This is a genomic window from Vreelandella halophila (genome assembly GCF_009856365.1).
GTDB lineage: Bacteria > Pseudomonadota > Gammaproteobacteria > Pseudomonadales > Oleiphilaceae > Halospina > Halospina utahensis_B.
The window spans coordinates 1-55556 of sequence record NZ_WMEX01000005.1; the positions used below are offsets into that span (position 1 = coordinate 1).

At 62.1% G+C, this 55556-nt stretch carries 57 protein-coding genes (1 of these 57 running past the window's edge); 38 read left to right on the forward strand and 19 right to left on the reverse strand.

The features are described from left to right. The 5 genes from GLW01_RS09660 to GLW01_RS09680 all read left to right on the forward strand — a co-directional run. The coding region (locus tag GLW01_RS09660; RefSeq protein ID WP_160898921.1) for a hypothetical protein at positions 1–1060 on the forward strand (1060 nt) is incomplete at its 5' end. Between the two features lie 138 nt (positions 1061–1198). Then, complete coding sequence (locus tag GLW01_RS09665; RefSeq protein WP_151439713.1) at positions 1199–1441, forward strand: type II toxin-antitoxin system Phd/YefM family antitoxin; 243 nt, start codon at positions 1199–1201, stop codon at positions 1439–1441. Next, entirely contained in the window at positions 1438–1701 is a 264-nt protein-coding gene (locus GLW01_RS09670) for a Txe/YoeB family addiction module toxin (RefSeq protein WP_160898922.1), read from the forward strand. The genes GLW01_RS09665 and GLW01_RS09670 overlap by 4 nt, the downstream gene beginning before the upstream one ends. A gap of 142 nt (positions 1702–1843) precedes the next feature. Beyond that, on the forward strand, positions 1844–2101 hold the full coding sequence (locus tag GLW01_RS09675; protein ID WP_022992576.1) for a type II toxin-antitoxin system Phd/YefM family antitoxin: 258 nt from the start codon (positions 1844–1846) through the stop codon (positions 2099–2101). Further along, the gene (locus GLW01_RS09680; protein ID WP_151439715.1) at positions 2089–2391 is read left to right on the forward strand and encodes a type II toxin-antitoxin system RelE/ParE family toxin; all 303 of its coding nucleotides are present in this window, start codon (positions 2089–2091) and stop codon (positions 2389–2391) included. Before GLW01_RS09675 ends, GLW01_RS09680 begins: the two co-directional genes overlap by 13 nt. A gap of 89 nt (positions 2392–2480) precedes the next feature. Here GLW01_RS09680 and GLW01_RS09685 read toward each other — a convergent pair whose 3' ends face one another. Both GLW01_RS09685 and GLW01_RS09690 read right to left on the reverse strand, forming a co-directional pair. After that, entirely contained in the window at positions 2481–3314 is an 834-nt protein-coding gene (locus GLW01_RS09685) for an aldo/keto reductase (protein WP_160898923.1), read from the reverse strand. Between the two features lie 19 nt (positions 3315–3333). Beyond that, positions 3334–4239 carry a DMT family transporter gene (locus tag GLW01_RS09690; RefSeq protein ID WP_160898924.1) on the reverse strand — a complete coding sequence of 302 codons (906 nt, stop codon included), beginning with the start codon at positions 4237–4239 and terminating at the stop codon, positions 3334–3336. Positions 4240–4471: 232 nt separating this feature from the next. Between GLW01_RS09690 and GLW01_RS09695 the strand changes: the two genes are divergently transcribed. Then, complete coding sequence (locus GLW01_RS09695) at positions 4472–4990, forward strand: phosphate-starvation-inducible PsiE family protein (protein WP_151439718.1); 519 nt, start codon at positions 4472–4474, stop codon at positions 4988–4990. Positions 4991–5020: 30 nt separating this feature from the next. On the opposite strand, the gene GLW01_RS09700 is transcribed toward GLW01_RS09695, so the two are convergent. Beyond that, on the reverse strand, positions 5021–7378 hold the full coding sequence (locus tag GLW01_RS09700; protein WP_160898925.1) for a DUF748 domain-containing protein: 2358 nt from the start codon (positions 7376–7378) through the stop codon (positions 5021–5023). 132 nt (positions 7379–7510) lie between these two features. On the opposite strand from GLW01_RS09700, the gene GLW01_RS09705 reads away from it, so the two are divergent. Together GLW01_RS09705 and GLW01_RS09710 are read left to right on the forward strand one after the other, a co-directional pair. After that, the gene (locus tag GLW01_RS09705; RefSeq protein WP_151439720.1) at positions 7511–7861 is read left to right on the forward strand and encodes a hypothetical protein; all 351 of its coding nucleotides are present in this window, start codon (positions 7511–7513) and stop codon (positions 7859–7861) included. After that, positions 7858–8463 (forward strand): DedA family protein, encoded by a 606-nt coding sequence (locus tag GLW01_RS09710; protein WP_151439721.1) that lies wholly within the window; start codon positions 7858–7860, stop codon positions 8461–8463. Before GLW01_RS09705 ends, GLW01_RS09710 begins: the two co-directional genes overlap by 4 nt. A gap of 27 nt (positions 8464–8490) precedes the next feature. Here GLW01_RS09710 and GLW01_RS09715 read toward each other — a convergent pair whose 3' ends face one another. Further along, complete coding sequence (locus GLW01_RS09715; RefSeq protein WP_160898926.1) at positions 8491–9411, reverse strand: LysR family transcriptional regulator; 921 nt, start codon at positions 9409–9411, stop codon at positions 8491–8493. A 157-nt stretch (positions 9412–9568) separates the two neighbouring features. Here GLW01_RS09715 and GLW01_RS09720 point away from each other — a divergent pair, with 157 nt between their 5' ends. From GLW01_RS09720 to GLW01_RS09730, 3 genes are all read left to right on the forward strand, one after another. Beyond that, positions 9569–10306 (forward strand): SDR family oxidoreductase, encoded by a 738-nt coding sequence (locus tag GLW01_RS09720; protein ID WP_160898927.1) that lies wholly within the window; start codon positions 9569–9571, stop codon positions 10304–10306. A gap of 58 nt (positions 10307–10364) precedes the next feature. After that, entirely contained in the window at positions 10365–11096 is a 732-nt protein-coding gene (gene nfsA / locus GLW01_RS09725) for an oxygen-insensitive NADPH nitroreductase (RefSeq protein ID WP_151439725.1), read from the forward strand. A 104-nt stretch (positions 11097–11200) separates the two neighbouring features. After that, positions 11201–11509, forward strand: coding sequence for a hypothetical protein (locus GLW01_RS09730; RefSeq protein WP_225741676.1), 309 nt, complete (start codon positions 11201–11203; stop codon positions 11507–11509). A gap of 8 nt (positions 11510–11517) precedes the next feature. On the opposite strand, the gene GLW01_RS09735 is transcribed toward GLW01_RS09730, so the two are convergent. From GLW01_RS09735 to GLW01_RS09745, 3 genes are all read right to left on the reverse strand, one after another. Then, positions 11518–11994, reverse strand: coding sequence for a DUF1682 domain-containing protein (locus GLW01_RS09735; protein ID WP_151439726.1), 477 nt, complete (start codon positions 11992–11994; stop codon positions 11518–11520). A gap of 96 nt (positions 11995–12090) precedes the next feature. Next, positions 12091–12702, reverse strand: a complete 612-nt coding sequence (locus GLW01_RS09740) for a class I SAM-dependent methyltransferase (RefSeq protein WP_202405660.1) — start codon at positions 12700–12702, stop codon at positions 12091–12093. Positions 12703–12860: 158 nt separating this feature from the next. Next, positions 12861–13994: a porin gene (locus tag GLW01_RS09745; RefSeq protein WP_160898928.1), complete on the reverse strand. Its 1134-nt coding sequence runs from the start codon at positions 13992–13994 to the stop codon at positions 12861–12863. A gap of 296 nt (positions 13995–14290) precedes the next feature. Here GLW01_RS09745 and GLW01_RS09750 point away from each other — a divergent pair, with 296 nt between their 5' ends. Continuing rightward, positions 14291–14968: a substrate-binding periplasmic protein gene (locus tag GLW01_RS09750; RefSeq protein WP_160898929.1), complete on the forward strand. Its 678-nt coding sequence runs from the start codon at positions 14291–14293 to the stop codon at positions 14966–14968. On the opposite strand, the gene GLW01_RS09755 is transcribed toward GLW01_RS09750, so the two are convergent. Then, positions 14962–15450 carry a YcgN family cysteine cluster protein gene (locus tag GLW01_RS09755; protein WP_160898930.1) on the reverse strand — a complete coding sequence of 163 codons (489 nt, stop codon included), beginning with the start codon at positions 15448–15450 and terminating at the stop codon, positions 14962–14964. The genes GLW01_RS09750 and GLW01_RS09755 overlap by 7 nt on opposite strands. Before the next feature lie 119 nt (positions 15451–15569). On the opposite strand from GLW01_RS09755, the gene GLW01_RS09760 reads away from it, so the two are divergent. The 6 genes from GLW01_RS09760 to GLW01_RS09785 all read left to right on the forward strand — a co-directional run bounded on the left by GLW01_RS09760 (position 15570) and on the right by GLW01_RS09785 (position 23642). Continuing rightward, positions 15570–16949, forward strand: a complete 1380-nt coding sequence (locus tag GLW01_RS09760) for a M20/M25/M40 family metallo-hydrolase (RefSeq protein WP_160898931.1) — start codon at positions 15570–15572, stop codon at positions 16947–16949. Between the two features lie 80 nt (positions 16950–17029). After that, positions 17030–19639: an EAL domain-containing protein gene (locus tag GLW01_RS09765; protein WP_160898932.1), complete on the forward strand. Its 2610-nt coding sequence runs from the start codon at positions 17030–17032 to the stop codon at positions 19637–19639. A 6-nt stretch (positions 19640–19645) separates the two neighbouring features. Continuing rightward, positions 19646–19840 carry a CPXCG motif-containing cysteine-rich protein gene (locus tag GLW01_RS09770; RefSeq protein WP_095615966.1) on the forward strand — a complete coding sequence of 65 codons (195 nt, stop codon included), beginning with the start codon at positions 19646–19648 and terminating at the stop codon, positions 19838–19840. Between the two features lie 14 nt (positions 19841–19854). After that, on the forward strand, positions 19855–20256 hold the full coding sequence (locus GLW01_RS09775; protein ID WP_095615965.1) for an MAPEG family protein: 402 nt from the start codon (positions 19855–19857) through the stop codon (positions 20254–20256). Between the two features lie 142 nt (positions 20257–20398). Next, positions 20399–23071, forward strand: a complete 2673-nt coding sequence (gene acnA / locus GLW01_RS09780; RefSeq protein WP_160898933.1) for an aconitate hydratase AcnA — start codon at positions 20399–20401, stop codon at positions 23069–23071. A gap of 247 nt (positions 23072–23318) precedes the next feature. Further along, positions 23319–23642, forward strand: coding sequence for a DUF2288 domain-containing protein (locus GLW01_RS09785; protein WP_160898934.1), 324 nt, complete (start codon positions 23319–23321; stop codon positions 23640–23642). 140 nt (positions 23643–23782) lie between these two features. On the opposite strand, the gene GLW01_RS09790 is transcribed toward GLW01_RS09785, so the two are convergent. Beyond that, on the reverse strand, positions 23783–24604 hold the full coding sequence (locus GLW01_RS09790; RefSeq protein WP_151439735.1) for a TatD family hydrolase: 822 nt from the start codon (positions 24602–24604) through the stop codon (positions 23783–23785). Positions 24605–24675: 71 nt separating this feature from the next. Here GLW01_RS09790 and GLW01_RS09795 point away from each other — a divergent pair, with 71 nt between their 5' ends. After that, entirely contained in the window at positions 24676–25035 is a 360-nt protein-coding gene (locus tag GLW01_RS09795) for a DUF6164 family protein (RefSeq protein WP_151439736.1), read from the forward strand. A gap of 102 nt (positions 25036–25137) precedes the next feature. Further along, entirely contained in the window at positions 25138–26766 is a 1629-nt protein-coding gene (locus GLW01_RS09800; protein WP_151439737.1) for a methyl-accepting chemotaxis protein, read from the forward strand. A 12-nt stretch (positions 26767–26778) separates the two neighbouring features. On the opposite strand, the gene GLW01_RS09805 is transcribed toward GLW01_RS09800, so the two are convergent. Beyond that, the gene (locus GLW01_RS09805; RefSeq protein WP_151439738.1) at positions 26779–27381 is read right to left on the reverse strand and encodes a methyltransferase family protein; all 603 of its coding nucleotides are present in this window, start codon (positions 27379–27381) and stop codon (positions 26779–26781) included. Between the two features lie 157 nt (positions 27382–27538). Between GLW01_RS09805 and GLW01_RS09810 the strand changes: the two genes are divergently transcribed. From GLW01_RS09810 to GLW01_RS09820, 3 genes are read left to right on the forward strand one after another with little or no spacing between them, the layout of a single operon-like run. Next, the gene (locus GLW01_RS09810) at positions 27539–28063 is read left to right on the forward strand and encodes a gamma-glutamylcyclotransferase family protein (protein WP_286173263.1); all 525 of its coding nucleotides are present in this window, start codon (positions 27539–27541) and stop codon (positions 28061–28063) included. Further along, positions 28060–29583 carry an AbgT family transporter gene (locus GLW01_RS09815; RefSeq protein WP_160898936.1) on the forward strand — a complete coding sequence of 508 codons (1524 nt, stop codon included), beginning with the start codon at positions 28060–28062 and terminating at the stop codon, positions 29581–29583. Before GLW01_RS09810 ends, GLW01_RS09815 begins: the two co-directional genes overlap by 4 nt. A 21-nt stretch (positions 29584–29604) precedes the next feature. Further along, positions 29605–30375, forward strand: coding sequence for an SDR family oxidoreductase (locus tag GLW01_RS09820; RefSeq protein ID WP_160898937.1), 771 nt, complete (start codon positions 29605–29607; stop codon positions 30373–30375). Here the strand turns inward: GLW01_RS09820 and GLW01_RS09825 are convergent. Beyond that, positions 30350–32332, reverse strand: a complete 1983-nt coding sequence (locus GLW01_RS09825; protein WP_160898938.1) for a CASTOR/POLLUX-related putative ion channel — start codon at positions 32330–32332, stop codon at positions 30350–30352. The genes GLW01_RS09820 and GLW01_RS09825 overlap by 26 nt on opposite strands. A 180-nt stretch (positions 32333–32512) precedes the next feature. On the opposite strand from GLW01_RS09825, the gene betI reads away from it, so the two are divergent. From betI to GLW01_RS09855, 6 genes are all read left to right on the forward strand, one after another. Further along, positions 32513–33118, forward strand: coding sequence for a transcriptional regulator BetI (gene betI / locus GLW01_RS09830; protein ID WP_151439743.1), 606 nt, complete (start codon positions 32513–32515; stop codon positions 33116–33118). Further along, positions 33109–34572: a betaine-aldehyde dehydrogenase gene (gene betB, locus GLW01_RS09835; RefSeq protein ID WP_160898939.1), complete on the forward strand. Its 1464-nt coding sequence runs from the start codon at positions 33109–33111 to the stop codon at positions 34570–34572. Before betI ends, betB begins: the two co-directional genes overlap by 10 nt. Positions 34573–34649: 77 nt before the next feature. Next, positions 34650–36335 (forward strand): choline dehydrogenase, encoded by a 1686-nt coding sequence (gene betA, locus GLW01_RS09840; protein WP_160898940.1) that lies wholly within the window; start codon positions 34650–34652, stop codon positions 36333–36335. Between the two features lie 127 nt (positions 36336–36462). After that, a complete protein-coding gene (locus tag GLW01_RS09845) occupies positions 36463–37665 on the forward strand; it encodes a BCCT family transporter (protein ID WP_160898941.1) in 1203 nt (400 codons plus the stop codon). Positions 37666–37770: 105 nt separating this feature from the next. After that, entirely contained in the window at positions 37771–39138 is a 1368-nt protein-coding gene (locus tag GLW01_RS09850; RefSeq protein ID WP_160898942.1) for a flavin-containing monooxygenase, read from the forward strand. A gap of 156 nt (positions 39139–39294) precedes the next feature. Further along, a complete protein-coding gene (locus GLW01_RS09855; protein WP_202405661.1) occupies positions 39295–40980 on the forward strand; it encodes an AMP-binding protein in 1686 nt (561 codons plus the stop codon). Between the two features lie 86 nt (positions 40981–41066). Here GLW01_RS09855 and GLW01_RS09860 read toward each other — a convergent pair whose 3' ends face one another. The 4 genes from GLW01_RS09860 to GLW01_RS09875 form a co-directional block, all read right to left on the reverse strand. Then, positions 41067–41927, reverse strand: a complete 861-nt coding sequence (locus GLW01_RS09860) for a tetratricopeptide repeat protein (RefSeq protein ID WP_160898943.1) — start codon at positions 41925–41927, stop codon at positions 41067–41069. Positions 41928–41973: 46 nt separating this feature from the next. Then, complete coding sequence (locus GLW01_RS09865) at positions 41974–42933, reverse strand: YbgA family protein (protein WP_151439749.1); 960 nt, start codon at positions 42931–42933, stop codon at positions 41974–41976. Positions 42934–43011: 78 nt separating this feature from the next. After that, positions 43012–43941, reverse strand: coding sequence for a PA2778 family cysteine peptidase (locus tag GLW01_RS09870; protein ID WP_160898944.1), 930 nt, complete (start codon positions 43939–43941; stop codon positions 43012–43014). Further along, a complete protein-coding gene (locus GLW01_RS09875; protein ID WP_202405662.1) occupies positions 43929–44330 on the reverse strand; it encodes a PA2779 family protein in 402 nt (133 codons plus the stop codon). The genes GLW01_RS09870 and GLW01_RS09875 overlap by 13 nt, the downstream gene beginning before the upstream one ends. A 108-nt stretch (positions 44331–44438) precedes the next feature. On the opposite strand from GLW01_RS09875, the gene GLW01_RS09880 reads away from it, so the two are divergent. Genes GLW01_RS09880 through GLW01_RS09890 form a run of 3 tightly spaced genes read left to right on the forward strand, consistent with a single transcriptional unit; the run spans position 44439 to position 46501 of the window. After that, complete coding sequence (locus GLW01_RS09880; protein ID WP_202405663.1) at positions 44439–45089, forward strand: hypothetical protein; 651 nt, start codon at positions 44439–44441, stop codon at positions 45087–45089. 10 nt (positions 45090–45099) lie between these two features. Further along, on the forward strand, positions 45100–45711 hold the full coding sequence (locus GLW01_RS09885) for an ABC transporter ATP-binding protein (RefSeq protein ID WP_160898945.1): 612 nt from the start codon (positions 45100–45102) through the stop codon (positions 45709–45711). Further along, positions 45698–46501, forward strand: a complete 804-nt coding sequence (locus GLW01_RS09890) for an ABC transporter permease (RefSeq protein WP_151439751.1) — start codon at positions 45698–45700, stop codon at positions 46499–46501. Before GLW01_RS09885 ends, GLW01_RS09890 begins: the two co-directional genes overlap by 14 nt. A gap of 217 nt (positions 46502–46718) precedes the next feature. Here GLW01_RS09890 and GLW01_RS09895 read toward each other — a convergent pair whose 3' ends face one another. Beyond that, positions 46719–47570 carry an SAM-dependent methyltransferase gene (locus GLW01_RS09895; protein WP_151439752.1) on the reverse strand — a complete coding sequence of 284 codons (852 nt, stop codon included), beginning with the start codon at positions 47568–47570 and terminating at the stop codon, positions 46719–46721. Between the two features lie 502 nt (positions 47571–48072). On the opposite strand from GLW01_RS09895, the gene GLW01_RS09900 reads away from it, so the two are divergent. From GLW01_RS09900 to GLW01_RS09915, 4 genes are read left to right on the forward strand one after another with little or no spacing between them, the layout of a single operon-like run. Then, positions 48073–48630, forward strand: a complete 558-nt coding sequence (locus GLW01_RS09900; RefSeq protein WP_160898946.1) for a nicotinamidase — start codon at positions 48073–48075, stop codon at positions 48628–48630. Positions 48631–48632: 2 nt separating this feature from the next. Beyond that, complete coding sequence (locus tag GLW01_RS09905; protein WP_286173274.1) at positions 48633–49988, forward strand: nicotinate phosphoribosyltransferase; 1356 nt, start codon at positions 48633–48635, stop codon at positions 49986–49988. Further along, positions 49981–50322, forward strand: a complete 342-nt coding sequence (locus tag GLW01_RS09910) for a TraR/DksA family transcriptional regulator (protein ID WP_160898948.1) — start codon at positions 49981–49983, stop codon at positions 50320–50322. Before GLW01_RS09905 ends, GLW01_RS09910 begins: the two co-directional genes overlap by 8 nt. An 8-nt stretch (positions 50323–50330) precedes the next feature. After that, positions 50331–51512 carry a cation:proton antiporter gene (locus tag GLW01_RS09915; protein ID WP_151439756.1) on the forward strand — a complete coding sequence of 394 codons (1182 nt, stop codon included), beginning with the start codon at positions 50331–50333 and terminating at the stop codon, positions 51510–51512. Here GLW01_RS09915 and GLW01_RS09920 read toward each other — a convergent pair. Together GLW01_RS09920 and GLW01_RS09925 are read right to left on the reverse strand one after the other, a co-directional pair. Beyond that, a complete protein-coding gene (locus GLW01_RS09920; RefSeq protein WP_151439757.1) occupies positions 51498–52058 on the reverse strand; it encodes a DJ-1 family glyoxalase III in 561 nt (186 codons plus the stop codon). The genes GLW01_RS09915 and GLW01_RS09920 overlap by 15 nt on opposite strands. A 21-nt stretch (positions 52059–52079) precedes the next feature. After that, on the reverse strand, positions 52080–52694 hold the full coding sequence (locus tag GLW01_RS09925; protein WP_151439758.1) for a Yip1 family protein: 615 nt from the start codon (positions 52692–52694) through the stop codon (positions 52080–52082). Positions 52695–52872: 178 nt separating this feature from the next. Between GLW01_RS09925 and GLW01_RS09930 the strand changes: the two genes are divergently transcribed. After that, a complete protein-coding gene (locus tag GLW01_RS09930) occupies positions 52873–53604 on the forward strand; it encodes a sulfite exporter TauE/SafE family protein (protein WP_160898949.1) in 732 nt (243 codons plus the stop codon). Positions 53605–53634: 30 nt separating this feature from the next. On the opposite strand, the gene GLW01_RS09935 is transcribed toward GLW01_RS09930, so the two are convergent. Further along, positions 53635–54621: a helix-turn-helix transcriptional regulator gene (locus GLW01_RS09935; RefSeq protein ID WP_237416561.1), complete on the reverse strand. Its 987-nt coding sequence runs from the start codon at positions 54619–54621 to the stop codon at positions 53635–53637. Between the two features lie 122 nt (positions 54622–54743). Here GLW01_RS09935 and GLW01_RS09940 point away from each other — a divergent pair, with 122 nt between their 5' ends. Then, positions 54744–55556 carry the 5' portion of a sterol desaturase family protein gene (locus GLW01_RS09940; RefSeq protein ID WP_160898951.1) on the forward strand. 111 nt of this gene lie beyond the right edge of the window, so 813 of the gene's 924 nt are visible here — the first part of the coding sequence; it begins with the start codon at positions 54744–54746; its stop codon lies off the right edge, out of view.

The following is a 55556-nucleotide window of genomic DNA, read 5'->3' on the forward strand; positions in this document are numbered from 1 at the left end:
GGTGGCGGTAGTTGATCACCACCATCGCGTCCTGATCGTAGTTGTAGGGCTTGAAGCGGGGCATGCCAACGACTCCCTGTTGCTCGGTGCCAGCCTACCAAATCGGGGGTTTTTCTACAGTCTCAACACGGCGCTCAACGTGACTGGGTTACGCTTCGCTTCACCCAGCACGGTTAGCTACAAGAGGATAATCATGACTCAAGAAACGCCACTATGCGGAGTCGTACTTCCAATTTCCGCGATTGAGGATTGCTCCGAGGCGCATTGGACCGAAGTTTTAAGTATTCTGACTCAGGCTATTGAGGCTGCTGGCTTCGAAGCCAATGTTGTCAGTAACTCTGACGAAGTAGGGGTCATACACAAGCGGATAATTCAGAATTTATACGATAACCCAGTCGTCGTAGTCGATGTTAGCGCCAAAAATCCAAATGTAATGTTCGAGTTGGGCATGCGGCTTGCGTTCGACAAGCCAACTATAGTTGTTAAAGACGATCAAACACTCTATTCGTTCGACACATCCGCGATCGAACACATTGAATACCCAAGAGATCTACGGTTTTCCCAAATTGTTGAGTTCAAAGAACGCTTAGCCGAGAAGATCGTGGCAACACACAGGAAATCCATTGAGGATGCAAACTACTCAACATTCTTAAAACATTTTGGTCAGTTCAAAGTTGCTAAAATTGAAGAAACGGAGGTTTCCGGACAAGAGTATCTTCTTGAGGAAATGAGGTCTTTGCGGAAATCTGTAGCGCGACTGGAACGAACGACTATGGCACCCAAGAACTATGGGTTTAGCCGGCGCTCAAAATTTTACGGGATGGGTGAGCCACTTGATATTTGCCTCAAACCCTACGACGAAGCGGGGGTTGAACGCGTCTTCAACATGGTTCAATCCCATCCTCGTGTTATCGAAGTTCAATTAGAAGAGCGAACAAAGGACCATTTCCATATTGTAGGTGCGGCGCAGGATCCGGAAGCGGTCCAAGAAATCGAAGACTCCGTGCCAAATCTTATCAATAAGAAAAATGTGCGGCCGCGAAAAAAGCCTGATAGCTAACAAGCAGCTCCACGCGGATAAATTACTCGCTATGCTCCTAATTTACCGGTGAGCAAAGCGTTATGCGGGGCGTTCGTCTTGACGTACGTACCCGGAGGCGTACACTTGATGAAAAGTTGAACACGCAAGAGGTGCGTCATGACCGGAATCACAGCAACTGAGGCGCGCAGCAACCTATATCGGTTGATCGACGAGACCGCCGAGTCCCACCAACCAATCGTCATCATGGGTAAGCGGAACAAAGCCGTCCTGGTTTCCGAGGAAGACTGGTCTGCAATTCAGGAAACACTTTACCTGCTCTCCGTACCAGGTATGCGGGAGTCTATTCGTGAGGGGATGGATACCCCCATGGATGAATGCAATGAGGAGCTGGACTGGTGACATGGAAGTTGGTTTACACCAAGCAAGCCCAGAAAGATGCAAAGAAGTTGGCCTCCAGCGGCCTCAAACCAAAAGCTCAGGAACTGTTAGCGCTGATAGCTGAAGATCCATACCGCAGGCCGCCTCCGTTTGAGATGCTCATTGGTGATCTTGCGGGGGCCTATTCACGCCGCATCAATATTCAGCATCGTCTTGTCTACCAAGTGCTCGAGGACGAGCAAGTGGTGAAAGTCCTCAGGCTCTGGAGCCACTACGAATGATGCATAACCAGCCGCTGTTGCCGGGCAATTTTTCCACCGCTTCGCGGCTCCAAAATTGCCGCAAAGCTTCGAGTTAGCTGGGATTGCCCCACCTGAATAGTGATACTATAGTATCACTGTTGGTCTGATTCAGAGTGAACCCATGAAAGTTGAGCTTGTTACGAACCTCAAGCGCCAAGCGACAAAGATTCTGGCAGATCTGCACTTGTCTAAAGAGCCGATACTGATCACGGAGCATGGTCAGCCATCTGCATACCTTGTTGATGTGCAGGATTACGAGTTCATGCAGCGCCGACTTGAGCTGCTTGAGGGGCTCTCACGGGGAGAGCGTGCTGTACTTGAGGGAAGAACGTACAGCCAGAGTGAGGCCAGGGAGAAAATGAGTAAATGGCTCAAGTAATCTGGACGGAGCCTGCCCTTCAGGAATTGGACGCACTCGCTGAGTACATTGCTCTGGATAACCCTACCGCCGCCAGTCATCTGGTTCAGGAAGTTTTTGATAAAACCGAGCGTTTGGAAGGTTTTCCTCAGTCCGGACGGGTTCCTCCGGAGCTCCCCGATTCGGTGTACAGGGAGGTGGTGATTCCACCGTGTCGCATTTTTTATCGTGAGGATGAGCAGCGGGTTCTCGTCCTCTATGTCATGCGAGAGGAGCGCCAGCTTCGGGCGTACATGCTTGGGAACAGCTAACCAGGCGCGTCACTCGGATGCCTTTGTCTCCGCTTCGCTACGCTACGCCAAAGCCACCGGTGCGCTCAGCGGTACCTTGGCTCGGTGAATCACACAATTGGCAAAGGCCCACCAGCTTTGGGTCTTGGAAACAGCTGTTCCAGCTCATCAAGCTGGTCCCGGTTCAGGGTGACCTCGGCTGAAGCGTGGTTCTCGGCCTGCCGTTCCGGGGAACTCGTTTTCGGAATGGCGATGACATCGTCCTGTGATTGCAGCCAGGCGAGTGCGGCCTGCGCGGGGGTAATGTCGTTACGTTCGGCTAATGCGCGCAGGCCGGGTTGTTCCAGAAGCCGGCCCTGGCCGAGCGGGCAATAGGCCATGGCGGGGAGGCCGTGTTGGCGCATCCACGGCAGTGGATCGTGCTCGATGGTGCGCTCGCCGAGGTGATAGAGAAGCTGGTTGGCGCTGCAGGCGTCACCGCCGGGCACCGCCCAGAGATCCGCCAGGTCTGCGGCATCGAAGTTGCTCACGCCCCAGTGGTGGATCAATCCCTCACGCTGCAGCTCCTCAAAGCCAGCGACGGTCCCGGCCAGGTCGGCGCTACCGCGCCAATGCAGGAGGTAGAGGTCGAGCCGGTCGGTGCCCAGGCGTTCCAGGCTTGCCTCGCAGGCGGCGCGGACGCCGGCGCGAGAGGCGTTGTGGGGGAAGACCTTGCTGACGAGGAAGAGCTCATCCCGCCGATGCCCCATGGCCTCGCCAACGATGCGCTCGGCCCCGCCGTTGCCGTACATCTCCGCCGTGTCGATCAGCGTCAGGCCGGCTTCGATGCCGGCACGTACGGCCGCGACTTCGCGGTTGTGATCACTGGTGCGCTCGCCCATCCGCCAGGTGCCCTGGCCCAGCGCGGGAATGCGTTCGCCGCCGTGCAGCTTAACCTGTTTCATGAGCGCTCCTTATCGCAGATCATGTGGCTTCGGACGTTGCCGGGCGCTTTGTGCGTACCGGCCAGACTTCCAGTACGCCGGCGCTGAGCACCAGCAGGCCGCCGGCAATCTCGATCGGCGCCAGGTGTTCGCCGGCAATTACAGCGGCTGAGACCACACCCACCAGGACCTCCGCCATCAGCAGGATACCGACGCGGGCAGGCTCGAGCCGTGCCGTTGCCCACATCAGGCAGACCATCGAAAGCCCCCACCAGAGACCACCGGTGGCAAGCGCCCAGCCGAACGCGGGAATCGCCGCCTCGATTGCGAGACTCGGCAGGGGCTCAAACACCGGCGCCAGAACAGCCGCCCCCACGCAGGCGCCCAGAGCGAAGACGAAAGCTGCCTCAACGGACCCGGTCTCGGGTTGCGAGCGGATGCCGGTTGTGGCGATTGCCCATAGCAGCCCCGAACTCAGCCCCAGCCAATCCCCAAGGCCGTGCGGCAGCGGCAGCCCCCCATCAGCCCCCAGCACAACGCCCAGACCGATGACGCCCACCACGATGGCAAGCATCCGCAGCCAGGGCGTTGGCCAGCCCATCCCATAACGGGCGATCAGGGTGCTCCAGACCGGCGTGAGAAAGAACAGCAGAACGACTACTGCGACACGCCCGTAAACGAGGCCTATCGAATAGAGTACGAAGGCGACACCGCCCAGTGCAATGGACGCCAGCGCAACCGGGCTGGAGCGCAGGAGACGGTGCCTTGCCCGGATGGCGGCAGGAGTCAGTACCAGTGCGGCCATCGCGACAATGGCCAGGGTCCCCCAGGCACCGGGCAGGCCGTTGGCTGCCAGATGGCGGACCGGCAGCCAGTAGAAGCCCCAGAGACTTCCGGTTCCGATGACCAGCAGTGTCGCGATGATGGTGATGCGGTCGTTATGCATGGTGGGTCGTTACCTGGTGCGTTTCATGGTTCGTTCACTCGCGAGCGGCAGAGCGCACGATAGCCGCTGTCGCGGGACCGACGCCATGGTTTCGCGGCCGGAAATGCAAAAAAGGCATGTCAGTCTGAAACCGGGTGATCGGGACCCATCTCTGGCATACTCGGGTGACGGTTAGAACCAATCAAGCACCGCCGGAATAAACCGGGAAGCAGTGGCTTAGTGGGGATCCTGAATGGCCGAACATGATGATGGACACGTAACAACTTCCCAGCGGCCCCTGGACGAGCGGAATGGGCTCCATCAGGAGCTGCCGATCGACTTTCCCGATCCTTTCTTTCGCGGACTTCACCGGGTCATTCGTTTTGCGATCCGCGTGCTGGCCGTTCTGATGGTTGCCGTCATTCTCTGGGGCGTGGGGGATGTTATCTACATCATTTACGACAGGTTGATCACGCCGCCCTTCCTGCTTCTGGATATCAACGATATTTTCTACACTTTCGGCGCCTTCATGGCGGTGCTGATTGCGGTGGAAATCTTCATCAACATCCGGCTCTACCTGGGGACCAATGTGTTTCCAGTCCAGTTGGTGGTTGCCACGGCGCTTATGGCCATTGCCCGGAAAGTCATTGTGCTGGATTTCGACACTCTGACCCCCATGTATCTGATTGGTATTGCGGCGACGACGCTGGCGCTTGGCATTACCTATTGGCTGTTGAGGCAGGGCAATCAGTACCATGAGTGGGACGACTGATGGCGCGCTGGCCAGGCTCCGTCTGGCCGCTCACTCCGCCGTTACCCCTACCTCCATAGCAATGCGTTCGTTGCCCCCCGGGTCGATCTTGTGTGGGGTGAGAACACGCACCCGGTCGGCATCGATACCGTTTCCGCTGGCATCAACCAGAGCGTCCTGAACGGCTGAAGCGCGGGCTTTGGCCAGTGCTCTGAGATCTGCGTCCGTGACCGGCTGTGCCGCGATAATCCTGTCAGCCAGATGATTGCGATAGGCCAGGGAATCAAAGCCACTGCTGTCCGATGAATCACCCTGCTCTTCCGTGAAGCGCGACTGGATGGCCGCCAGATCTGCCTCCGGGTAATGCGTGGTGAACATTGTCTCCACAACGTCCTGGTTGGCCTCGGCCGTCAGGTTCAGCTCTCCAGTCTCTCTGTCCGCCTGGGCTAGGCGTTGGCGAAGGGCGTCGATGGCTTTCCCGCGCTTCAGGATGGGGCCGTCGAACGTGTGGTTGAAGGGGCCCGTGAGCTCCAGCGCCAGCTCTGGGCGCTGGGTGAGGGCTTCACGAAGCTTGGCGACACGCTCGCGCTGGGGTGGGAGCAGGTCGGAACGGCCCGGCGGGAATTCAACCCGGCCAAGCTCTTCCGAGCCAGCGCCTACCAGGTTGGCGAGGAAGCGGAATGGCGATTGGACAACCGATTTGATGGTTCTGGTCAGTGCCTGGCGGACGACCCCGCCGACGTCGAATTCCGGGCTGCCCACATCGCCGGTCACCGGGAGATCCAGATCGATGACGCCGTTGCTGTCCTTGAGCAGGGCGATAGCCAGATCGAGCGGCAGATCCATGGCATCGCTGACGGCCATTTTCTCGCTGAGCCTGAGGTCACGGAGCACGAGGCTGTTGCGCCCGTCGAGCTGCTGTTCGCTGACGGTATAGTCCAGATCCAGGTCCATGGTGCCCCCCGCTATCCTGCGGCCGGCAAAGCGCACGGTGTAGGGGGAGTATTCCGGTATCTGGAGGTTGCGGAACCTCAGTTTCAGGCTGGTATCGCGCATGGGGTGCCAGGCGTGGATGGTGCCGTCCACGCGCGTCAGTCCGTAGTCCGCGACCTGGCCCTCAAGGGCGACCTGTGCTGGCTGGTCCGAGCTGGAGCTCAGGGTCGATACCTGACCGTTCAATGTGTGGATGCTTGTTGAGAAGGGCAGTGGCAGTGAACGGTCCGCAAACCGGAGGGTGCCGTCGGTCAGCTCAACGCCCTCAATGGTGATGTCGAATGGGGCCGTTTCGTCGTCCGTGTCATCCATGCGCGCGGCCCCGTCATCTTCCGCCTTGGCGGGGGCCGTCGCCATAAGCTGGCTGAAGTTGGTGGTGCGGTCCTCGTTGATGATCAATCGCCCGAACAGGCCGTTGAGGCTGATGGGAGCGGTCTCGAGCCGCCTTTCATCCAGATTCAGGTCGAGTTTTTTGGTGTGGAGGCTCTGCCACCCGATGAGGGCGTCCTGATTGGAGCCCTCACGGATGTTCAGGGTTTCAATGCCTGCGGAGCCCTCGAATGCAAAGGGCTGCTCTGCCCCGGTCTGCATCCGCCCGTCCAGGTTGAGTGTGCCGTCACTGAGTTGCACGTTCGCGAACTGGCGCAGGTAGGGTTGGGCCTGGTTGAGTGCCAGTTCATTGATCCGGGCGTTGCCCGCCAGGACGGCTGTCGGCAGGAGTTGAAGTGAGCCGTCGAAGGCCAGCGTGCCGCCGCCCTCGAGCTGTCCGTCCAGAGCGACCGGGAAACGTGCGCCTTCCTGCAGCGAGAGGTCACTGGCGGAAAGCATTAGGTCCTCCAGTGCCAGCGATACCCGTTTCGGTTGATCCGTTTCTGTTGTCCCATCCCGCAGGTTATCCGTAAAACGCAGAGCAGCCTCTGTCACGCGCAGCTCATCCACCTGCAATGCGGGCAGTGACGAGGCCTCGTCTTCGGCAGGGGCGTCCTCCGACGGCTCGGGCGCAAGTCGGGAAAGGCGTGTCTTGCCGGAGGCGAAGCGTTCTTCGTGAATCATTGGTCTGTCGAGGCGTATGGTCTGGAACGTCCAGGCTCCGTTGAGCGCGCTGGACCAGGCCAGGTCGACGAAGAGCTGCTGCCAGCCAAGAAGCTGACGGTTGTCGGTGTCGTCCAGGGCGAGCCCGTCGATCCGGAGCGTGAGCGTGTACGGATTGACGTGGACGGCCTCAATGCGGAGCTCGCGCCCGAAGTCTTCCTTGGCGGTGCTCGCGGCCAGGTACTGGATGAGCCAGGGCGCGATGAGAAAGCCCAGCAGGGTATACGCGATGACCAGCGCGAGCAGCCAGAACCGGATCCGGCGCGGGGAGGCCCATCGTGTTCGCAGGTAGCCGCCGAAACGACGGAGTGAGTCACTTGGCATGGGGACCACATCCATGGGCATTGAAATGAACCGTTCTGCATAGACTAAACCTGCCCGAGCCTGGCGTCACTTCCTGCCCATCCCAGGTGCTGATAAGCTGACGCCGACACCCCTTCCCTTGGATACAGACCATTGCTGACCGCTGCGCGTAATCTCTGGCGGAAACACCGGTTTCTCTTTATTGCATTCATCACGGCGCTGGTGGTGACGGCATTCTTTGCCGCACGCCTCGTGCTCTTCAGCCTGTACTGGGCCGAGCCGGCCCATCAGGATCAGCCAGTGGAAGGCTGGATGACCCCGCGCTATGTGGCCCTTTCCTATGACCTGCCGCCCGGGGTGGTGCGTGAAGCGCTGGAGCTGGAGCCCGTTGATGGTGAGCGCCACACGCTCGAGGAGATCGCTGAGGCCTCCAGCCTGACCCTCGAGGAGATACAGCGCCGTATTGACGAAGCCGTACGTGCCCAAAAGGGTGACAGGGAATGACGGACACGGTCTTTCTCCTTGTTGCCACCTACGGCAGCGCCGCCCTGTTTGCCGTAACCTTCCTGAGCTGTCTGGCGGTGCCCGTGCCGGCATCGCTGATGATGCTCACCGGTGGTGCCTTCGCGGCCTCAGGCGACCTGCCTCTCGCTTCGGTGAGCCTGGCGGCCTATGGGGGCGCCCTGAGTGGTGACCAGACCGGCTATCTGCTCGGGCGCTCATGCGCGGGGTGGCTTGAGCGCTGGGCGGAGGCCCGCCGGGGCCGGGCCGCACTGCTGGGTCGGGCGCACGCTTCTGTTGAGCGTTGGGGCGGTATGGGCGTTTTTCTGAGCCGATGGTTCGTCAGCCCGCTCGGGCCCTATGTCAACTTCGCGGCGGGCGCTGGGCGCATGCGCTGGGCGCGCTTCAGTGTATGGAGTGTGGCCGGGGAGACGGTATGGGTGGCGCTGTATGTGGGCCTGGGGTATCTGTTCGCGAGCAGTCTGACTGCCGTCGCCGAGTTCGCGGCTGACCTGAGCGGATTGGTCGCCGGTGCTGTGGTCGCCGTAGGGCTCGGGTTCTGGCTGCGCATGATGCAGAAGCGCCATGGCCGCGTGAAGGGGTGATCCTTTTCAGTCCGTTATCCGTTACCTTCAGCGGGCCTCTTCCCCTTCCGTCATAAGTTCCCTGGCTACGTCATGGATCTGCTCCCGTAACCACTGATGCGCCGGATCCTGCCGGTAGCGCACATGCCAGCCCAGGTGCACCGGGAAGGTGCCAAGGTCTGCTGGAGGTGTCACGACCCGCAGGCGCGGGTCTCGCACAAAGCGCCGGCAGATCAGGTTGGGGAGCGTAGTGCAGTAGTCCGTGGTGGCGATCAACTCGGGGATGGAGAGAAAGTGGGTTACGGAGACGGCCACATCCCGTTCCAGACCCTGCCGGCCGAGCGCCTCAAACAGACCCTTCTTCAGGCGGCCGGGAGGTAGCATATTGACGTGCTTCAGGCTCTCGAACGCGTCGCGCGTGAGCTGATCGCCCTGAAAGGGATGGTCCGCCCGCAGGACACAGGCCAGACCGTCCTCCATCAATGGCTGCACCACCAGGTTGTCCGGTGGGTCCACAATCCGCCCCAGTACAAGAGCGGTATCTCCGGCGGCCACGCCGGTCTCCGCCAGGTCCGCGCCGTAGGGAACAATGCGGATCTGAATACCCGGTGCCCGGTACTGCAGGCGCTCGACAAGTCTTGGTACGAACACGTATTCCACGTAGTCATTGGCGGCGATCACAAACCGCTGGGTTGTCGTCGCCGGGTCGAAGGTCTGCTGCTCCAGCACCAGATGGTCGATTTCCCCCAGCGCATCGCGGATGGCAGGGCCAATGGCGAGGGCTTTCTCGGTTGGCCTCATGCCATAACGTTCGCGGATGAAAAGCGGATCCTGGAACAGTTCCCGGCAGCGGGCCAGGGTGTTGCTCAGTGCCGGCTGGGTAATGCCCAGGCGCTTGGCGGCGCGCGTGACGCTGCGCTCTTCCAGGAGTGCGATGAAGGTTCTCAGCAGGTTCAGGTCATAGCGCATGGATATGTCATATTAAAATATCTGGAATAACAGAGATAAATTAGATGAATTTTACCCAATACCCCATGGTGTCCGCCAGATCAAACGGCTCAGGCCGCGGATGATCGGTACTCGCAAACAGGCGACCCGGCAATTCAAATCACGAGGAGTTATGACCATGTCCGACATTATGGGAAAAACCGTCATCATCACCGGTGCCAGCAGTGGCCTGGGTGAGGCCACTGCCCGTATGCTGGCCGATAAAGGCGCCAGGCTGATGCTGGCAGCACGGCGTGAAGACCGACTGAAAACACTGACCGATTCCATCAACGCGGCGGGTGGCGAAGCGAGCTACCAGGTGGCGGATGTGACTGACCGCAACGCCATGCAGGCGCTGGCGGATCAGACCCGGGAAACCTATGGCCGTATTGATGTGCTGATCGCCAATGCCGGGCTGATGCAGCTGGCGCCGCTGGACAAACTCAAGGTTGATGAGTGGGATGCCATGATTGATATCAACATCAAGGGCGTTCTGTATGGCCTGGCGGCGGTGCTGCCGACCATGCGGGAGCAGCAGTCCGGCCATATCATCAATCTTTCCTCGGTTGCGGGCCACACGGTCTTTCCCGGCGCTGCGGTCTATTCCGCCACCAAGTACGCGGTCAAGGCGCTCTCGGAAGGCATCCGGCAGGAGTCGAACGGTGAGATCCGCGCAACCAATATTTCGCCCGGCGCGGTTGAAACCGAGCTCACCGACCATATTACGGACCCGGGCGCACAGGAAGCGGCAAATGAGCTGTATTCCGTTGCCATCGGCTCCGATGCCATCGCCAGGGCCATAACCTATGCCATTGAGCAGCCCGGTGATGTGGATGTGAATGAGCTGATCATCCGGCCCACGCAGCAGCAACTGTAATCCCTGGAAATCGGGTATCCTCTGGGTACCCGAACGTGTTCATCTGCAGTGAGGATTCATGAATTCAGTTATCGAGCTTCTGAAGTCCCATCGCTCCATTCGCAAGTTCACTGAGGAAAAGATTCCCCATGAGCTGTTGCTGGAGCTGGTGCGTGCCGGCCAGAGCGCGGCGACCTCCAGCCACATTCAGGCCTACAGCGTGATCCACGTAACCAGGCCGGAGAACCGTGAGCAGATTGCCGAATTGGCCGGCGGCCAAGGCTATATCGCGAGCTGCTCGGATTTCCTGGTGTTCTGCGCCGACATGAAGCGGCCCACGGATGCAGCGGAGCGTACCGGCGCCAACGTGGTGCGGGGCATGACCGAGCAGCTTCTGGTGGCGAGCGTGGATACCGCGCTGATGGCCCAGAATATGGCGGTGGCGGCCGAATCCGAGGGTCTGGGGATCTGCTACATCGGCGGTATCCGCAATAACCCGCAGGCCGTCAGTGACCTGCTGCAGCTGCCGGAGCATGTCTACCCGGTCTTCGGCATGTGCCTTGGCTATCCGGCCCAGGATCCGGAGGTGAAGCCCCGCCTGCCGGCGGAGGCGATCCTTAAGGAGGATGTCTACAGCGAGGACCCGGATGAGGTTGAGGCCTTCGACCAGACCATGCAGGGCTACTACCAAGCCCGTACTGGCGGCAATAAGGACAGCAACTGGTCACAGAATCTGACGCCGCTGTTTGATACCAAACTGCGTCCGCACATGCGGGATTTCCTGGTGAAACGCGGTTTCGAGATGAAGTGACAAGCGTCCAGCGGCTTCCCGGCTCTGGGAACGTCGAACACCGAGGCATCGATATGATTTACAATGTGACCCTTATAAGGGGCAGTGGACCAGCAGGGGGTGGTGTGAAGCGTTCAGTATCGGTGCTTATTGTTGCACTGTTTGCCGTTTCCGGGTGTCAGACGTCCAGCCAGCTTACAGCGGCGGTTTCAGACGAGGAAGGCGTCAGCTGTGGTGAGATCCGGCAGGCGTTCCAGGCGTATGAGCGTGATCGCCAGTCCGCACAGGCGCTGAAGGAGCTGTCTCTTATGCTCAGTCCCTCAGCCGGAGCTTACGCCGCCGAGGGTATTGAATCGGCTGAAGGTTACTACGAGCAGATCCGGATCAGCACCAACCTGGCACTGGCCACAAGAGGGTGTGATCCGGTCCGCTGATCGGGGCTTCAATCCCAGAACTTCCACCAGCCCTGGCTGTTTTCCTGGCGCTTCTGCTGGCCCTTCTCGCTTCCTTTACCGGCCTGAGGGGCGCCATCCTTTTTGGCGAGTCCGGCGGGCATGTCGTCTCCCTGGCGCTTGCTCTGCTTGCCTTTTTTCTCTTTTTGCCGATCATCCCGGTCGCGAGCTTCCCTTTCGCGCTCTTTCGCCTGTGCCCGCTTTTCTTCAGCACGTTCCTGGGCTTCCTCGCGCTTTTCCTCAGCGTCTTCCCTCGCGTCTTCTTCCTGCTCCTGGGCTTGTTCCCGTTTTTCTTCAGCGCGCTCCTGCGCTCCTTCACGCTGCTCTTCTGCCCGCTCGCGAGCCTTTTCCGCGCGTTCCTTACCCTTGCCGGCGGCGTGATCCGGAGGGCCATCCTGCCCCATCGCCCCTGAGCTGAGGGTGAGGGTCAACGCGGTTACGATCATCAAAGCGAGTTGTCTGTACATGTCTGCTTCCTCGGGCATGGAAATGGTTGCGTCTGCAGTTGAACAGACGCTCATGGTCCGCTACCGGTTCCATGTTATGAAACACCGGGCGTTTTGTCAGAGGTTCCGGGGTCGGGCAACCGCGAGACAGGACGCCCGGTCGCCGTGGGTTTCGAGGGTTGTGAAGGTTTCCAGCTCCAGCCCCGCTGCCTCGATCTGCGCCCGGAAGTCGGCCTCGTAGGTGACCCGTCCGAAGTCGATGCTGGTAAGGCGTCGAAGCACGGGCTTGAACGCCTCCATCATTCTGGAGTGGCTGTTCTGGATGGTCTGGGTGAAATGGATCCGGCCGCCGGAATTCAGGAGCGTGCAGCAGTGGCGCAGTGCCTGTTCAGGTTCGGGCAGCAGCATGAAGCTGGCAGAGAAGTAGATGGCATCATAGGGGCCGCCCTGGTGAGCGTAGACGGATTCCTGGTGGACCACGACCCGATCACTCAGGCTGGACTGCGCCAGCCGCTGCTGTGCCCGTTCCACGTAATCCCCGTCGATATCGATACCGGTGATGTGCAGCTGTTTGCGGGTGACATGCTCGGCATTGGCAATAAGGGCGCCGGCGGTTCCGATGCCGACATCCAGTACGGAGGCGCCCGCAGGCAACCGTTCCAGCACTTCAGCGTACCAGCGGCTGGTCAGCCTGAGGATCAGTGTGTCGTAGATAGCGCTTCGGATCATGGTTGCCAAACCTATCACAGCAGCCAGTTGGTAACACGCTTGGTTGTGGGTGAAACCATTCCGGTTCCAGGGTGAGCCGGCTTGGTCTGGGGATAGGGTGGCGGGGTTCAGGGGACGCCACCGCCACCATCATCAATGGCGGTGGCGTGGGGCATGGATCAGAAGTAGTAGTCCATGGTCACGTACATGGCGTCGAAGTCCGACTCGTAGATATCGCCGTTGCCATCGATATCACCATTGGAGTTCAGGTACTCGACGTAAACCCAGCCAGGCCCGTAATCATACCGGACGCCCGGAGAGATGCCGTAAACGGTATCGGCCTTGTTCGTATCCGTATCCGTTGTTGCTGCGGTCGCATCCAGGTAGGCGAACCAGTTACCTGACGTGTAACCGCCCTGAACCGCATAGCGGGTGTTTTCTATATCCGCTTGAACGCCAGCATCGGGGATATCGCGTTTAACGCGGATCACTTCCGCTTTGGTGGTGATGGATCCGTATGATCCTTCAAAGTATGCAGCAAAAGCGCTGTGCGAGCCGTCATCGTTAGTGCTGCAGGTTGTCGTGTCGCATTTGTTTCCGAGGTCTTCAATGTCCTGGAGAATACCCGTCTGTGCCGATAGGCCGAATGTCGAGCTGTTCCCTTCTTGCTCAAAGGTGTAGCTGACGTCGGCGACACCTGTCTTAATCTTACGGTAGGTCGCGGGAATCCCTTTGAAACTGCCCCAGTGCCCGTTGTCGTCGACAGTGTCAGTGCTGGTTTCACCCCAGTCATCCTGATGGAAATAGGCAATCGAGATATCCAGATCGGACATTTGCCCTGTGAATTTGGCGCCAACATCCATCTGGTCACCGTAACCGCCCTGAAGCATGTCACCAGGCCAGAAGTTCACGGTCTTCCAGCCAAACGGCACCTGAGACTTACCGATTTTAACGTCCCAGTTCTCGTTCAGGTCCCGTCCGACCCACAGCTTGTGGATCGCGAATCGGTCACCCGTTGAGTTGTTCACTGGGTCGGTGAAGCTGCCTGGCCCAAAGCGCACCTCAGTCGATAAACGCCATGGCCCGTCATCCTGAGTGTGGTCACCATACAGAATGAAGGTTTCTTCACCGATATCGCCCCCGGTCTCGTTATCCAGGTTCTCATTGAACTTGAGCGAGCTGAAATCGGAATTGGTCACGTGCCGGTAGGTCGCCCAAACCCCCGCTGAAATATTGGTCGTCGCAACGGCCAGTGAGGGGGCGGTGGCTGACATGGCGGCTGTTACTGCGGCACCGATCAACTTTTTCTTCATTGCATAGACTCCTTTTCTAAGGGATTTCCGAAACTCCGAGTTGCGAGAGGGTAATTTTATTTTGATTGAACGTCCAGTTAAAAAAAGAAACACCGATTCTGTCGGTGATGGATTCCAGCGTTGGGCCTGCCTCCTGGGCGAATTAACCGATCATTGCAATTCGGGCTCGTGATCGGTCACAAATAACATTAACCTGACGCAATCGAACCAGGTTCATGGGTAGGCGATCGATGAGGCGGAATGGATGCTTTCGTGCATGCCTCGTGCTGGCGTTGGTGCTGACATCAGGAGCGGGTGTGCATGCTGGCCAGAGCGTGACCGTGGCGGCGCCCAATCTGGCCAACCTGATTGAGCCGGATGGTTCCGGCATCTATCAGCGGCTGATGGCGCGCGCCCTGGAGCCGCTGGATGTGAAGGTGGAACCGGTTTTCTACCCATACCGGCGTGCCCTTCGGATGTTTGAGGAATCCCGGGTTGATTGCCTGCTCTCACTGACGGATGTGGTGCGTCGGCGCATTGGCAGCGACGCCATCGTCTACAGTTATCCCCTTGGCAGGTTCAGCTTCCATATCTTCACACTTGCTGAAGACCCTCCGATTGAGTCCCTTGAGGCGCTGGAAGGCCGGGTTGTCGGGAGTATCAAGGGGCATGAGCTGTATCTGGGCCCGACCATAAAGGGAGATATGGCGCTGGAGTCGGTACCCTCAGAGGCGCAAGCGGTCCAGATGCTGAAAATGGGCCGTCTGGACGCTCTCATCGCCGCCCTCCCGGACATCCGGCCCCATCTGGATGGGCTGAACTATGACCCGGACCGCCCCCTGCTCGAGAGCTACGACCGCATCAACTGCCATGATACGGCGAAAAACCGGGCCTTCATCCAGGCCCTGTCCCGGGAACTCAGGGGTCTCAAGGAAAAAGGTGTCTACCAGGAGGTTATGGGGTCGTTATATATGCCGTTTAAGGATCCTCACTGAGCCCCTTTAGAAACGGGGGCGGGCTCCTCCTGGATCCAGTCGACGATGTGCTCCTCATAGTCCTCCGGGTCGACGATGGGCTCGGGAAGAACATGACCCTGCACCGAGATTCCCGCTGTATGGACGGTGGCGCGTGAACCGGAAACCAGGGGGTGCCACCAGGCCAGCCCCCGACCCTCGGCGATCCGCCGGTAGGCGCAGCTTTTGGGCAGCCAGTCGCTGTTGCGCGCGATCGAGGGGGTGACCTGGAGGCAGTCCGGCACCTCGCTCAAGCGGTTGGGGTAGTCCGAACACAGGCAGCTCTCGCAGTCGAGCAGCCGACAGGCGATCTGCGTGGCATAGACGTCACCGGTATCCGCGTCTTCAAGCTTATGGGTACAGCAGCGCCCGCAGCCGTCGCAGAGAGATTCCCACTCATCAGCCGTCATTGCTTCCAGCTGCTTGCGCTCCCAGAACGGAACGGTTCCATCAGTATTGGTCATGGCCTACCCCCTGTTATCCGCGAGGGTACGGTGATCGCGCGGTGCCTTCAAATACTTGTTCGCCCGTGGCTGCTCCCCTATGCTCGAAAGCCCCGAAACCGGTGAACAAGGAGCGCCTCATGCTGGAATCCGTCCTGCAACGCATCGATAACGGCCTCGAGGGATCCATCGAGCGCTGGGCCGACCTGTTGCGTATTCCCAGTGTCAGTACGGATCCAGCCTATGAGAGCGCCATGCGCGAGGCAGCGCAGTGGCTTCTGGATGAGCTGGCGCCGCTGGGATTCCGCGTTGAGATCCGCGAAACCGAGGGTCACCCGGTGGTGATCGGCCATCATGAAGGCCCCGGGGATGATGCCACCCACGTGCTCTACTACGGCCACTATGACGTGCAGCCGCCTGAGCCGTATGAGGAGTGGCGCAACGAGCCCTTTGAGCCGACGCTCGAGGACAGTCCCCATGGCCGGAAGATGGTTGCCCGGGGCGCGGTCGACGACAAGGGTCAGTTGATGATGTGGGTCGAGGCCCTGAAGGCCTGGCATGCGGAGCACGGCGGTCTGCCGATACAGGTGACGGTGCTGCTTGAAGGGGAAGAGGAAGTTGGCAGTAGGAACCTCCGACCAGTGCTGGAGCGCTACCGGGACGAGCTCAAGGCCGACGTCTGCGTGGTGAGCGATACCGGCATGTGGGACGTGGACACCCCTGCCATCACCTACACCCTCCGTGGCCTGCTCTACACCGAACTGACCTGTCGTGGCCCGGGCCATGACCTGCACTCCGGCTTCTACGGCGGTGCCATCGAAAACCCGATCAATGGTCTCACAAAAGTACTCGGCGCACTCCAGGATGAGAAGGGCCGGGTTCAGGTGCCCGGGTTCTACGACGGCGTGGTGGAACCCTCCGACGAGGAGCTGGCCGCCTGGAAAGCCCTCAATATGGACGATACCGGCTTCCTTGCCTCCGCTGGCGTGACCACTGCAGGCGGTGGTGAGTCGGACCGCAGCCTGCTGGAACGGGTCTGGTCGAGGCCCAGCTGCGACATCAACGGCATCATTGGCGGTTTCACCGGCAACGGCGCCAAGACGGTGATCCCCCGGGAGGCCAGCGCCAAGGTGAGCTTCCGGCTGGTGCCGGACCAGGACCCGGACCGCATTATCGAGAGCCTGCGCCGCTTCATTGATGACCACACGCCGGCGGGCTGTTCCATTGAGCTCACCGTGCACTCGGCGGCCCCTGCCATCCGTATTCCCACGGAATCCCGGTACCTCAAGGCCGCCCTGAGCGCATTGGATGCGGTCTATGACCGCGAGCCGGTTCTGCTGGGCAGCGGCGGCTCTATCCCCATTGCGGCCTGGGCGCGGGACATCCTCGGCATCGATACGCTGCTGATGGGCTTCAGCCTGGAGGATGACGGCATGCACAGCCCCAATGAGAAATTCGAGGTGACCTGCTTCCATCGTGGCATGCGGGCCCATGCGGCACTTCTGGAGCAGCTGCGCTGACGGACTGTCCGGAAGTCGCAGGCACTGCCGCAGCTCACTGTCTATACTGCAGCCGGTAAGACACAGGCTCAGGAGTATCCATGGGCAGGGTCGCATTGCACATCTGGACCGCATACCGGGGCGCCGTTGGAGCGATGCTCGCGCTGGCGCTTGTGCTTGCGAGTCTGTCCGCTGCGGGCGCGGTTACGGTACTGCCCGGCACCACCAGCCAGAATCCTACCCACAGCCTCGAGTACTGGTCTGAGCCGGCCGACCGCTCTGTGACCATGCCCGCTATTCTCGCAGGGGAGGTCAGCCCGGACTGGTCGCCGGTGGAGGGGGATGTGGCCAATTTCGGCTATACCGCGGGCACAAACTGGTATCGGATGCGGCTGGAAAACCCGCTTCAACAGCCGGTAGAGCGGCTTCTGGAGATCCGATACCCGCTGCTGGATCATATAGAGTTCTATCGGGTGCGTGGTGGGACCATTGTCGAAAGCCACCTGACCGGGGACCATTACCCTTTCGAGTCCAGACCCATGGGCCACCGGACCTTCATTCTGCCGATGGAGCTCGAGCCGGAGTCAGAGAGCCGGATTTATCTTCGGGTCAGGACGTCCGGTTCCCATCAGGTTCCGATGATGTTGTGGAAGCCAGAGACCTTTTTTGAGGTGAATGAGACGGACATGGTGGGTCGCAGCATGTTCTACGGCATGCTACTGATCATCATCACCTTCAATGTCTTCCTTTATGGCGCACTGCGTGAACGCAGCTACCTCTACTATGTGCTCACCAATGCCACGCTTCTGGTGCTTATGGCCAGTCTCCACGGCATGGCCTTCCAGTTCCTCTATCCGAGCTATCCGGAGATCAATGAGCGTGTGACCCTGGTGTCCTCCGCCATGATTGCGCTCTTTTTCAGCCTGTTCGCACGGACCTTCCTCAACATCACGCCGGAGATGCGCGTCCGGAGCAATGTTTTCCATGGCCTGACCATTGTCACTGCACTGAATACCGTGGCGGCATTCTTCATCAGCTATGACCTGTCCACCCGGCTGTCCGTGATGCTGGCGGGCATGGTGAGTCTCATCATGTTCCTCATCGGCCTTGCGATGATGGTCCGGGGGCACCGGGCTGCCCGATACTTCATGGGGGCCTGGATCATGCTGCTGGTGGGATCGATGGCCTGGATACTGCTGGTGGCCGGGCTGGTGCCCTCCAACTTCCTGACGCGCTATGGCGTGGAACTGGGGGCGGTCTCCCAGGCGCTGGTGCTGACGTTCGCGATGGGGCAGCGCTTCAGCTATGAACAGCGCGCCCGCCTGAAGGCCATGGAGGAGCGAGAATCCATGGAGCAGAGCCTGCTGGAGCAGGCGCGGCACCATGGCCTGACAGGGCTGCCGGGCCGCAATCTTCTGGAGGTGGTGCTGGGCGGGTGCACTGAGCGTGTGGACCATCGGCGGGACTGCAGCCTGGCGCTGGTGCTGATCCATTTCCGGGGCTTTGACGACATCAACAAGACCCTGGGCCATGAAAACGCGGACCAGCTTCTGTACCAGCTGGCATGGCGGATGAATGAGGTGGTCCTGGGACTCCCGGATTCGGTCATCATCGAGAACATCAGCGGTAACCCCTGTGCCGTTGCGCATGTGGAGGGCATTACCTTCGCCTGCGCCTTCCATCCGCGGGAGACAGAGGCCATGCATGGCCAGATGGAGGCGCTCGTGGAAGCGCTGCGCCAACCGATGGAGTTCCGCGGGCTGAGCCTGGATATGCGGATGGTCGGTGGCTGTTCCTTTTACCCGGAGGACAGTGCCGACATCACCACCCTGCTCCGCCACGCCTTCATCGCCTTTGATCAGGCCGAGAGCGGCGTCAGCCACGTGGCGACCTATACCGAGTCCATGAATCCCTACAGTGAGCGCCGCCTTACCCTGATGACCGAGCTCCGCCGGGCCATCAGGGAGGACAGTCTGGCGCTGTACTTCCAGCCCCAGGTGCGGCTGAGCTCCGGGGAGGTGTGTGGCTTTGAGGTGCTGCTGCGCTGGAACCATCCGGATCACGGATTCATCCCCCCGGATGAATTCATCCCCATGGCGGAGCAGACCGGCCTTATTCAGCCTCTGACCCAGTGGGTTCTGGATCGCTCCCTGCTCTTTGGCGCTTCCATGGATGCCGCCGGCCATCCCGTGCGCATGGCGGTGAACATCTCCGCACGCAATCTGGAGGAACCGGCGTTCGCGGACATGGTTCTGGGGTTGCTCGAGCGCCATGGACTGCCCACCGGGCGGCTGATTCTGGAAGTGACCGAGACCGCCACCATGGTTAATCCCATCAACGCCCTCCAGGCATTACGCGGTCTCTATGACGCCGGCATCCGCCTTGCCATTGACGATTTCGGCACCGGGTATTCGTCGCTGTCCTACATCCGCAAGCTGCCGGTTCACGAGATCAAGATTGACCGTTCCTTTGTGCGGGAAATGGACGCCAACCGGGAGGACGCCACCATCGTGCGCACCACCATCAACATGTGTCATGATCTTGGTTTCGAAGTGGTCGCCGAAGGCGTGGAAAGCGATGACACCTCGCAGCTGCTGCGGAACATGCAGTGCGACATCATGCAGGGCTATCATCTCAGCAGGCCCATGCCGGAGGAGCATGTCGCCGGCTGGCTGTCGACCTGGTATTACACCAGCGGTTCAGGAGGCTGAGACCCTATGGCGCTGACCGAGACGGTACCCGTGCCCTGTCCCTGCTGCGGGGAGGTGATCGATGTCCTGGTCGACTGCTCCCTGGGTGACCAGACCTATGTGGAGGACTGCTTCGTCTGCTGTCAGCCGCTGGTGCTGACCGTCTCTGTAGACCCCGAGACCGGCCAGCCAGCAGTGGATGCCATGCCCGAAAACGCCTGAACCGAGGAGACTCCATGCTCGCACCCGCGACTGCCTTCTATGCTGTTGTCTTTGTGGTCCTGAAACTGATCCTGGTGTGGCGGGTCGTGGCGTTGCGCCAGCAGTTGGGGGTGGGTGTTGGTGATGGCGGGCATCAGCAGCTGAATGTGGCCTCGCGCATCCACGGCAACTACATCGAGTCCATGCCGCTGATGCTGGTGCTGATGTTCATTGCGGAGATGAACGGGGTGGCCTATGCCGCGTTGCACACCGTGGGAGGTCTTTTCCTGGTCAGCCGGATCGGCCACGCGTGGGGCATGCACGAAGCCCAGGGGCGCTGGCATGCGGCCCGCGCAGCGGGCGTTGCGGGCACCTGGCTGGCGCTGCTCGGCGCCTGTGGTCTGCTGGTGTACAACGTGCTGACCATCCGTTACTGATTTGACCCCCCGTAACCGATCTCGGGTTACACCTACAGTTCTCTGTTCATTTCCAGTACAATCCGCCACCGATCCGGGCCGCTTGAATAACCGCTGTCTGGTATAATCGGCCCGTCGAATAACCCTACATAGGGAGGATGCCATGTCGCCTGTCGATAGTTTCAAGACCGCCCAGACCCTCGAGTCTGGCGGCAAACAGTACCGGTACTACAGCCTGCCGGAAGCCGAGAAGCATCTCGGTGACCTGCAGCAGCTGCCGGTTTCACTCAAGGTTCTGCTCGAGAACATGCTGCGTCACGAAGACAATGAGACCGTGACGAAGGATGATGTCGAAGCCATTGCCGGCTGGCTGAAGAACCGCTCTTCCAGCCGTGAGATCCAGTACCGCCCGGCGCGTGTTCTGATGCAGGACTTCACCGGCGTGCCCGGTGTCGTGGACCTTGCCGCCATGCGTGATGCGGTCAAGAAGGCCGGTGACGATCCCGAGAAGATCAACCCGCTGTCGCCGGTGGACCTGGTTATCGACCACTCAGTGATGGTCGACCAGTACGCCACCTCCGACGCTTTCCGCGCCAACGTCGACATCGAGATGACGCGGAACCGCGAACGTTACGAATTCCTGCGCTGGGGCCAGGAAGCATTCGATAACTTCCGCGTGGTTCCGCCGGGCACCGGCATCTGCCACCAGGTCAACCTGGAGTACCTGGGCAAGGTTGCCTGGACCAAGGAGCAGGACGGCGAGACCCAGGTCTACCCGGATACCCTGGTCGGCACCGACTCCCACACCACCATGATCAACGCCCTGGGCATCCTAGGCTGGGGTGTTGGCGGCATCGAGGCGGAAGCCGTGATGCTGGGTCAGCCGATCTCCATGCTGATCCCGGAAGTGGTCGGTTTCCGTCTGACCGGTTCCATGAAGGAAGGCGTGACCGCGACGGACCTGGTACTGACTGTGACCCAGATGCTGCGCGAGAAGGGCGTGGTTGGTAAGTTCGTCGAATTCTACGGCCCCGGCCTCGACAACCTGCCGCTGGCCGACCGTGCCACCATCTCCAACATGGCACCGGAATACGGCGCGACCTGTGGTTTCTTCCCGGTCGACAACGAGACCCTGAACTACCTCAAGCTCTCCGGCCGCAGCGACGAGCAGATCAAGCTGGTCGAGGACTACAGCAAGGCCCAGGGCATGTGGCGCGATTCCAGCAAGCCCGAGCCCAAGTTCTCCGACTCGCTCGAGCTCGACCTGGGCGACGTCAAGGCCTCCCTGGCCGGCCCCAAGCGGCCCCAGGACCGGGTCGACATGCCGGCCATGAAGAGCACCTTCGAGAAGCTGCTGGATGATGCCGGTGTCCAGGACAAGGACAAGCGCGTGCCGGTCAAGGGCCAGGACTACGACCTCGGCCACGGCGACGTGGTGATCGCGGCGATTACCTCCTGCACCAACACATCCAACCCGAGCGTGCTGATGGCCGCCGGCCTGGTGGCCAAGAAGGCCCGTGAGAAGGGTCTGGACCGCAAGCCCTGGGTCAAGTCCTCTCTGGCACCCGGCTCCAAGGTGGTAACCGACTATCTGGATACCGCCGGTCTGAGCAAGGAGCTGGATGCGCTTGGCTTTAACCTGGTTGGCTACGGTTGCACCACCTGCATCGGTAACTCCGGCCCGCTGATGGACGAAATCGGCGAAGCCATCAACGAAGGCGGCCTGCAGGTCTCCTCCGTGCTCTCCGGTAACCGGAACTTCGAGGGCCGTGTGCATCCGGATGTGAAGGCCAACTGGCTGGCGTCACCGCCCCTGGTTGTGGCCTATGCCCTGGCCGGCACTACCCGTGTCGACCTGGAGAACGAGCCGCTGGGCAACGACCAGAGTGGCAACCCGGTCTACCTGAAGGACATCTGGCCCTCCAATGCGGAGATCGCCCACGAAGTGTCCAAGGTCGACGACGAGATGTTCCGCAAGGAATATGCGGATGTCTTCAAGGGCGACGAAGTCTGGCAGGGCATTCCGTTCAGCAAGGACGAGACGTACCAGTGGGACGACGAGTCCACGTACGTGAAGAACCCGCCGTTCTTCGAGGGCATTGAGAAGCCGCTGCAGCCGCCGAAGGATATCCAGGGTGCGAACATCCTGGCGCTGTTCGGTGACTCCATCACCACGGACCACATCAGCCCGGCCGGCTCGATCAAGCCGGATTCCCCGGCAGGCAAGTACCTGCAGGAGAAGGGCGTGCATCCCAAGAACTTCAACAGCTACGGCTCGCGCCGGGGTAACCATGAAGTGATGATGCGCGGTACCTTCGCCAACGTCCGCATCAAGAACGAGATGCTGGACGGCGTCGAGGGCGGCTTCACCAAGTTCGTGCCCACCGGTGAGCAGATGGCCATGTATGACGCGGCCATGGAGTACCAGAAGCAGGGTACGCCGCTGGTTGTGATTGCCGGCAAGGAGTACGGCACCGGCTCCTCCCGTGACTGGGCCGCCAAGGGCACCCGCCTGCTGGGCGTGGAAGCGGTCGTGGCCGAGAGCTACGAGCGGATCCACCGTTCCAACCTGGTGGGCATGGGCGTTCTGCCGCTGCAGTTCAAGGATGGCGAGAACCGCCAGACTCTGGGCCTGACCGGCGAGGAGAAGATCAGCATCAAGGGTCTGGATGAGAATCTGGAGCCGCGCCAGGTGCTGAAGCTCGTTGCCGAGCGCTCGGACGGCAGCACCACGGAGACCGAGGTGATCTGCCGCGTGGATACCGCCAACGAGATGAACTATTACCTGAGCGGCGGCATCCTGCACTACGTGCTGCGCAACATGATCGCCAAGTGAACTCTGGCGGTTGATGGGTTAGCCTCTTCGGGAGGCTGATCCGCGGAAAACGGGTGGCTTTCGGGCCACCCGTTTTTGTTTCTATTGTCACCAGATTGTTGATTGGTAGCAGGCAGGCGATCGGGGAGGGCTTTCAGGGAATCGCCACGAGTACATCCATGTAGGCTGCTCTTCCGCCATCCCTGGCTCCAGAGCTTCCCTGAAAGCCCTCCCCGATCCCCTGCTTTCGAACGTGTTGGAGACGCTGATGTCCCTTGAAACTGACGGAATTCCTGAAAACGACGACGAACTCCGCGCCAAACTCCACCAGGAGACGGCCCAGATCGGCTGGGTGGAGCTGCAGCGGTTCTACGCCCGCGGCAATGTGGTACGCGTTGCCCCGGGGCAGGATCTGATCGAGGTTGGGTTGTCACTGGTGCGGGATGACAAGGCCCGTTTCCAGCAGTGGATCCAGGATGGGTCCGTGGGTGAGGTTAAGCCGGATGAGGCTCAGGGGTGGCATGATTCGGATGCGACAGTCTGGGCTCTGGTTGTCGCTCCCTGGGTTCTGGTGCAGCCGAATCACCAATAACGCCTGATCGGTAAGGGGAATGGGGGAGTGCTCTCCGGGAAGCTCTGGAGCCAGGGATGGCGGAAGAGCAGCCTACATGGATGTACTCGTGGCGATTCCCGGAGAGCACTCCCCCATTCCCCTTACCAGGCAACGATTTATCAGTTCTGCTGACTGAAGAACACCGCTTCACTGTTCCGGTAAGCCTGCGCCAGGAACTCTTCGACTTCCAGCCCCTTGTGCTGGGCGATGAACTCCCCCACAAACGGCAGGTAGTAAGGCATGTTCTCCTTGCCCCGGTACGGGACCGGCGCCAGATATGGCGAATCTGTCTCCAGCAGGATCCGGTCCGCCGGCGTCAGGTCGATGATCTCACGCACATTCTCCGCCTTCTTGAACGTGCAGATCCCGTTGAACCCGATGTACCAGCCCTGCTCCAGCGCATAGCGTGCCAGCGTCTCACCCGAGGTGTAGCTGTGCACAACGCCCCGCTGCTTCAGTGACCCCTCGAACTCTTTCAGGATCTCCATGGTGTCCTCATCGGCATCGCGCGTGTGGATCACCACCGGCTTGTCCAGATCCGAGGCCATCTGCAGCTGCTTGCGGAAGACCGACTTCTGGGTCTCCGGGTCGCTGAAATCGTAGTGGTAGTCCAGCCCGATCTCACCGATGGCCAGCAGCCGCTTGGGGCTTGCCGCCATGGCCTCCCGGATGAAGGGGTCGAGCCCGTCGTGCCAGTTGTCCGCCTGGTGCGGGTGAATCCCCTGGGTGCCGTAGACGCGCGGGTGGGCGCCCACCAGGTGCTGGACGGTCTCCAGATTGTCCGGCGAGACCGTGATCGTGATCAGTCGCTCGATGTTCACCTGTTCGGCGGCCATGACCACGTCTTCCACCGGCTCTCCCTGGAGATAGTCCAGGTGGCAGTGGGTCTCGATGATCGGATGTTCGAAGACCGGTACGGGACGGCGTTTGTGTTTGCTCATGGGCGCGGAACTCCACCACGGGTGCCTGCTACAATGGACCCACATGATAGCGGAACCGACGAGGTCCTGACATGGGGCATCTGCTCCTCAACCTGCGCAACGTGCCCGAAGATGAATACTTTGAAGTCAAAACGCTTCTTGAGGAGCACGGCATTGCGTATTACGAGACGGAGCCCAGCCGCTGGATGGTGTCCTTCGGAGCCATCTGGCTCGATGACCCATCACGGCTTGAGGAAGCGGAGCAGCTGTTGGCCGACTATCAGGCCGAGCGCGCCGAGCAGGCCCGGTCCGACCATGAAGAGGCGCTCGCCCGTGGGGAAGCCGAGACACCCGCCCAGCGATACCGGCACAATCCCCTTGCCTTCATTGGTGCCCTGATCGGAATTGGCGTGATCCTCTACCTGGCGTTGATGCCCTTTCTGACCCTCTAGCCCGCAGGGGCAGCTCATCCGAAAGTATAAGGGCATCCGTGCTGGCTATAATCTAACCTCTCCTGAGACCTTGAATAATAAGACAGACAAAGGGTGGCTGGTATGGGGGCGCTTCAGAAACAGGTAGTACTACGGGCCTGTGCCGGTATGGGCGGGAGTCTCCTGGTTGCGGTGGCATGCAGTTGGTTGCCTGTCCCGGAGCTGTACCGTTTTCTTCTGGCGGGGGCTCTGGGGGCAATCGCCGCAATCCTGCCCCTGATGGCACTGCTGCAGCGTGTGCAGGGGGAGGCGCACGCGGACGCCCAGGCGGAACACCCTCTGTTGCAGGCGCTCATGCCCTCCATTTTCCGCAAGGCACGGACCGGTGAAGCACTGGAGCAGACGCTGGTGGAAGGCGCTGACGCCAATGCCGTCTCGGCCGCCCAGGTTTCCTATGCCGCGGACCGCCTGCGCAGTCGTCTCGATCGTCAGGTGGAAAACACCAACCACATGACGGACTACGCCGGGCGGATCATGGAAACCATCCGCCAGTCCGCGGAGCAGGCGTCGGAGGCGGCGTCCGCCGCCAGCCAGGCCAGCGAGGTCAGTGATCAGGGGCAGACCGCGTTGAGGGAAGCCATCGAGCAGGTCCGGCGGGTGCACGAGCAGTCCTCGGAGACGGTATCGCTGATCCAGGCGCTGAACGACAAATCCGAAACCATCCAGAATGTGACCTCGGTGATCGAGGGCATCGCCGAGCAGACCAACCTGCTCGCACTCAATGCCGCCATCGAGGCAGCCCGGGCCGGTGAGCAGGGTCGCGGTTTTGCGGTGGTGGCGGATGAGGTGCGCCAGCTTGCCGGCCGTACCTCGGAGGCGACCAAAGAGGCGTCCAGCACACTGGAATCCATACAGCAGGACACCGGCCACATTGTTACCCGGGTCAAGGAGCTGGCCACCAGTGTCGAGAATGGCCTTGATTCGGTAGAGGCCGTTGGCCACCAGCTGGATGAGATCAATACTGGCTCAAGGAAGGTGGAGGAACAGGTGCGGTGGATTGCCGAGGGCGACCAGCACAACGAGGAGAGCCTGGGGCAGATGTTCGGCTCCATCGAGAGCCTGCGTGATGAGATGCGCGACAGCGATGAGGCCGTTGCCGAGCTGGCGCAGCAGGCTTCAAGGCTGATGGAGCTGGCAGAGCAGACCAACGCTGAGTTCGCGCTGTACAGCAGCGAAAGCTACCATCGCCGCTTCTACGAAGCGGCAAGGACCGGGGCGGCGGAGATTGCGCGTTGTTTTGAGCAGGCCCTTGAGCGTGGCGAGCTGACCCGGGAACAGCTGTTCAGCAAAGAGCGCACCCCGATCCCGGGCACCGACCCGCAGAAGTACCACAGCCCCTTCGATGCCTTTACGGATAGGCATCTTCCCGCCATTCAGGAGCCCGTGGTTGAGTCGCTGGAGCCCATTGTCTTCGCGATCACCGCCGCGCCGGATGGCTATGTGCCCACCCACAACAATGTCTTTGCCCATGAGCCGACCGGGGATCCCCAGGTGGATCTGGTGAAGAGCCGCAGCAAACGCCTCTTCAATGACCGCACCGGGGCCCGCTGTGGCAGCCATACCCGCGACATGCTGCTGCAGACCTACCGGCGGGATACCGGGGAGATCATGCACGATCTGTCAGTGCCCATCTATGTGAACGGTACCCACTGGGGTGGCTTCCGGCTGGGCTACCGCCCGGCGCAGCACTGAGCGCGGGGCGCTTCAGAACCAGCGCGGGACGCGCTCCCGGTACTGGCGGTAATCCGCACCAAGCAACGTGTTCAGACTCGTCTCCTCGGCCAGGGCCTGACGTCTCAGGACCGCGACGCCAACCACCAGGCACACCAGCGAGAACAGGCTGGGCAGTGCCAGGAAGAAGCCGAGCTGTCCCAGCATGATGATCAGGAACATGGGGTTACGGCTCCGGGACCAGGGCCCGGTGGTGAGCAGTTTCGGCGGGTTTTCAGTATCAATCCCGGAGCGCCAGTCCTCGTGCATGTAGGCCTGCAGGTAGTTGATGCCCGTGAAGGCCGCACACAGAAGAACCACGCCCGACAACAGTACCGGCGCGCTGTAGAGTGGCTCGATGATGCCCAGCCAGGGATCCACCGGAAGTCCGATGCGGAGAACACTGATCAGCAGGATAGCGGCCCTGAAGACATTGAATATGTGGCGGTTCCACCAGGGGCGTGAGCCCACGTGACCATAATGGATATGGGAGTGGCGGGTACGCGCGCTCAGCCCCAGTGTCCGCCCGGTGAAGAACAGGCCGATCAACAGGAAATAGGTGGCGACAAAACATCGGGTGAACAGTTCTGCGCTCATGGAGCGAGCGTCTCCGGTCCGGTTTATGTCTCATTCTAGCCGGAAAAGACGCTATGGTTCAGCCGGCTCCTATAGGATCTTCCAATTCCATGTATTGCCCGGGGCGGGTAACCGTGGCAGTTTCGGGCACTGCACGTCTTCGGGAGAGGTTCCATCAATGCTCTGTTTTGCCTATGGCTCGAACATGTCCATTCGCCGCCTCCAGGCCCGGGTCCCGGAATCCCGTTTCCTGACGGTTGGCTGGTTGCACCGTCACCGTCTGGTCTTCCACAAGCGCAGCCGCGAAGACCATTCGGCCAAATGCGATGCCTTGCATACTGGCGATCCGGGTGACTGGGTCCTGGGGGTGGTCTATGACATCCCGGATCGCGAGAAACCGATCCTGGACCGGATTGAGGGGCTGGGGAATGGCTATGAGGAGGCGTTGATCCGGCCCCGGACCCCGGAAGGGGACTCCCTGGAGGCGGGGATGTACGCCGCCACGGATGTGGACGCCTCGCTGACACCCTACAGCTGGTACCGGGCGCACGTGCTGATCGGGGCCCGGGAGAATGCATTCCCGGCCGATTATGTTGATCGCATCCTGCGGACACCAGCGCAGCACGATCCGGATTTCGCACGCCACCAGAACGAACTGGCCATCTATCCGGAGGATGTTCTGCCGCATGGGGCCGTGACATGAAACCCGCGATTTCTTCAACCCGTTGGCTGGATCGGATCGAGCGGGCGGGCAATGCCCTGCCGCATCCGGTCACCCTGTTCGCCATGGCCCTGGGTCTGGTCATGGTGCTCTCCCAGGTGGCCGCCTGGGCGGGCTGGTCCGTGCGTAAGCCCGCGGGCGCGGCCGGCGAGGGCGAACTGGTGCAGGCCCGAGGATTGCTTGAGAGTGATGGCCTCTGGTGGCTGCTCTCGCACCTGGTGGACAATTTCATGCAGTTCCCGCCCCTGGGGCTGGTGCTGGTGGCCATGCTGGGGATTGGCGTGGCGGAGCGCTCCGGCCTTCTGCCAGCGCTGCTTGCCCGGCTGCTGAGGCTGACGCCCAGAGCGCTGCTGGCGCCTATGGTCGTCCTGCTGGGGATTCTGTCTTCGGTCACCCTGGATGCGGGCTACGTGGTGCTGCCGCCGCTGGCGGCGATCCTGTTCCACGCGGCGGGACGCTCGCCCCTGGCCGGGCTGGCAGCGGCCTTTGCCGGGGTCTCCGCCGGGTTCAGTGCGAACCTTGTGATCACGGCCCTGGATCCATTGCTGGCGGGGCTGACTGAGGCGGGGGCGCGCATACTGGACCCCGATTACGCGGTTGCGGTCACGGCCAACTGGTGGCTGATGATTGTCTCCACCCTGGTGCTGGCACTGCTCGGGTGGTGGGTCACCGCCCGGGTTGTGGAACCAAGGCAGGCCGGCGTTGAGCTTGCCGGGGCGCATGTGAGCCGGGCGGATGACGATGTGGGTGCAGACCCCGGGCGCGGGCTGCGCCATGCCGGGTTTATATTCGGGGTTACCCTGGCCCTGGTGCTGGCCGCGGTGCTGGTTCCCGGGGCGCCACTCCACGGCGAGGGTGAGAACTTCGCCCGCTGGGTCGAGGCCATGGTCCCCCTGCTGCTGATCCTGTTCCTGCTGCCCGGCCTGGCCTACGGGTTCGCGGCCGGCACCCTGAACAGCAACCACGACGTGGCGCAAATGCTGTCGGCCACCATTGCCGCACTGGCGCCCTATATTGTGCTGGCGTTTGTCGCGGCCCAGTTCATCGAGGCTTTCAACTACAGCCAGCTCGGGCTGCTGCTGGCCATCACCGGTGGCCAGTGGCTGGCCTCTCTGGCTGTACCCGCGCCGGTGCTGGCGGTCGGCTTCATCCTGATCGCCATGCTGGCCAACCTGTTCATCGGTTCCGCTTCCGCCAAGTATGCCTTCCTGGCACCGGTGTTCGTGCCCATGTTGATGCAGGCGGGCCTGAGCCCGGAACTGACCCAGGCGGCCTACCGCATCGGGGATTCGGTGACCAACATCATCACGCCCCTCAATCCCTACTGGGTCATTGTCCTTGCCTTTGTGCAGCGATGGCGGCCCGAGGCAGGCATCGGCACCCTGATGGCGCTGATGCTGCCCTACGCGATCGCCTTTGCCGTGGTATGGCCGTTATTACTGGCGGTCTGGGTCGCTCTGGGCATTCCGCCGGGCCCGGGGGCCCCGGTTATACTCGGCTGACGCTGACACAGGGAGAGAACCATGAAGACGATCTTCATCACCGGGGCAGCCGCTGGCATCGGCCGTGCCACGGCCCAGCTGTTTGCCGGGAAAGGCTGGTTCGTGGGAGCCGCGGATCGGGACGAGGCGGCATTGCGGACCCTTCAGGAGGGACTGGGTGAGGCCAACTGCAGTGTCCACGTCATGGATGTGACGGATGCCGCGTCGGTACGCCAGGCACTCGCGGGGTTCGCCGCGCGCACCGAGGGCCAGCTGGATGTACTGCACAACAACGCCGGCATTCTGCGGGTCGGGCGCTTCGAGGCGATTCCGCTGGAGGACCACAGGGCCCAGGTGGACGTGAATCTGACCGGGCTGCTGAACGTCCTCCATACCGCGTTCCCCTGGCTCCGTGATACGCCCGGCGCCCAGGTGGTGAATATGAGTTCGGCCTCTGCGATCCATGGCACGCCGGACTTCGCGTCCTATTCCGCCACCAAGCATGCGGTGCGCGCCATGACCGAGGCGCTGGACATTGAATGGCAGGAGTACGACATCCGTGTTTGTGACCTGATGCCGCCTTTCGTCGCCACGGGGATGGTGAACGCCAACCGGGCCGGATCCGATATGTTCGACGGTATGGGGGTGAATCTGGGCGCGGAGGATGTGGCCGCGCAGGTGTGGGCCGTAATCCGGGGCGGGCGCGGTGTGCACCACCCGGTTTCCTTCCCGATGAAAGGGCTCTGGTCCACCTCCGGGGCCATGCCTACCGCAGTCACGCGCCGCATCATGAAACGGCTCTGGGGGCGCTGAGGGGGCAGTGCCTTTCCGGCTCGCGCCCCAGCACCACCAGTTGGTCCCCCGCTGACAGGTTCAGGGGCTCTCCGGGATCCGGGTTGAGGGTCAGGTGGCGCCCTTCCGGGGTTGGTTGCGCCCGGTGGATGCCAAGGGCGGTTTCGCCGCTGGTGGCAACCGACTGTGCCGCCGCCCGGAAGTCCGTGTCGGCTGCCAGAAGCTCTGCGGGAAGCGCACGGAAGCCGATCTCGGCACCGCCCTGGGTGAAGAGTTCGTCATACACCAGGCGAAGCTCCCGGCGGAGGGCGACCTGGGCCAGCAGGTGGCTGAGCATAACGGGGCTGAGGAAGATCTCACTGTTCCGCGCCAGAAGCAGGGCCTCATTGTGCGGGTCAGTGAGTTCCAGCAGGATCTGCGGCCACGTCCCCGCCTGCTGAAGGTGATCCTGGAGCTGCAGGTAGCCCACCATGGCCCGGGCGTCCGCTTCTTCGTTGCTGCCCATGCGGTCACTGGTCAGCAGCATGACGGTGTCATAGCGTTCGGGGGCCAGTCGGGCAATCTCACCCTCCATCAGGAAGTCCGTCTTCACGTGCTGGCAGCCGACGCGTCCAGGCTCGGGCACATAGCCGTTGATCATGTTCTGGCGGTCTTCCACGGGCCAGAACGAGGCCACTGTGACGTCCGCCGTTTCGCCCGGGTAACTGTCCAGTTCCTGCAGCAGTGCCGGCACCCTGTGGTTCCAGCCCAGGATTAGGATACGCCGGTGACGGGAGGGTGGCCTCTCCCCCTCATTGCGCGGCCGGCGATGCAGTGGCTCCAGGGTCTGCCCGCGTGCCGGATTGGTATCCTCGAACCGTCGTGCCAGCAGGATGAGCCCGTCACCCTTGCGCAGGCGTTGTTCGGACGGCGCATTCATATGGACCACCCACCCACTTCCCGCTCGCTCAAGCACGCCCAGTACAATCGCGCTGGGCCGCCGGCTGTCGAGGCTGGCCAGGGGCTCGCCAGCCCACTCATCCTGGAACCGGATGTAGAGTTCATTGCCATCGGGCAGGATCATCATCTCCTGGAAGACCTCGGCCAGACCCGGATGACGCAGTGTCTGGACCATGAAACGGCTGAGCGTGGCGTCCCCGGCCACCAGTTCCAGGTCCCCGCCAAAGGCGCTGTGCAGGATGCGTTCGCGGCGCGGGTCCTGCAGTTCCGCCACCACATAGGGTAGGGGCCGGCGCTGGTCCTTGGCCTGGGCTGCGATGGTGAGAAGGATCTTGATGGTCTCGGTATCCGCGTTAAGAAGGCTGTTCGTGGCCTGGGTACTGCCGGGAATGATGACCGCGGCCGCATCCAGGCAGGCCACACGACGCAGGGCCTCGGACTGGAGCGGGTCACCGGAGCGCAGGATGACCTGTCGGGCACGGCGGCCGACGCCGCTCTCGCTGCGCAGTTGGTGCTCCCGGCTGGCGGAGACTTCCTCGGCCAGCGCCACCAGTCGCAGGCGCTTGGTGTCATTGCGGTGCAGGAACAGCCGCATCCGGCCGGTGGTGCTGAGCAGTTTGGTGATCAGGGGCAGGGTGCGGCTGGTCCAGCCCAGCACCGCAATGTGGTGCTTCAGCGAGACCGGCGTGAGCCCGCGTTCCAGATTGGTCATGGCGCTGATCAGCCACCGGGTCATGATGGCCACCAGGGTGCCCATGAACACCACATAGCCGCTGATGGTCAGCAGCGTGGCAACCACCCGCCGCCAGCTGCCCTGGTCATCGCCCAGATACCCCGGGTCCGTCAGCCGCAGGAACGCCCACCAGAGTGCTTCACCCAGGTCCGAGAAGGCTCCCTCCAGTGGCAGCACCAGCAGACCACCGATCAGCGAGATCAGGGCAATGAGCAGCCCGACCACCATCAGCTGGAAAAATGCGCCGCGGATGAGCTGGCGTTCAAGGAAGAACTTGAGCCGGTCTATGAATCGGAGCGGGGTCATGGACCTCCCGGTGGCGTCGCGTGCTGTCGCCAGTGTAGCGGAAATCCGAAAATGCATCCTGTCGGCAGGCTACTGATCTGAAAGGTTTCTGTGGTTGGGTTACCATCAACCTATCACGCGCCTGTTGATCAATGGCGATCAGCAGGCTATCCTTATTTTAATTGAACGGTTAATCAACTTATGCCCAAGGTCGGAGTACAGGAAGAACGCAGGCGCCAGCTCATTGAAGCCACCCTTGAAGTGGTGGGTGAGCTGGGGCTCCAGAGCGCCACCATTGGCGCCATCAGTCGCACCGCCGGGATGTCGTCCGGCCTGATCAGCCATTACTTCGGCGGCAAGCAGGCACTGATCGAGGCCACGCTGCGCCAGCTGCTTGAGGAGCTTAAGCTCGCGCTGCTGGAGCACACCCAGGCCGGAACACTCACGCCGCAGCAGCGGCTGGTGGCGATCGTGGAAGCCAACTTCAGTGACTTCCAGCGGTCCACGGCCACCACCCGCACCTGGCTCAGTTTCTGGGCGCGGGCGATGCACGAACCGGGGCTGGCGCGCCTGCAGCACATCAACAACCGCCGTCTCTACAGCAACCTCTGCTATTCATTCCGGCAGCTGTTGCCGGCAGAGGCGGCCCGGAGCGCCGCGAAGCAGACCGCCGCACTGATCGACGGGTTCTGGCTGCGCAGCGCTCTCTGGCCCGACCAGGAAGAGGGCTTCCGCGAGAGCGAGGCGCTCTGCCGGGCGTTCATCAACGACACACTGACACAGCACGGAGTCGAACCATGCCACTGACCCGCTACCAGAACTTTGTGGCCGGCCAACCCATGGCCAACAGCACGGGCGAAACCTTTGAAGTGGTGAACCCGGGCACTGGCGAGGTGATCTATGAAGTGGAGGTGGCGGACGAAAGCGTGCGCCAGGCCGCACTGGAAAGCGCCCGCGAAGGCTTTGCTACCTGGTCCGCCATGACCGGCATGGAGCGGGCACGCATCCTCAACCGGGCCGTGGCGATGCTACGCGAACGCAATGACGAACTGGCAAAGGTGGAAGTGCTCGACACCGGCAAGCCCTGGCAGGAAGCCAGTGAGGTGGACGTGAACACCGGCGCGGACTCCCTGGAGTTCTACGCGGGGCTGGCTCCGGCGCTGGAAGGCAATCAGCAGGACCTGGGCGGCGACTTCTACTACACCCGGCGCGAGCCCCTGGGTGTGTGCGCCGGCATCGGGGCCTGGAACTACCCGCTGCAGATCGCCTGCTGGAAGTCCGCACCGGCTCTGGCCTGCGGCAACAGCATGATCTTCAAGCCCTCCGAGGAAACCCCGCTGGGCGCCCTCAAGCTCGCGGAAATCCTCATGGAGGCGGGCATGCCGGCCGGTGTATTCAACGTCGTCCAGGGCGCGGGCGAAGTCGGCAGCTGGCTGAGCCACGAGCCGGGTATCGACAAGGTCTCCATTACCGGCGAGGTGGGCACTGGCAAGAAGGTCATGGCCGGCGCCGCCACCACGCTCAAGGAAGTCACCATGGAGCTGGGCGGCAAGTCGCCGCTGATCATCTTCGATGACGCGGAAATCGATAATGCCGTCTCCGCCGCCATGCTGGCGAACTTCTACACCCAGGGCGAGATCTGCACCAACGGCACCCGGGTGTTCGTGCACGAGGACCTGTACCCGACCTTCATCGAGAAGGTGCTGGAGCGTACCCGCAACAACATCATTGCCGGTGACACGCTGAACCCGGAGACCAACTTTGGCGCTCTGATCTCCGCGAAGCACCGGGACCTGGTCATGGACTATATCCGCAAGGGCGTGGAAGAGGGCGCGACCCTGGCCTGCGGTGGTGAGGAGCTCTCACCCCAGGGTGTTGAAGGCGGCTATTTCGTGGCTCCGACCGTGTTCACGGGCTGCACCGATGACATGACGATCGTGAAGGAAGAGATTTTCGGCCCGGTCATGAGCGTCCTGACGTTCCGCGACGAAGACGACGTCATCCGCCGTGCCAACAATACCCAGTATGGCCTGGCCGCCGGTGTCTTCACCCGCGACATCAAACGCGCGCACCGGGTGATCCACCAGATCCAGGCCGGCATCTGCTGGATCAACGCCTACAACGAATCACCCTCGGAGATGCCGGTGGGCGGCTACAAGCAGTCCGGCATCGGCCGCGAGAACGGCGCGGCGACCATTAACCACTACACCCAGCTCAAATCCGTTTACGTCGGAATGGGTGATATTGAAGCACCGTTCTGAACCGGCGCCTGCTGACTCTGTAGCAGGCGAGGGCGGGGATCCCCGCCCTCGCCCGTTGGCATCTTGGAGTGGATCCTATGAGTAAACACCAATACGACACCATCATCGTCGGTGCCGGCTCAGCCGGCTGTGTGCTGGCGAACCGGCTCACAGAGGACCCGCACCACCGGGTCCTGCTGCTGGAGACCGGCGGCAGCGACCGCAGCATCTTCATCCAGATGCCCACGGCGCTGTCCATTCCCATGAACACAAAGAAGTTCGCCTGGCAGTTCCACACCGAACCTGAGCCCTACCTGGATAATCGCCGCATGCACTGCCCGCGGGGCAAGGTTTTGGGTGGCTCCTCCTCCATCAACGGCATGGTCTACGTGCGTGGTCACGCGAAGGACTTCGACGAGTGGGAGGCGCATGGTGCCGAGGGCTGGAACTACCAGAACTGTCTGCCTTACTTCAAAAAGGCCGAAACCTGGGTCTTTGGCGGGGACATGTACCGTGGTGATGCCGGCCCCGTGGGGACCTCCAACGGCAACAACATGAAGAATCCCCTGTACCAGGCCTTCATTGATGCCGGGGAACAGGCTGGCTACCCCGTAACCCGGGATTACAACGGGCACCAGCAGGAAGGCTTCGGGCCCATGCACATGACCGTGAAGAATGGCGTGCGCTCCTCCACCTCGAACGCTTACCTGCGGCCAGTGATGAAGCGCCCGAATCTCACCGTGCTGACAGGCGCACTGGTGCACAAAGTGCTGCTCAAAGGCAAACAGGCCGTGGGCGTGCGCTACGAGCGTGGCGGTAAGGTGCAGGATGTGAAGGCCAACAGCGAGGTCATCCTGTCTGCGGGCTCCATTGGTTCGCCGCATATTCTGCAGCTTTCCGGCATCGGTAACCCGGATGTGCTCAACAAGGCGGGTATCGAGGTGAATCACGCGTTGCCTGGCGTGGGGTCGAACCTCCAGGACCATCTTGAGTTCTACTTCCAGTTCCGCTGTAAGCAGCCGACCTCCCTCAACAGCAAACTCAACCCGCTGAGTAAGGCGTTGATCGGCGCGCGCTGGATCCTGAACAAGGATGGCCTGGGTGCCACCAACCACTTCGAGTCCTGCGCCTTCATCCGCTCGAAAGCAGGCGTCGAATGGCCGGACCTGCAGTACCACTTCCTGCCGGCGGCCATGCGCTACGACGGCAAGGAGGCGTTCGCCGGCCACGGTTTCCAGGTGCATGTGGGCCACAACAAACCGAAGAGCCGTGGCCACGTGCATGTGCGTTCCGCGGATCCGAAGGCCGCACCGGAGATTCTGTTCAACTACCTCCAGCATGAGGACGACCGGGAGGGCTTCCGGGACTGCGTGCGGCTGACCCGGGAGATCATCAATCAGCCGGCCATGGATGACTATCGCGACGAAGAGATCCAGCCAGGGACCGATGTCACTTCGGACGAAGCCATCGATGCTTTCGTGCGCCAGGCCGTGGAAAGCGCCTACCACCCATCCTGCACCTGCCCCATGGGCACGGACGCGCAGACGGTGGTCGACCCGGAAACCCGGGTGCACGGCATCAGTGGCCTGCGCGTTGTTGATTCCTCCGTTTTTCCAACCATCCCCAACGGCAACCTCAACGGGCCGACCATCATGGTGGCTGAGCGGGCCGCGGACCTGATCCGTGGGCGTCAGCCCGAGGCGCCGCTGGATGCGCCGGTGGGGATGGACGAGCACTGGCGTGTGCGCCAACGGGCCGGAGAGCCCGAGCGCGTGCTCCGCTAAGCACCTCTCCTCTCCAGTGTTGACAGCGCTGATACGGGTCGCCTGTAAACGGCTCCAGGCGGCCCGGGAGGGGAATTATTGCCATAAGAAAGCAAATTGACGCCGCAACCAGCAAAGGAGTTGGTTTATGTTGACCTGGCTAAGTATCGGACTGGTATTCACTTTCACCATGATTGCAGTGATTCTCCTGCGATGGGGCAACCTGCAGGTGGTGGGCGTGACACCAGTGCGTACCTTCACCTTCATGGCCATTCTGTTCACTTCCGGCCTCGACGTGGGCCTGATCATGTTCCCGCTCACCGAATTCGGTGGCTATGCGGAGGACTACAGCGTCACCAACCCGCTCGCGATCGAGTTCGGGTTCTGGGCCTTCCTGATCTGGGGCTTCTACTTCCTTACCTGTTTCTACTTCTGCGTGATCGAACCACGGATCAAGTTCTTCGAGATTCCGGTGGTGAAGGTCATCAACAACGTAGTGATCATCGGCACCTGTGCCTTTACCGCCTATCTGCTGCTGAAGAACCTGCCCTGGTATCTTCCGGAAATGGGCGATGACGGCACCGCGCAGACGGTTTTCTACGGCATCGTTTTCGTGTCCATTGCCATGGCCGTCTACTCCAGCACCAGCCTCAAGTATGTGCGGGTGCTGAGCGTGAGCACCAGCTGGATGTTCATCGGTCTGATCGCACTGTTCTGGTACTACGCCTTCATGACCGATAACGGCACCTTCGGGGACTTTGCCGGGACGCTGAGCCTGCTGGGTGGCTACTTCGGCAACATCCATGAGTTCATGCTGCCGCTGAGCGACTACCATGCCTTCTACCTGTACTGGTGGTTCGCCTGGTCCATCATGATCGGCCAGTTCACTTCGCGCTTCGTGGGCGGACTGCGCACCTGGCAGCTGCTGCTGGCGATGCTGTTCCTGCCGTCGATCGCCATCGGTATCTGGTTTACGGTGCTGTACTACTACCATCTGGAGGACATTGGCACCACGGGCGTGTTCAACATCCTCATGGTCACGGTGGGCATCACCATGGTCATCAACTCGCTGGACTCGCTGATCCGCCTTTACACCGACAACCTGAACCTGACGGTGAAGCGCTTCGGTAAGGGCCCCTACTTTGCGGGCAACCTGGTGGCCATGATCGGTCTGACCCTGCTGTTCCAGCTGGAGTTCCTCAGGATCCAGTGGGTCGGTGCCCTGGTGATCGGGATCTACTTCGCGTGCATCCTGTACATCATCGGCCGAAACTGGCGCACCGTGAGCAGCATCAACAGCTCGCCGGAAGAGAACAAGCTGGACTACAGCCTGGTCGATTCCGCGAACTGACCTTCTGATGGGCCGTTGTGGCCGGAATGACTGGATAACGTCTGAATCTTTCTGGTAGAAAAGGACGTTGTCCGGCATTCCAACAACAACACAACGGAGTCCATCATGGATCAAACCCCAAGGGTCGCGGTCATCGGGGCCGGGCCCAGCGGTCTCACGGCAGCCAAGAACTGCCTTGAGGCCGGTCTGGACGTCACTGTGTTCGAGCAGAGTGACCAGGTCGGTGGCAACTGGGTCTTCAACAGTCGCACCGGCCATTCCAGTGTCTACGAGAACACCCACATCATCAGCTCCAGGGCGTGGTCGGAATACGAAGACTTTCCGATGCCCGAGGACTACCCTGAATACCCCAACCATCGCCAGCTGCACGCCTACTTTGAAAGCTATGCGCGCCATTTCGGCGTCATGGACGTCATCCGGTTCGAGCACTGGGTGGATCAGGTTACCCGTAACGAGGACGGCACCTGGCACCTGAAGGTGACAGGGCCCGACGGCATGGCCGTGGAAGAGGATTTTTCCCACCTGATGGTGGCCAACGGGCACCACTGGAATCCCAAGAACCCCGACTATCCGGGCACGTTCAACGGCACCTGGATGCATTCCCACGACTTCAAGGGGGTCAGTGATGAGTGGCGAGGGAAGCGGGTGCTTGTTATCGGTGCCGGTAATTCCGCCTGCGATGTGGCGGTGGAAACGGCCCGGGTGGCGGATCACGTCGCGCTGAGTATGCGCAGTGGTCAGTGGTTCATGCCCAAGTTCATGTTTGGCAAGCCGACGGATGTGCTGGGCTCCAATATGCCCACCTGGGTACCGAACCGCATCCGGCAGCTGCTGTTCACCGGGCTTCTGAAACTCCTCCAGGGGGATTACTACCGCAACTACGGCCTGCCCAGGCCCAGACGGCCGGTGCTGAGCCATCATCCGACCATCAACTCGGATCTGCTGGATTTCATCCGCCACCGGCGCATCCACCCGCGCCCGGCCGTCCGCGAGCTCAATGGAGACAGCGTGATCTTCCAGGACGGGCGCGAGGATGCGTTTGATCTGGTGGTCGCCTGCACCGGGTTCTGGATCAGCTTCCCTTTCTTCGACCCGTCGTTGATCGACTTCAGCAGTGCCGAGCGGGTACCGCTGTACCGGAAGATGATGCACGCGGACTTCAGCAACCTCTATTTCATCGGTCTGTTCCAGCCTCTGGGCTGCATCTGGCCGCTGGCGGACTACCAGGCGAAGCTGGCCTGTCAGGAAATCCTCGGGCATTACGCCCGTCCGGCCAACATGCGCCTGGCCATCCAGGAGGAGGCCGCCAATCCGCACCTGGATTTTGATGCCGGTGGGCGCCACTCCACCGAGGTGGACTATCACCGGTTCCGGCGGGACCTGAAGAAGGAGCTGCGGAAAGCCGGGGTCGAGATAGGCCGCCCACCCGCCGGCAAGCCCGGGCGCTACAAGGATTTCAGCAGGGCATCATGAAGGGGCAGGCACTGCACTGTTTGTGATCCGCTTCCGCCCATTGATTCAAATTCTGGAGAGAATGTGCCATCGAGGCCAATGCAGTGACAGGGGAAGTTGAATAGTATCCCGACGTTTATACCTTTCCAATAAACCATAACAATCAGGAGCTCTTGGATGATCAAAGTTGATGACAGGCCCACCACGCTGCACAGCCTGTTCTACTGGGCGCAGCGTTCTCCGGACATGGTCTATATGAACCAGCCCTATCCGGACGGTTCGGTGGAGGAGACCACCTGGAAGCAGGCTGCGGACCAGGTGCTGCGCATGGCCGCCCACCTCAGATCCCTGGAACTGCCGGAGAAAAGCTGCATCGCCATTCTGGGCAAGAACAGCGACCACTGGGTCATGGCGGATCTGGCCATCTGGGCTGCCGGTCACGTCTCGGTGCCGCTGTACCCCACACTCAATGGTGACACGGCCGCCTATGTGCTGGAGCACAGTGAGGCGAAGCTGATGATGCTCGGCAAGCTCGATGGCACGGCCGACGGCTGGAACGACATCAAGAACCACATCCCGGCGGATCTTCCGATCATTTCCATGCCCATGTCGCCGCGCAGGGATACCGAGCAGTGGAAGGACATCGTCGCGCGCACCGAGCCGTTGGCTGAGCCGCACCTGCCGTCACCGGATGAGCTGGCCACCCTGGTCTATACCTCCGGCAGTACTGGCAGGCCCAAGGGCGTGATGCACTCGTTCGGAACCATGATCTCGGTGGCCGAGGGGCTCAAGCAGATCTTCCCCGTGGACCAGAACGACCGCATGCTCTCCTACCTGCCACTGGCCCACGTGGCCGAGCGCGCCGCTGTCCAGACGTCCTCGCTGTACTTCGGTTTCCCGCTCTATTTCGCCAACTCCCTGGACACCTTCCAGGAGGACCTGCAGCGGGCGCGCCCGACGCTGTTCTTCTCCGTACCGCGCCTGTGGATGAAGTTCTATCTGGCCATCTGCGACAAGCTGCCGCCGAAGAAGCAGAAGGTGCTGTTCCGGGTTCCGCTGCTCAACCGGGTTGTGAAGCGCAAGATCCTCAAGCAGCTGGGTCTGGACCACGTGCGTGCGGCCCTGACCGGGGCGGCCCCGCTGGCGCCGGAGATCATCCACTGGTACCGCAACATCGGGCTGGAGCTGCTTGAGGTCTACGGCATGTCCGAGAACTTCGGGTATTCCCATGCCAACCGTCCGGGTGACGCCAAGGTTGGCACGGTGGGTCTTCCGAACCCCGGTGTGGAACACCGCGTGACGGACGAGGGCGAGCTTCAGGTGAAGAGCCCTGGGCAGATGCTCGGGTTCTACAAGAACGATGAGAAGACCAGGGAAGAAATCACCGAGGACGGCTTTCTCAGGACCGGCGACATGGCGGAAGTGGATGCCAATGGCTATACCCGCATCACCGGCCGGGTGAAGGATCTGTTCAAGACCGCCAAGGGCAAGTACGTGGTGCCCGTTCCCATCGAGGGCCGGTTCACCCATCCCAGGGTGGAGGTGGTCTGCGTGGCCGGCGCCAATCAGCCCCAGCCCTGCGCCCTGATCACCCTGTCCGAGGAGGCCCAGGCGGAGCTCCAGAAGGGCGGCGACCGCGCGACCATCGAGAAGGAGCTGGCGGAAGAGCTGGACCGGGTCAACTCGGAGGTCGAGGACCACGAGAAGCTGGCATTCGCGGTGATCGTGAAGGAGCCCTGGACCATGGAGAACGGCATGCTGACGCCGACCATGAAGATCAAGCGCAACGTGATCGAGGATCACTACGCTGAGCGGCTGCCGAAGTGGTATGACCAGAACAAGAAGGTGATCTGGGAGGAATGAGCGCCTGCTGATCAGTCGTAAACCAGAAAACCCCGCCCCGGTGGTTCCGGCGCGGGGTTTTCTGTTTCCGGGCGGTGGCAGGCGGGTCAGTCGCCGTGGATGATCTCCTCCAGACGGCGGATCTCGTCGAGGCTGTCCAAGCGCTCCTCATTACTCATGGCATCCCGGTACAGGCGCTGGTTCTTCCGGCCCTGGGGGCTGCCGTTTTCGGCCGCCAGGGTTGACCAGGCATAGGCCTTTTTCAGGTTCCGTTCGGTGCCCTGACCCTCGCCATAGAGGTAGCCCAGGTTGGCCTGGGCCCCTACATGGCCCTGCATGGCGGCCTTCCGGTACCAGCGGTAGGCGGTGTCCGCGTCTTTCTCCACGCCTTCGCCCTGGAAGTGGACGAATCCAAGCATGGCCTGGGCACCGGCGTGGCCGCGCTCTGCGGCCACCCGGTACCAGTAGGCAGCCAGTTCCCGGTCTTTCGGAGCGTTGTTGCGGCCCTCAAAGAGTTCGTCCCCCAGCTGTTTCTGGCGGTCCGGGGAGCTGCGGGCGATCCGGATTTCGCGGGCGAGCAGGCCATCATCCTTTTCCAGATAATCAGTAGCCGGCTGGTAGCCTGCCTCCGCGGCGGCTTCAAGGTGGTTCTCGGCGGCCTCCAGTTTCCGCTCTTCGCGCAGCATCCGGCCGAGCTGGTACCGGGCTTCCGCGATGCCGTGTTCGTTCGCCAGGGTCTCGAGCGCGGCACGGGCCTTGGCATCCGACTCAAAACCTGTGCCGGTTTCCCGGTAAAGGTTGTACAGCTTCATGCGCGCACCGGGATTGCCCATATCGGCAAGCTCGCGATAGAGCTCCGCGGCGGCCTTGTGGTTGCCATCAGCGCGCATGCGGTCCGCATCTTTCAGGGAAGGGGCCGCGCAGGCGGCAAGCAGCAGGACGGTCAGTAACAGCGTGGTTTTCTGCAAAACGGGGAACCTGTTGGTTGTGTGGGCCTCCCGGCCTGCCCGCCCATCAGACGTGGTTGCGCAGGCCGAGCTCGTCCGGGTAGGGAGTAAGATAGTCCTGGCGCTCCAGATAGGCAACGGGTTCCCGCCTCTGGGCCATGCGCAGCAGGGTCATGGGCACCACCAGCGGCACCTGCCCCTGCTGGTACAGGTCGATCTGTTCGTGCAGCATCTCGCGGTCCGCATCGCTCATGGAACCGCGCAGGTAGCCCATCAGGTGCTGCATGGCATTGGCGTGGTCGCCGCGCGTGATCTGTTTCTGCATGGCCTTCATGAAGGCGTTGATGTAGCGTTCGGCGATATCCGCCAGCGGTTCCGCCTTGAGGTCGGAGAGCATGGGGCCGAGTTCCCGGTAGGTCTTCTGGCAGTGCGCCAGGAGCTGGAACTTGTGCCGTGTGTGGAAATCCAGAAGGGCGCTCCGGGTCAGCCCCGCCTCGATCATGCGACACCAGTCGTCGTATACAAAGACGCGCTCGATGAAATTCTCGCGCAGGTGACTGTCATTCAGGCGGCCCTCCTCCTCCACCGGCAGAACCGGGTAGGCTTCCATCAGCGCCTGCGCGAAAAGCCCCCTGCCATCCCGCCGGATGACCTGCCCTTCCTCGTTGTGGATGCGGATGCGTTCCATGCCACAGCTGGGGGACTTGGCCTTGAGGATGAAGCCACGCAGGTCCGTGAGCGAGGGCAGGGCGTCCCGGATCCAGTGCTCCATTGAGGCGGTATGGTCCGCATTGCCACTGGTGGTGATCAGGCGCAGGCCGTCCTGGTGTTCACGCAGGTGGATCGCTGGCCGGGGCACGCCCAGGCCGGCTTCCAGCTCCGGACACAGGGAGCGGAACTCGAAGTAGTGTGAGAGCACCTGGGAACAGTAGCGGGCATGCTTATGGCCGCCGTCGTAGCGGACTTCCTCGCCAAGGAGGCAGGCGCTGATACCCACCGGGATTTTCCGGCCCTGCTCGTAACTCATGGATGACCTCCGGAGACAGACGTATTTCCTGTTTATACGCTCCAGACTAGCAGTGCGATTGAAAGCTGCCGCCCGGGTTCACTTCGCCGGGCAGTGGATCACCGGGCAGGCCGCCGTGCTGCCTGCTGGTGTGGGGGCTTCCGGAAGAGTCGTGTCGGCGCAGCCCGCCGCGTGCCGGGCTGCCAGAGGGCAGCCCCTGCGTGCCAGGAGCGTGGCGAGGTTGAGCCATCCAGCGGTAAGCTCCGGGGCTTCCCGGGTCAGAGTGATGAACTGGGACAGAGCCTGCTCCGTCTCCTCCTGTGCGTAGAGGCTGTTGGCGAGCCCAAAGCGGGCGGCCGAGGCATCCGGCCAGTGTGCCAGGGCGGTTCGATAGGCCTGCTCCGCCAGGGGCAGTTGCCCCAGCTCTTCCATATCACTGGCCGCGGCCAGCCAGGGCAGTGGCCGTGCTGTGGCCGGAAGGCGATCCGGCGGGGTCATGACCATGGCCCAGTGGTCGGCGCGCGCCCAGCTGGCCAGGAAGGGACGGACCGGTTCCGCATGCCGGGGCCGGGTGTCGGTGTGCAGGATGATCCGGTCACGGCCGCGGTCGTAGCCAATGACCACGGCATAGTGCCACTGGGGCCACCAGTCGAGCCCCAGGTTCTGCATCACCAGCACCGGGTTACCCGCTTCCACCTCCCGGAGGATGGCTCCCAGCTCCGGTTCCAGTGGATAGGCCAGCAGGCCGTGGGCGCGGGCGGTGGCAACCATTTCCACCTGGAGCGAGCCGCCGCGTTCCGGCACATAGACCTGGTCCACGAGACGTTCCGGTGTGGTGGCGACGGAGCGGTGGTTCAGGACCGTGGCCAGAGCTGCGGGGCCGCACTGGTAGGCTTCCTGGGGATGGAACGGGACCCCGTCAATGACGTGGCTGGCCGAGGAGCCGGTGTGTTCCGGCCACTGGGGCTGGCTGGCGCAGCCGCCCAGAAGGAGGACGGCGGCCAGCAGCAGGGCTGTCAGTTGATGCAACGGACGAACGAGAAGATGTTGGTGGCGCAGAGCATGTCGGTAACAATGAACACCAGCACAAAGAGCACAATAATGCCCACGACGCCTTCACCGGCGGGTGCCTGGGAAAGCTGTTCGTTGAAGGAGGCCAGCTCCTGCTGTGTCAGGTTGTTGATGCGTTCCGACACCTGGGCGCGATCCACGCCCATGCGCTCCAGGGTTGCCTTGACCTCGTCCCGGTCAAGCATGGCGCGCAGCTCCTCACGGTCGTGCTGGAGCTGCTGGTCGGCCACAACGCTGCCGGTTTCAATCATATCCGCTGAACCCATGAGCGGCATGCAGGCCAGAAAGAGCATGGCCAGAATCTGGATGAACGCCACACGGCGCATGGGCAGACGCTGGTACAGCATGGTGTGCCTCCTTCTTTACGGATTTCCCCGGAGTCTAAAGTTCTGGCGGGGATTCGTCACTGGCCGGAACGCGACCTATAATGGCTGCTTCAATCAGGAGGGGGTGTTTTGGAGCGAGCCCGAGTCGTTGCCGGCCTGATGGCCGAGGCCTGCCATGAGCTGCATAACGCCTGGGCGCCGGCATGCCGGCTGCGCACGCGGGTGGGCTCGGGGCGTGCTACCTGGCACCGCTATGATCCCCGCCGTGATGACCATTGCATTACGATTGGTACACTCATGGTCGCGGACAAGGCCCAGCCGGCTCTCTGCGGCGGCTGGCTTTCCACACGGGAGATCCAGGGGCGCGGCTACTTCGGCGGTGCCGTTTCGGAGCTCAACCTGCTCGCCCATGGCTGCTGCCACGAGTTCGCCCACCTGCTCCAGACCCGTTCCGGCGGGCGGCGATACGGCCAGGTGCATAACGCCGCTTTCTATCAGTGGCTGGATCAGCTTCACAGCGCCGGCGCCGCCCATGCCCTGCGCGGCCGGCTGGCGGAGGAAGCCCAGACACGGGGAGTCGTGCTGGCCACTGACATCGTCAGTACCGCCGGAGAAACGGCGCTCCGGGACTTCTCCCCCGGTGACCGGGTGCGTTTCGGACCCGGCCTCCAGGGGCGGATCCGGCGGGTGAACCGGCGCACCTGCACCGTGGACGGCACCGGGCCCTGCCGCGGCCGACGCTATCGGGTACCACCACAGATGATGACTGTTACAGGCTGATCACAACCCCATGAACCAGACCCTGATCCTTAATGGCCTTGCCACCGGCGAGCTGGATGCGATTGACCTGACGGTGCCCCCGGGAGGCATCGTCTGTCTCTCCGGCCCTTCGGGCTCCGGAAAATCACGGCTGCTGCGTGCGGTGGCCGACCTGGATCCCCATGAGGGGGAGGTCCGTCTCGATGGGACTCCGGCACACAGCCTGAAAGCCAACGAGTGGCGCCGCCGCGTCATGCTGGTGCCCGCCGAGAGCCGCTGGTGGCATGACACCGTGGGCGAACACTGTGGCGTACCCCGTGAGTCCGACCTAACGGCACTGGGGTTTGAGCCTGATGTCCACCAGTGGCCCGTCAGCCGCCTGTCGTCCGGCGAGAAGCAGCGCCTGGCCCTGTATCGCGCCCTGTCACTGGACCCCGAGGCCCTGCTGCTTGATGAGCCCACCGCCAACCTCGACGAAGCCACCCGTGACCGGGTCGAGCAGTGGCTGGTCAAGCGTATCCACGACCAGGGCCTGCCGGCACTCTGGGCCACCCATGACCCCAGCCAGATTGCCCGCGTGAGCGATACCCACTACCGCATCAACGGCCGTCGGCTGGAGGAGGCCTCCCATGGAACTGATTGAGCTCCAATACTGGCAGCTGGCGCTTGCCTCCGTGCTGGTACTGCTTCTTGCAGGCTGTTCCTGGTGGGTTCGCCTTGGTTTCGGCCGCTCCCTGGTGATTGCCGCAGTGCGGACCACCATCCAGCTCTCGCTCATTGGCCTCGTTCTTGAGGCCCTGTTCAGCGTCGGCGCCCTGGGCTGGGTGGCCCTTATGGGCGTGGCAATGGTGATACTGGCCGGTCGTGAAGTCATGATGCGCCAGCGCCGCCGCCTCAGGGGTGGCTGGGCCTTCGGCATCGGCACCTCCGCCATGTTCGTCTCCGCCTTCACCATTGCCGTGATGACCCTGCTCATCGTCATCCGCCCCGATCCCTGGTACCAGCCCCAGTACGCCATCCCGCTGCTGGGCATGATGCTCGGCAACACCATGAACGGCATCGCCCTCAGCCTCGACCGCCTCACCGACACCGTCTGGCGCCAGCGCGAAGACATCGAAGGCCGCCTCATGCTCGGCCAGCGCTGGCAGGACGCCATCAGCGACATCCGCCGGGAAGCCATGCGCTCCGGCATGATTCCCACCATCAACATGATGGCCGCCGCCGGTCTCGTCAGCCTCCCCGGCATGATGACCGGCCAGATCCTGGCCGGCAGCCCACCCGCCCTGGCGGTGAAGTACCAGATTCTCCTGATGTTCACCATCGCCGCCGGCACCGGCTTCGGCACCATGCTGGCGGTGACGGCGGGGAGTTACCGTTTATTCGATCAGAGACAGCGACTCCGGACTGACCGGATCACGAACCCAACGCATTAGGTCGGACTATTCGAAAACTCAGGGATCGCAGGGTGGAGGAGGTCTTACCGGGAAGCTCTGGAGCCATGGATGGCGGAAGAGCAGCGTACACGGATGTATTTACAGCGATTCCCGGTAAGACCTCCCCCACCCTGGGAGCCCGTCTTTAACAGTCCGGACACAAAAAAGCCGGCCCCGCGAGGCCGGCTTTTCAATCCAGGTTCACCTGTTCAGGTGATTACTGGGTCTTCTTGAAGCGGAAAATCCCCCAGGTCAGGTAACCACTGTTACCGCCGTTGACCCAGTTCTTCAGACCCGTCTTCATGCGGTCAATGTACTCTTGGGACACCAGGTTCTTCTCGACCAGCTCCTTCTCACGACGCTCAGTCTCCTCCAGAACCCGACCGTAATGACGCGGAAGGTGAGGCGTGTTGTCCTCGAAGTCCACTTCTTCCATGCCATTGCGACGGCAGGCATCCCGGTAGAAGCCAGGGGAGCCCAGAGTATCCAGATGCAGGCGGTCCAGAATCGGCTGCAGAACGCCATCCGGGCAATCATCCGCCATCATCGGATCCGTGAAGATGAACAGACCGCCCGGCTTGAGAACGCGGCCAACCTCCTCGATCACCTTCTCACGGTTGCCGCTGTGAAGGAACGAATCCTGGGAAAACACCACATCAAAGGTACCGTGCTCGAAGGGAAGCTCCTCGAAGTTGCCATCCACGACCGTGATCCTGTCCTCAAGGCCCGCGTCCTTGTTGAAGCCGCGGTTGCGATCGTTCTCGACCTCGGACAGGTTCAGGCCCGTTACATCCAGCCCCAGCGCCTGGTGGAGGTAGCGACCGGAACCGCCGAAACCGGAGCCCAGGTCCAGCAGCTTCTGGCCGGGCTGCACGTGGGGCTTCATCAGCTCGCCCATGTGCTCAACGATCCGGCGGCTGGCGTCAAGGATCGGCTCCTGATCATCCTTGTAGAGGCCAACGTGCAGATCCTCACCTCCCCAGACGTGGAAGTAGAAATTATCGGCATCGGTGCTGTTGTAGTAGTCACGTGCTGTGTTGACGGCTTCACTGTCATACTTCTCGGTCATGAGATCAGACCTCCTCAGTCTGTTGCTTTCCTCGGTAAACGGTTTCCCGCAGCAGCGGATGACGCTTCACACCAGACGATCCGGGGACGATAACCATAGCCACCGCCACGTTACGACGCTGTCCGGCTGGCCGCTCGCCTGCGCGCAGCGGCGCTGCCTGTCTATTTCTGAATCAGTTCTTCTGGTCAGGGAAAGTGTCCATCACGTGTCCGACGAACGTCAGACCAGACCATGCGGGCAGCTTTCCTGCTCAACGGCCTCTCGGTGAGGCCAGACCGAATCGCCCCGCCGGGCAGCGCCATGCGGGACGGGGATTCAAGCAGCGGGGTCACAGCCTTCTGGCTGAGCCCGGGTGGTTGCGGGTTTCGTTTACACCCTACCGGCTTGAGAGAAGATTTCAAGTCCCCCTGGTGGATCGCGGGGGCTCTGATGCTTGATTCAGTCGGGCGCTGGAACCATAGTCGGTACGTGGAAAACCCGATTCAGCCCGGAGGAGGTTCCCATGAACCCGTCCTATGAGAGTGATGATGCGCTCATCGTTGTGGATGTCCAGAACGATTTCTGTCCCGGCGGCGCGCTCGGGGTGGCAGAGGGCGATGCTGTGGTGCCGGTGCTGAACCAGGCCATCGAAGCCGCCCGTCAGGCAGGTGTGCCCGTGGCCGCCTCCCGGGACTGGCATCCCCAGAGCCATTGCAGTTTTGAGGCCCGGGGTGGTCCCTGGCCGCCGCACTGCATCCAGGAGACCGAAGGCGCTGCCTTCCATCCGGATCTGGTACTCACGGACAATGCCCACCTGGTCTCCAAGGGCACCTTCGAGGGTGAGGACCAGTACTCAGCACTGGATGGGACGGGCCTGGGTGACTGGCTGAGGCACCAGGGTGTCCGCCGGCTCTGGATCGGAGGCCTGGCGCAGGATGTCTGCGTTCGGGCCACGGTTCTGGATGCCCTCAGGGAAGGCTTTGCCGTGAATCTGATGCAGGAGGCCACCCGGCCCGTGGATCCCGATGGCGGTCGCAGGGCACTGGAAGAAATGCGCGAAGCCGGCGCCAACATCGTCTGAAGCTGGGAGCGCGCATGCTGTTCACCGACCTCTACGAACTCAGCATGGCCCGCGTCTACCACGCGGAAGGCCTGAACGGGGATGCTGTTTTTGAGCTCTTTTACCGGCGTCTTCCGCAAGGCCGGAACTATGTGCTCAGCTGTGGGCAGACCCGGGCGTTACAGGCGCTTCTCGATTTCCGCATCACGCCGGAAGAGATTGATTGGCTGGAAGGGCTGGGCCGTTTCCCCGGCGACTTTCTGAAAATGCTGTCCGGACTGCGCTTCACCGGGGACGTGGATGTCATCCCGGAGGGCAGCGTGGTGTTCCCGCTGGAGCCCGTGCTCCGTGTGCGGGCGCCGCTGATCCAGGCCCAGCTGGTGGAAACCCTGCTGCTCAACACACTGCATGCCCAGAGCGTGCTGACCAGCAAGGCAGCGCGTGTGGTGCAGGCCGCGGCGGGACGGCCGGTGATGGACTTTGGCGCCCGCAAGGCCCATGGCCGCGAAGGTGCCATGAATCTGGCCCGTGCGGCCTGGGTCGCTGGGGCTGCTGGAACCTCCAATGTTGAGGCTGGGCGCGCGCTGGACATCCCGGTTCTGGGGACCATGGCGCACAGCTTCGTGCAGGTTTATGGCGATGAGGCGCAGGCTTTCCGCGCCTTCAGCCACTACTGGCCGGAGACCACGCTGCTGGTCGACACCTGGGACACCCTCAACGGTGTGGATCGGGTGATCGAACTGTTGCGCAGTGCCCGGGAAGGGCCGCGGCCTGCTACTGCTGTTCGGCTGGACTCCGGGGATCTGCTCGAACTATCCCGCGCTGCCCGTCAGCGCCTGGATGCGGCTGGCTTCCCGGAGGTGAAAATCATTGCGTCTTCCGGGCTCGATGAGTACGCGATCCGGGATCTGGTTGGATCCGGTGCCCCCATCGACGGCTTCGGCGTTGGCACTGAATGGGCAGCGGTTTCGGACGCGGCAAGCATCGATTTCGCCTACAAGCTGGCCGAATACAAGGGTGAACCGCGGATCAAGGCCTCCAGCAATAAAAGTACCTGGCCTGGTCCTAAGCAGGTGTGGCGCCACAGCGAGCAGGGGCGAATGGTCGGAGACACAGTGGCTGCCGCCGACGAACCGGCGCCGGAAGGTGCCGAGCCTCTGCTGCGGCCGGCTATCCGCGCGGGTGAAGTCTGCACTGGGGCCCTTCCCCCGCTGCAGGCAGTACGTGAACACGCCGCCCGGGAACTGGCTGCCCTGCCGGAGGCACTCCGGTCGCTTACACCAACGGATACCCATTACCCCGTTGCCATCAGTGATAGACTCGAAAGCCGTAAACAGCAACTGATTCAGAGGTATCGGGGCAGAAAGGGCGATGACTGAGGAACTGGATCCGGAAACCTGGCGACAGCGGCTCCTGGATCTCCGCGAGGAGCTGCAGGCGATTGAGCGTGAAGGCGGGAGCTCGACCGGTACAGTGGAGCTGGACCAGCAGCGCATGGGTCGGCTTTCACGCATGGATGCCCTGCAGGGCCAGCAGATGGCGCAGGCCTCGGCGCGGCGCCGTCTGGAGATGCTGACGCGTATCGAGGGCGCTCTGCGGCGCATTGAGGCCGGGGATTTCGGGGACTGCTTTGTCTGCGGCGAGGCCATCGGTGAGAATCGGCTCAGTGTGGACCCTACCGTTACGCGCTGTATTGACTGCGTCAACGCCTGAGAGACCTGATGACGGACCCTGGAACCACCGTTACACACCTGATCGTGATCGGATTGCTGCTGAGTGTCAGCGTTCTGGCTGACGCCATCGCGACCCGTACCCGCCTCCCCCGTATTTCTCTGCTGGTATTGATCGGCGTCCTGGTCGCCGCAGTGCAGCAGGGCATTCTGGGGTACGCTGAGGCGCGCCCGCTGGGCGAGCTCAGCGAGCCACTGATCACCCTGGCACTGGTTATGGTGGCCTTCCTGCTGGGTGGGGAGCTGACCCTGGACCGGTTGCGTGCTACCGGGCCGGCCATCCTTGTGATCTCGCTGAGTGTGATCGGCGTGGGTGCGGTCGCGGTGGCGGCCGGGTTGCTGGGAGTGGGCTATCCCCTGGCGGTGGCCTTCTCTCTCGCTGCCATTTCGGTGGCCACGGATCCGGCGGCCGTGAGTGAAGCCATCCGTGAAACAGGAAAGGATGACACCCAGTCCCGGGTGATACGCGGAATTGTGGCCATTGACGATGCCTGGGGCATCATCGTGTTCGGGCTGGTGATGGCCGGGCTGGGTTTTCTCGTTTCCGGGGATGGCGCAGGCGCGCTTCTTGAGGCTGGCTGGGAACTGGGCGGGGCGGTGCTTGTCGGTGTGGGGCTGGGCCTTCCGGCGGCCTGGCTGACCGGCAGGCTGCGGCCAGGGGAGCCGACCCAGTCTGAAGCACTGGCACTCGTCTTCCTGATTGCAGGCCTGTCCGAATACCTGCATCTCTCATCCCTTCTGACCGCGATGGTTGCGGGCTTTGTGATCGTCAACGTCACTCACCACCACACCCGTTCCTTCACCGAGATTGAGCACATTGAATGGCCGTTTCTGGTCTTTTTCTTCGTGCTTTCCGGAGCCAGCGTGGATTTTGCGTATCTGGGGTCGGCCGGGGGGCTGATTCTGACCTATATCGGCCTGCGGGTTTTGGGGCGTTATGTGGGCGGACGCCTGGGCGTGACTCTGCTTGGCCACCGGGGGCGGGATTTGAGCCCGGGTATCGGGCTGGCGCTCACACCGCAGGCAGGGGTTGCCATGGGCATGGCACTGCTGGCAGCCGAGCGTCATCCGGAGCACGGCAGTCTGATCGTGGCGACCGTGGTGACATCCACCATTGCGTTTGAGCTTCTCGGCCCCCTGCTGGTGCGGCGGGTGCTGTCACGCGCCGGGTAGGACCATAGGGGCGGCGACCTCGTCGCGCTTCGCCCGGCCGCACAGATGTTCCACCAGCGTCAGGGCGAACGCCAGTGCCGTGCCGGGCCCCTGGCTGGTCATGCAGTGGCCGTCGACCACCACCCGCTCACCAATCCGGCTCTGGTTGGTGAGCTTGCTCTGGAAGCCGGGGTGCGCGGTTGCCGCGTGGCCCTCAAGCAGTCCATTGGGTTCCAGTGCCACAGCCGGGGCCGCACAGATGGCCCCGTAGAGTCGGCCGGCTTCCTTCTGGGCCCGCAGCATCCCCACCAGGGGGGCACTGTCGCCCAGGTTCCGGGCTCCCGGCATGCCGCCGGGAAGCGCTATGAGGTCGAAGGTCCGGTCGCTGCAGTCCGTAATCAGGGTGTCGGCAGTGATCCGCGTCTCCCGGGCCGCGGTGACAGTGGCATCAGCGTGCACACTGGCCACGGTTACCTCGACGCCGGCGCGGCGGAGTACGTCAATGATGGTGACGGACTCTATGTCCTCACTGCCGTTGGCAATGGGGACCAGTGCCGTTGCAGTCATGGATCCTCCTTCTGTGGGGGCTTAAAGGCCTGCCTCAACAAAGGTGGGGCCAAAGCCGAAGTTCCACAACAGGCCGGTGGTCGCCAGGGTACTCACGAGCAGTACCAGTGCGAGCGTCAGGATGCCGCCGCAGTAGACCATCGACTGTTCCTTGCTCATGCCCATCACTACGGGCACCCCTTTCCACATCAGCCAGGCGCCATAACTGGCGGCTGCCAGCAGGATCATGGCATTGCCCCAGGGGTCCGGGTAGAGCAGGGTCAGGCCGGCGATGTACATGGGCGTGAGTGAATAGGCCACCAGGGCCAGGGCGTTGTTGCCGTTCTCTTCCTTCTCCGCGCCAAAGGTGGTGGCCATCCAGTTGATGCCGTAACCCAGGGCGAAACTGCCTGCGAGAATGGCCAGGTAGGTCAGGATGACCAGCTGCATGGCACTGTCCGGTGTCAGCTTGATGAGCCGGTCACCGATGGTCCACCCGGTTTCCACGGTGCCGATATAGGCGGAGATCGGTCCGATCAGGGCCAGGATCACGATGTAGAGGCCGTAGACCACCATCGGTGTGGGTTTTTCCTGCTTGATGGCCGCCCATTCGGTTTCAGGGCGGAAGAGCATGCCAAAGGCGTGACTGAGGATCATGGTGCAATTCCCTGTTTTGTTGTTGGAGCGGGACCTTTCAGGCCCGGAACGGTTACCAGTGTAATACACCATGGAGACAGTGCGTTAAGCGCCGCATCACTGCATTGCGTTATATCAAGACGGGCACGCGGATCCGGTTCTGGTAGACTGCGCGCTCCATGCTTGGGAGTGGTGGATCATGGCGGAACTGGCGCTGTATCAGATACTGCTTGCGAATCTCGTGGTTCTGGCCGGAGCCTGCCTGCAGGGGGTTGTGGGCTATGGCATCGGCACCCTGTCCGCGCCATTGCTGTTTCTTATCAGCCCCGTGCTGGTGCCTGGTCCGCTGACCCTGAACGCCACCCTGCTCACCGTCATGATGCTGGTGCGCAACCGGATGGCGGTGCGCGTCCGCGAGGTGCGTCTGGCGATCGGCGGCGGCGTGGTCGGAACCTGCCTGGCCGCTGCTACCCTTATGGCGATTTCACCCCGTGGGTTCGAACTGATATTCGGCGTGCTGATCCTGGTGGCTGTGGGGCTGAGCGTGGCTGGCTGGCGACCGCGCCTGAGCGGGCGCAGCAGTGTTCTGGCCGGCATGGCCTCGACCTTCATGGGGACCATTACCGCCGTGGGTGGCCCGCCCATCGCCATGATCTACCAGAACGAGCGCGGCCCACTGGTACGCGCCAACATGTCCGCCTTCTTTCTGTTCGCCAGTCTCCTGAGTCTGAGCGCGCTGGCATTCTCAGGCTATCTGGGAGCGCGCGAGTGGCTGCTTTTCCTTGTGACCTTCCCCGGCGTGATTGCCGGATTCCTGCTGTCCGCGCATTTTGTGGGGCGGATTGATGGCGAACGGCTGCGTGGCCTGATTCTGGGCATTGCCGGCCTCGCCGGGGCGGCGGCCCTGGTGCGGGGGCTTTTGAGCCTGTAGTCAGCACCGGAACCGTACCATGTGGTGGGCTCAGTGGCAGGGCGTATTCCGCCAGCTGCCCGGCGGCTGGCGGTGCCAGCGCTGGAAGGCACGGGTAAAGGCGCTCTGCTCGGAATACCCCAGCAGCAGGGCGATGTCATTGAGGCTCAATGCCGGGTCGGCGAGGTACTGGTGGGCGAGCCGATTACGGGCGTGGTCCAGCCACTGCTGCCAGCTCAGGTCATGACGGCCCAGGCGGCGTTGGAGCGTGCGTGGTGCCATGTGAAGGGCCCGGGCCATGCGTTCAAGGCTGGGGTTACCCTCGGCGAGAAGACGCAGCAGATGGTGGTTCAGGCGTTCTTCCAGGCGCTGGTCGTCCGGCAGCAGCCCCAGCTGGGCACTGGCCTGGCGGTCGAGCAGGGCCCGCAGGGTTGGGTCCCGCCGGGGCATGGGCAGCTGCAGGTGCTGCACCGGAAAGCGCATGCGCACGTGGGTATCACCGAAGGTAACGGGGCATCCGAAGAAGGCCTCATAGGCACGGGCACGCTCGCTGTCCGCCCGTTCGTGGAAGCTCACGGATAAAGGTGGAGGCGGGTCTTCCAGCTGTCGGCGCAGGAAAGTGACCAGGGCCGCAATAGCGGCGCCGTCGGCCTGCAGTCCCAGCGGTTCCGGCCCCTGGGGCCACCGGATCTCGGCATCGGAACCGGTTACGTCTATTTCGGCCAGTTGTTCGCCGTAGAACAGGCGCTCGTAGCGCTGGTAGGCGAGCATGGCATCACCCAGGGTGTCGCAGGCCAGTACCAGGTAACCCAGGACCCCCACGTGGTGGGGCTGGACGCAGGCCCCCACCGCCAGTTCCGGGGCCGGCTCGCTTTCGGCAAGTGTCAGCCCTGAGGCCAGCAGGTCCCGCCATACCGGTACGGGCACCGTGTCGTCCGGGGCATAACGGGCGAGGCGGTCCCGGGTGTCAGGGGCGTCCAGCCGCTGCTCGTCGAGCCAGTCCGTCAGCAGGCCGGTCCAGGCACCGTTGATCCGCATGGCCATCTCCCGTCAGGCGTTATGGCGTCAATCATCAAAATGGTGGCGTGAAAAGTCAATATGGGCGCTGGGCGTTGATCAATACTGGTGTCGTACGAACGAACCCGGGAGGGGCAACAGGCATGACACTATTTGAGATGATGCACGCCGTTCTGGCGGACAGCGGCCTGCTGGCGCTGTGGGTGATCGCCAGTGAGTGGCTGGCCCTGGATGCCCGGCAGCTGGTGTTCGTGGTGGCGACGCCCGTCTTCCTGCTGGTGGCGCTTTGGGAATACCAGAAACTCAAGCATGATCCGGACCGGATGGACGGTCGCGAGGGTGTGAAGAACTTCATGCTTGGGGCCGGCTATCAGACCACCGAACTGCTGTTTGCCGGGGTCATCGCGTTTCCCGTCTATTCACTGCTCTATCACTACCGACTGTTCGACATTGAGCTGAACCTGCTCACCGGACTGCTGACCTTCATCGGCGTGGATTTCTGCTTTTACTGGCAGCACCGGGCCGGGCACCGCATCCGTTGGTTCTGGGCGGCGCACGTGGTGCACCATTCCTCGCCACGGCTGAACTTCACCACCGCCATGCGCCAGAACGCCACCAACATTTTCAACGGCACCTGGCTGTTCTACCTGCCGCTGGCGTTTGTCGGCTTCAATCCGGTCTGGATCGGCATCGCCTATGCCCTGTCGCTGGTGTACCAGTTCTTCATCCACACTGAGCTGGTGGGCAAACTCCACCATTGGGCCGAGTTTGTGTTCAACACGCCCAGTCACCACCGGGTTCACCACGGCTGCAACCCCGGCTACATTGACCGCAACTACGGGGGCGTGCTGATCATCTGGGACCGCCTTTTCGGCACCTTCGTGGATGAGAAGGAAAAGGACCCGCCCGTCTATGGCATCACCACCCCGGTACCGGGCGATGACCTGATCACGCTC

Coding starts and splice junctions, on each gene's coding strand:
- GLW01_RS09665 (WP_151439713.1), top strand. CDS start 1,199: ATGACCGGAATCACAGCAACTGAGGCGCGCAGCAACCTATATCGGTTG.
- GLW01_RS09675 (WP_022992576.1), top strand. CDS start 1,844: ATGAAAGTTGAGCTTGTTACGAACCTCAAGCGCCAAGCGACAAAGATT.
- GLW01_RS09680 (WP_151439715.1), top strand. CDS start 2,089: ATGGCTCAAGTAATCTGGACGGAGCCTGCCCTTCAGGAATTGGACGCA.
- GLW01_RS09685 (WP_160898923.1), bottom strand. CDS start 3,314: ATGAAACAGGTTAAGCTGCACGGCGGCGAACGCATTCCCGCGCTGGGC.
- GLW01_RS09690 (WP_160898924.1), bottom strand. CDS start 4,239: ATGCATAACGACCGCATCACCATCATCGCGACACTGCTGGTCATCGGA.
- GLW01_RS09695 (WP_151439718.1), top strand. CDS start 4,472: ATGGCCGAACATGATGATGGACACGTAACAACTTCCCAGCGGCCCCTG.
- GLW01_RS09700 (WP_160898925.1), bottom strand. CDS start 7,378: ATGCCAAGTGACTCACTCCGTCGTTTCGGCGGCTACCTGCGAACACGA.
- GLW01_RS09710 (WP_151439721.1), top strand. CDS start 7,858: ATGACGGACACGGTCTTTCTCCTTGTTGCCACCTACGGCAGCGCCGCC.
- GLW01_RS09715 (WP_160898926.1), bottom strand. CDS start 9,411: ATGCGCTATGACCTGAACCTGCTGAGAACCTTCATCGCACTCCTGGAA.
- GLW01_RS09720 (WP_160898927.1), top strand. CDS start 9,569: ATGTCCGACATTATGGGAAAAACCGTCATCATCACCGGTGCCAGCAGT.
- nfsA (WP_151439725.1), top strand. CDS start 10,365: ATGAATTCAGTTATCGAGCTTCTGAAGTCCCATCGCTCCATTCGCAAG.
- GLW01_RS09735 (WP_151439726.1), bottom strand. CDS start 11,994: ATGTACAGACAACTCGCTTTGATGATCGTAACCGCGTTGACCCTCACC.
- GLW01_RS09740 (WP_202405660.1), bottom strand. CDS start 12,702: ATGATCCGAAGCGCTATCTACGACACACTGATCCTCAGGCTGACCAGC.
- GLW01_RS09745 (WP_160898928.1), bottom strand. CDS start 13,994: ATGAAGAAAAAGTTGATCGGTGCCGCAGTAACAGCCGCCATGTCAGCC.
- GLW01_RS09755 (WP_160898930.1), bottom strand. CDS start 15,450: ATGACCAATACTGATGGAACCGTTCCGTTCTGGGAGCGCAAGCAGCTG.
- GLW01_RS09760 (WP_160898931.1), top strand. CDS start 15,570: ATGCTGGAATCCGTCCTGCAACGCATCGATAACGGCCTCGAGGGATCC.
- GLW01_RS09765 (WP_160898932.1), top strand. CDS start 17,030: ATGGGCAGGGTCGCATTGCACATCTGGACCGCATACCGGGGCGCCGTT.
- GLW01_RS09770 (WP_095615966.1), top strand. CDS start 19,646: ATGGCGCTGACCGAGACGGTACCCGTGCCCTGTCCCTGCTGCGGGGAG.
- GLW01_RS09775 (WP_095615965.1), top strand. CDS start 19,855: ATGCTCGCACCCGCGACTGCCTTCTATGCTGTTGTCTTTGTGGTCCTG.
- acnA (WP_160898933.1), top strand. CDS start 20,399: ATGTCGCCTGTCGATAGTTTCAAGACCGCCCAGACCCTCGAGTCTGGC.
- GLW01_RS09785 (WP_160898934.1), top strand. CDS start 23,319: ATGTCCCTTGAAACTGACGGAATTCCTGAAAACGACGACGAACTCCGC.
- GLW01_RS09790 (WP_151439735.1), bottom strand. CDS start 24,604: ATGAGCAAACACAAACGCCGTCCCGTACCGGTCTTCGAACATCCGATC.
- GLW01_RS09795 (WP_151439736.1), top strand. CDS start 24,676: ATGGGGCATCTGCTCCTCAACCTGCGCAACGTGCCCGAAGATGAATAC.
- GLW01_RS09800 (WP_151439737.1), top strand. CDS start 25,138: ATGGGGGCGCTTCAGAAACAGGTAGTACTACGGGCCTGTGCCGGTATG.
- GLW01_RS09805 (WP_151439738.1), bottom strand. CDS start 27,381: ATGAGCGCAGAACTGTTCACCCGATGTTTTGTCGCCACCTATTTCCTG.
- GLW01_RS09810 (WP_286173263.1), top strand. CDS start 27,539: ATGCTCTGTTTTGCCTATGGCTCGAACATGTCCATTCGCCGCCTCCAG.
- GLW01_RS09815 (WP_160898936.1), top strand. CDS start 28,060: ATGAAACCCGCGATTTCTTCAACCCGTTGGCTGGATCGGATCGAGCGG.
- GLW01_RS09820 (WP_160898937.1), top strand. CDS start 29,605: ATGAAGACGATCTTCATCACCGGGGCAGCCGCTGGCATCGGCCGTGCC.
- GLW01_RS09825 (WP_160898938.1), bottom strand. CDS start 32,332: ATGACCCCGCTCCGATTCATAGACCGGCTCAAGTTCTTCCTTGAACGC.
- betI (WP_151439743.1), top strand. CDS start 32,513: ATGCCCAAGGTCGGAGTACAGGAAGAACGCAGGCGCCAGCTCATTGAA.
- betB (WP_160898939.1), top strand. CDS start 33,109: ATGCCACTGACCCGCTACCAGAACTTTGTGGCCGGCCAACCCATGGCC.
- betA (WP_160898940.1), top strand. CDS start 34,650: ATGAGTAAACACCAATACGACACCATCATCGTCGGTGCCGGCTCAGCC.
- GLW01_RS09845 (WP_160898941.1), top strand. CDS start 36,463: ATGTTGACCTGGCTAAGTATCGGACTGGTATTCACTTTCACCATGATT.
- GLW01_RS09850 (WP_160898942.1), top strand. CDS start 37,771: ATGGATCAAACCCCAAGGGTCGCGGTCATCGGGGCCGGGCCCAGCGGT.
- GLW01_RS09855 (WP_202405661.1), top strand. CDS start 39,295: ATGATCAAAGTTGATGACAGGCCCACCACGCTGCACAGCCTGTTCTAC.
- GLW01_RS09865 (WP_151439749.1), bottom strand. CDS start 42,933: ATGAGTTACGAGCAGGGCCGGAAAATCCCGGTGGGTATCAGCGCCTGC.
- GLW01_RS09875 (WP_202405662.1), bottom strand. CDS start 44,330: ATGCTGTACCAGCGTCTGCCCATGCGCCGTGTGGCGTTCATCCAGATT.
- GLW01_RS09885 (WP_160898945.1), top strand. CDS start 45,100: ATGAACCAGACCCTGATCCTTAATGGCCTTGCCACCGGCGAGCTGGAT.
- GLW01_RS09890 (WP_151439751.1), top strand. CDS start 45,698: ATGGAACTGATTGAGCTCCAATACTGGCAGCTGGCGCTTGCCTCCGTG.
- GLW01_RS09895 (WP_151439752.1), bottom strand. CDS start 47,570: ATGACCGAGAAGTATGACAGTGAAGCCGTCAACACAGCACGTGACTAC.
- GLW01_RS09900 (WP_160898946.1), top strand. CDS start 48,073: ATGAACCCGTCCTATGAGAGTGATGATGCGCTCATCGTTGTGGATGTC.
- GLW01_RS09910 (WP_160898948.1), top strand. CDS start 49,981: ATGACTGAGGAACTGGATCCGGAAACCTGGCGACAGCGGCTCCTGGAT.
- GLW01_RS09915 (WP_151439756.1), top strand. CDS start 50,331: ATGACGGACCCTGGAACCACCGTTACACACCTGATCGTGATCGGATTG.
- GLW01_RS09920 (WP_151439757.1), bottom strand. CDS start 52,058: ATGACTGCAACGGCACTGGTCCCCATTGCCAACGGCAGTGAGGACATA.
- GLW01_RS09925 (WP_151439758.1), bottom strand. CDS start 52,694: ATGATCCTCAGTCACGCCTTTGGCATGCTCTTCCGCCCTGAAACCGAA.
- GLW01_RS09930 (WP_160898949.1), top strand. CDS start 52,873: ATGGCGGAACTGGCGCTGTATCAGATACTGCTTGCGAATCTCGTGGTT.
- GLW01_RS09935 (WP_237416561.1), bottom strand. CDS start 54,621: ATGCGGATCAACGGTGCCTGGACCGGCCTGCTGACGGACTGGCTCGAC.